Raw genomic sequence first — 55,429 nt, forward strand, 5'->3', positions numbered from 1 at the left:
GCCGGTATCGTTAAAAAACCTGTTGATTCTGCGCGACGTACAGTGGAAGCCCGGTTGGCTCGCGCTGACGTCGCTATGCGAGAATCATTTTTTTACATTTTGCACGCGCCCATGCAGAACGATGACGAGACAAGCGCCCCTGGTGCTCCGCTGAGTTCCGTGAGTCCCGAGCCGGTGGCCGCAGCACCGACGCGCAAACGTCCGAAGCCGGGCGAACGGCGTGTGCAGATCCTCCAGGCCCTGGCGGCCATGCTGGAGCAGCCGGGCGCCGAACGGGTGACGACCGCCGCCCTGGCGGCCCGGCTCGAGGTCAGCGAGGCCGCGCTGTACCGCCACTTCGCGAGCAAGGCGCAGATGTTCGAAGGCCTGATCGACTTCATCGAGCAGAGCGTCTTCACCCTGATCAACCAGATCACCGAGCGTTCTGCGCCGGGCCAGGAGCAGGCCTCGCGCATCGTCGCGATGCTCGTCCAGTTCGCCGAAAAGAACCCGGGCATGACCCGCGTGATGGTGGGCGACGCGCTGGTCTTCGAGAACGAGCGCCTGCAGAACCGCATGAACCAGTTCTTCGACAAGATCGAGGCCACGCTGCGCCAGGCCTTGCGCGGCGCTGCCGCGGCCGAAGGCTCGGCAACGCCCAGCGTCGATGCGCAGGTGCGCGCTTCCGCGATCACGGCCTTCGTGGTCGGACGCCTGCAGCGCTTCGCCCGCTCGGGATTCCGGCGCCAGCCCTCGGAGCATCTCGAGGCCGCCGTCGCGCTGATGCTCTGAAGCGCAGCCGCCGGGACGAGCGCTGCTGGCCCGCTTCTCCTCGGTGGCGCCCGAATCCGGCGGCGCCGACACTCAGCGCGACCCGCGCGGCTTCGCGCTGAAGTTCCCCGACTTCATCGATACGCAGAAGCGCGATCCCTACAGCCGTGTGCAGGAGCCCGACAACGTCTGGGATTTCGCCGTGCAGGCGCGCACCAGGGGCGAAGAAGTGGCGCTGCAGACCGGCAAGCCGGCGCAAGCCACAAGTTGAAGCGGCCGGCGCGCGCCGGCTTCAGTTCGTCACCGTGATCTGGTTGTCGACCTTGTCGACGCCGTTCACGTTGCGCGCGATCTGCTCGGCGCGCTGCTTCGCCTCGGCGCTCGGCGCCGAGCCGCTCAGCCGCACGGCGCCGGCGTTGGAGGCCACCTCGATGCGCCGCGGGCCGAGTTCCGGGTCGCGCGCGATCGCGGCCGATACCGACGCGGTGATCGCCGTGTCGTTGGCTGTCGAGCCCAGCTTGCCGCCGGCGTTCTTCAGTGCCTGCTTGGCGGCTTCCACATCCTCCTTCACGGCCGGCGACTTGAAGTAGTTCACCGTGTTGTCGCGGGCCTTCTCCGCCAGGTCGGCGGCCTTGCGCGCGGCGGCGACGGTGGCATCCTCCGTCTTCTCGACCGCTGTATCGACGTTCTTCCGGCTTTCGGCCTTCTCGCTTTCGCTGCAGGCCGCCAGCGCCGCCACGAGGGCGCCCGCCAGCAGGAAGGCGCAGTTCAGGCGCACGAGCCGAAGCAGCAGCGCGTTGTCCCATGTCATCGCAGTTCTCCTTGCCGAGGGCGCCGGGTGCCGCGAAGCTCCTCCAGCATCCGCGCCAGCCGCGCCACGCCGCCGGTGCCGCTGGCCGCGCGGCCGATGAAGGCGCCGGCCGCGGCGGCGACCAGCGCGCGCCCGATGAGCGAGCGGCTGCGGCCGGTCGCCATCAACAGCAGCACGCCGGTGGCCAGCACGATCAGGTGTTCGCCCGGCAGATCGGGCCGGCGCGCATCCGCTTCCTTCAGCGATGCGAGCCACGGCTTCAGTTCCATGAGCACTCCTCTTTGCAGCGTTCTTCATAGCCGCGGCGCCGCACGGCCGGTGTAGGCCGGCTTCGACGATGAAAAGGGGAGCTCGCCGTCATCCGCCCTTCGATCAGGGCCGGGGCGGGCGCGCAGTCTCACTCCGTGTCGCGCACCTTGTGCTGCGACGTCAGCTGCTGCTGCATCGTGGGCGGCACCGCCTCGTAGTGCGACAGCTCGATGGTGTAGCGCCCCTGGCCGCTGGTCATCGCATTGAGCCGCGACTGGTAGCCCGACAGTTCCGACATCGGCACCTGGCCGCGGACCAGCACCGTGCCGGCCGCTGCATTGGCGGTGCCGGTGACCAGCCCGCGGCGCGATGACAGGTCGCCGGTAATGTCGCCGATGGCGAAGTCGGGCGCGGCGATGTCGATCTTCACCACGGGTTCCAGCACGATCGGCCGCGCCTCCTGGATCGCCGCGATGAAGGCCTTGCGCCCCGCGGTGGCGAAGGCGATGTCCTTGCTGTCCACGCTGTGGCTCTTGCCGTCGTACACCGTCACGCGCACGTCCACCACCGGGTAGCCCGCGATCGCGCCATGCTCCAGCACCTCGCGCACGCCCTTCTCGACGGCCGGGATGAACTGGTAGGGAATGGCTCCGCCCTTGACTTCGTCCTTGAACTCGAAGCCCGTGCCGCGCGCCAGCGGCTCGACGCGCAGGAAGACCTCGCCGAACTGGCCGGCGCCGCCGGTCTGCTTCTTGTGGCGATGGTGGCCCTCCGCCGGCGCCGTCACCGTTTCGCGGTACGCAATGCGCGGCGGCCGGGTGTTGACCTCGAAGCGGTACACCTCGCGCAGCCGCTCCAGCAGCACGCGCAGGTGCAGCTCGCCTAGGCCGTAGACGATGGTCTCGTTGGTGGCCGCCACGTGCTCCACGCGCAGGCAGGGGTCCTCGTCCACCAGCTTGCCCAGGATCTCCCACAGCCGCTGCTCGTCGCCGTGCCGCTGCGGCTCGATCGCCAGTCCGTGCACCGGGATCGGGAAGTCCAGCGCCGCAAGGTGCACGTGGTCGTCCTCGGCCGCGTCGTGCAGCACGGCGTCGAAGTGGATGTCCTCCACCTTCGCCACCGCCGCAATGTCGCCCGGCAACGCGCGCTGCACCTCCGTGTATTCCTTGCCCTGCAGCATGAAGAGGTGCCCCACCTTGAAGGGCTTCCGGCCGTCGCCGATGAAGAGCTGGCTGTCGCGCGAGATGGTGCCCTGGTGCACCCGGAAGATGCCCATCTTGCCCACGTACGGATCGACCGTGACCTTGAACACATGCGCCAGCACGTGCAGCGAGGGGTCGGGCTTCGCCTCCATCGGCCGTGCGTCCTCGCCCTCGCCGACCAGGAACGCGGGCGGATTGGCCTCGGTCGGGTCGGGCAGCAGCTTGACGATCACGTCCAGCAGCTCGCCGAGGCCGGCCCCGTTGCGTGCCGAGACGAAGCACACCGGGATCAGGTGCCCTTCGCGCAGCGCCTGCTCCAGCGGCGCATGCAGCTCGCTGGGATCGAGGTCGCCTTCCTCGAGGTAGCGGTCGACGAAGGCTGCGTCCACCTCCACCACCTGCTCGACCAGCGCGCGATGCGCCGTCTCCACGTCGCCCATGGTGCAGCCGCCCTCGCGGTTGTAGAAGCAGTCCAGCACTTTCGTGCCGCCGTCATCGGGCAGGTTGACCGGCAGGCACTCGCGGCCGAAGGCGGCCTGGATCTGCGCCAGCAGGCCCGCCATGTCCACGCCCTGCGAGTCGATCTTGTTGACGATCACCATGCGCGCCAGCTTGCGCGCCGCCGCATGCTCCATCATGCGCACCGCCATCTGCTCGATGCCGGTGGCCGCGTTGATCACCACCGCCGCCGTCTCCACCGCCTCCAGCGCCGGCAGGCTCTGGCCGAGAAAGTCCGCGCCGCCGGGTGTGTCGATGAAGTGGATGCGCGTGCCTGCATGCGTGAGATGCAACACCGAGGAATTGAGCGAGTGCTGCATTCGCCGCTCGAGCGGGTCGAAGTCGCTCACGGTACTGCCGCGCTCCACGCTCCCCGGCGCGCCGATGGCGCCCGACTTGAGCAGCAAGGCCTCGGCCAGGGTGGTCTTGCCCGCGGCAGACGGACCGACGAGCGCGAGGGTTCGCACCGCTTCCATCTCGGCCACGAGGCCGTTCGATCGGCTTGGCATGGACATCTCCTTGTGCGCCTCGGAAGGCGCTTTGGGCGGTCCGGTGGGAAAAGCGCGCTCCGCCCGGTGGCGGTCCAGGGTACGGGATTGCCCAGCGCGACGCAAGGCGGAGAACCTGAGCGGGCGCCTCGCCAGGCCGCGGCGGGGGCATCTCGTATAAGCTCCCTCGCTTCGACCCCGACCCCGAGGACCTCGCCATGCTCCAAATGCGCCCTGGTTGCGAGTGCTGCGACCGCGACCTTCCGCCGGATTCCCCCGACGCCCGCATCTGCACCTTCGAATGCACCTTCTGCAGCGAGTGTGCCGACCGGCGCCTGGCCGGCCACTGCCCCAACTGCGGCGGCGAACTGGTGCAGCGCCCGCGGCGGCCGGCGGCCAAGCTCGGCCAGTACCCGGCCTCGACCACCCGTGTCTTGAAGCCCGAGGGCTGCGGGGCGCCGGCATGAGACGGCCGGCCTTCTCCATGGCGAATCCCGCAGGGCGCAGCGCGGAGCTTGTCCCATGAGTACCGCGACCCTGCTCGTCTTCGCGCTCGTCGCGCTGATCGCCATCGCCACTCCCGGCCCGACCGTGCTGCTGGCCTTGGCCAACGGCTCGCGCTTCGGCGTGCGTCGCGCGCTGCCCGGCATGCTGGGCGCGGTCGCTTCCGACTTCGTGCTGGTGGGCGCCGTGGCGCTGGGCCTGGGCGCGCTGCTCGCCGCCTCGGAGTTCTGGTTCTCGGTGCTCAAGTGGGCGGGCGCAGCCTACCTGGCGTGGGTGGGCTTGCGCCTGCTGCGCTCGCAGGGCGGACTCGACCTCTCACCGCAGGATGCGGCCGGCACCCGCGGCAGCCCGCGCGCCATCTTCGCCAAGTCCTTCCTGGTGGCCGTGACCAATCCGAAGGGCTACCTGTTCTGCTCGGCGCTGATGCCGCAGTTCATCGATCCGGCTGCGCCGCAGTGGCCGCAGTACGCGCTCATCGCCATCGTTTTCGCGGGGCTCGATTTCTCGGTGATGCTGGCCTATGCCGTGATTGGCGCGCGCGCCGTCAAGCTGCTGCGCCGGCGCGCCGTGCTGTGGCTGGACCGTCTGTGCGGCGGGGCCCTGCTGGCCTTGGCCGGCTCGCTCGCCTTCTATCGCCGCAGCGCGAGCTGATCGCCCGGTATCGCTTCTCTTCCGCCGGCGGGAGAGAGCCGGGCCGAGGGTGGCTCACCCTTCCTCGAGCTCGAAGGCCGGCACCCGCCGCCCATCGACATCCGTGAACCCATACTCCCGCGCGAGGTCCGCGACCCGGTGCACCGCGCCGCTCTTACCCAGCACGCCGGCATCCCCGCCCAGTGCCGCCACAGCCCGCCCCAGGTAGCGCGGCGATTCCGTCCGCGCGAGCGCGGGCCGCTCCTGCCAATGCGACTCGTCGGTCTTGTGTGCGGCCAGGACGAACTCCGTACGCATCCACCCCGGCGATACCGCCAGCGAGGCCACGCCATGCGGCCGCAGCTCCTGCGCCATTCCGAAGGCCAGCCGCGTCATGCTCGCCTTGGCCAGGTCGTAGAACAGATTGCCTCGCAGGTAGCGGTCGCGGTCCCAGAAGGTCGTCGTCACGATCAGCCCTCGCTTGCGGCGCACCATCATCGGCGCCGCGAAGCGGCTGGCCAGCAGGTGATTGCGCACGCCGTGGTCGAACATCGACTCCCAGTTCGCGAGTGGATGCTCCCAGAAGGGTGCGTCGAACACGCCGTTGAAAGTCTCATGCCCGCCCCAGGCGTTGTTCACCAGCAGGTCGACGCGGCCGGCCTCGCGCTCCACGCGTGCGAACAGCGCCTCCACATCGTCTTCGCAGGTGTGGTCGCAGCGCACCGCGATGCCGCGCCCGCCCATGCGCGTGACGGCCTCGGCCGTCTCGTCGATGCTGCCGGGGAGCGCGTCGAGCCCTGACAGGCCCATCAGCTGGGCATAGGTGCCGGCCGGTTGCGCACGCGTGCTGCGCCCTGTGACATACACAGTCGCGCCCGCCGCGCCCAGCTCCTGGGCGATGCCGCGCCCCGCACCGCGGCTGGCACCGGTCACCACTGCCACGCAGTCCTTCAGCGTTGGTTGTTGCTGCATCCGTTGTTCCTTCTTCGCGTGTGTATCGAGTGCGGCAACGATAGGCCGCCTTCAATCCGCCGTCTTGGAAGAACCCGAAAGCGCGCGCCCGAGGAACTCGGTCGGCGTCAGGCCGCACAGTGTCCGGAACTCGTTGGCCAGGTGTGACTGGTCGTAGTAGCCGTGCTCGATGGCCACCGCCGCCCAGTCGGGTGCCGCCTGACCGCGCAATCCGCGCAGGCAGTCATGCAGCCGCGCGAGCCGGGCCCAGGCGCGCGGCGACAGGCCCACCTGCGCGTGGAACAGCTGTTGCAGCCGCCGCTCTCCGACGCCGACAGCGGCAGCCACCTCGCGCAGGGGACGACGACCGCCCGAGGTGGCGATGAGCCGAGCTGCATGTGTTGCGGCCTGTTGTGCGGCGGATGCGCGCCTGTCCCCGGTCACCCGGCGCTGCAAGGCGGCCTGCAGCCGCGCGACGCGGGCGGCATCGTCGGGCGCCTCGGCCATGCGCTCCAGCAACTGCATTCCTTGGCCCTGCCACAGCATCTCCAGCGGCACCGCCGTACCTGCGAGCTCGCCCGCCGGTACACCCAGCAGGTCGGCCACAGCGCCGGGGCGCAGCGTGACGGACACCCCATCCATCCGGCCGCGCAGGCGCACCAGCGCCGGTGCCGTCGCCGCACCGACGACGAATGCGCAGGGGCTGGCGATCTCGCCCAGGTCGAAGATCAGCCGCACCGCTCCGTCGGGCAGCACGCGCTCCATCACCTCATGCCCGGCCGCGAAGTCCTCACGGCACAGCAGCACGTGCGAGACATGCGCCCGCAGTGCAGCGCTCACGGGCGAGGCGCGCAACGTGCCGGCGGGCGCATCCGCCTCCGGCCCTTGCACAGGGTCGTCATCGAGCCGGAGGAAAAGGCGTTCGCTCATGATGAAAGGCCGCACCGCATGCCCTCGCCGTTCCTTCTTCTCCAAAAAAACCAAGACTACTGACAGGTTCTGACAGTAGCTCTTCCTAGCATCGATCGCTCCACCCCCACCGATCGCAGGAGCGTTCCATGTCCGACCCCAACTTCCTCATCCTCTACGTCCGCAGTCCCATCGAGAGCGTGGCCTTCTACAGCGGCCTGCTCGGCAAGCAGCCCGCCGAGGCATCGCCGACCTTCGCCATGTTCCCGCTCGACTCGGGCGTGATGCTCGGCCTGTGGGCCGCGCACACCGTGCAGCCGACAGCCACCGCGGCGGGCGGCACCGAAGTCGCCTTCGCCGTCGACGACAACGACGCCGTGCGCACCCTCCATGCGGCCTGGTCCGCCAGGGGCATCCCCATCGCCCAGCCGCTCACCGAGATGGACTTCGGCTACACCTTCGTCGCGCTCGACCCGGACGGACACCGGCTGCGCGTCTTCGCGCCGAGCACCCCCTGAGCCTACGGCTGCGCGGCATCGGCGGCCAGCGGCTCGTCGTCGCGCAGCCAGGCGGTGACCAGCGTGTACGACACCGCCAGCATCACCGGCCCCACGAAGATACCGACCAGCCCGAAGCCCAGCAGCCCGCCGATCACGCCCGCGAAGATCAGCAGCAGCGGCAGGTCGGCGCCGCGGCGGATCAGCAGCGGGCGCAGGAAGTTGTCCATGGTCCCCACGATGACGGTCCACACCAGCAGGAAGATCCCCCAGCCCGTCGACCCGCTCCAGAACACCCAGATCACGGCAGGCGCCAGCACCAGCGTCGGCCCGACCTGCACGATGCACAGGATGAACATCACCGCCGTGAGCAGCGCTGCGAAGGACACCCCCGCGATCGCCAGCCCGATGCCGCCCACCACGGCCTGGATGATCGCAGTCACCCCCACGCCGAGTGCGACGCCGCGAATCGCCTTGCCCGCCAGCACCACCGCATCTTCCCCGCGCTGGCCGCCGAGCTTGAAGCCGAAGCGCCGCACCACCGCCGCCGCCGACTCGCCGCTCGCGTACATCATTCCGGCGATCACCACCGTCAGCAGGAACTGCAGCGTCAGCGCCCCCAGCACGCCGGCCTGCGCGAGCAGAAACGAGGTGACCTGCCGGATATACGGCGTGACCTGGGCCTCCAGCCCCGAAACGCCCGCGGCCACCAGATCATTCCAGGCCTTCGTCGCTCGCGTCCCGATCAGCGGGAGGCGCTGCACCCACCCGGGCAGCGTGGGCGGGCCCTGGCTGATCAGCATGCGGACCCAGGCGACGACTTCCTCCGCGTTCGAGGCAATCGTCGAGATCGCCAGCGTGAGCGGCAGCACGAAGAGCAGCAGCAGGATCACGACCATCACCAGCACCGCGAGGCTGCGGCGCTTCCACAGGCGGGCCTGGATCCAGAGGAAGGCCGGCCATGTCGCGACCACGACCATCGCGGCCCAGATGGTCGCGCCCAGGAAGGGCCGGAGGATCCAGAGGGAGGAGCCGATGAGGAGGGCCAGCGTGAGTACGCCGAAAGTTGTCTTGGCGAGATCGGGACGGGGAGCGGTCATGGTGCAGGGGCTGTGGTGCGCGATCCGCAGTGTGCGCGAACTGGCCGGCCGATGGATGCCTTTGGCCCGGCTCAGCCGCACAATTCAACCATGACCTCCACCGCGCTCGAATCATTCATCGCCCAGGCCACGGCCCGGAGTCGCCTGCAACCCGATCCGGCGGACTGCGTGCTCGCGCTTGCACCGCTGATGCTCGATCTGCTCGATCAGGCCGGCACCTTCCTCGAACCTCAGCACTATCGCAGCAGCACCACGGGCTACACCCGCAATCTCATCTTCGATGCGCCGGATGCAAGTCTCTCCCTGTACTCCATCGTGTGGCTGCCTGGCCAGTGGACGCCCGTGCACGACCATGGAAGCTGGGGCGTCGTGGGCGTACTGGAAGGCATCCTGGAGGAGCGCGGCTACGTGAGGCTGTCGCCTGATCGCGGTGCCGACAAGGAGATCGACCTGGCGCGCGGCGGCACCGTCCTGCTGCGGCATGGTGCCGTGACCAGCTTCGTGCCGAACCCGGACCACATCCACGTCACCGGCGTTGCCGCGGATCGGCCTCGCGCAGTCAGTCTCCACCTCTATGGCAGGACGATGAGCAACTTTAATATCTACGACGTCGGCGCGCGGACGCGCCGGCGCATCGAGGTGGCCCACAACGAAAGTTGATTCACTCACCCAAGGAGCTTATGCATGGAAACACAGGAACTGCATCGCGGGCGCTTGATCGATCACCTGCAACTCGTCGTGCGCGATCTCGCCGCCAGCCGGGATTTTTACAGCGCAGTGTTCGAGGTGCTGAAGATCCCCATGGCCGGCGCGGGCGACGACTATTTCTGGGCCGACGAGCTTTTCGTTTCGACCGCTGACAGCAAGGACGCGCTGGGCCAGCTGACCGGTCGCCACCACCTGGCGTTCCAGGCCCGGGACCGCGCCATGGTCGATGCTTTCCACAAGGCCGCGCTTGCGCACGGGGGCACGGACAACGGAGCACCCGGCGAGCGGCGGTATCACCCGGGCTACTACGCGTGCTTCGTGCTCGACCCCGACGGCAACAACATCGAGGCCGTGTTCCACGGCGCGGCCCAGCGCAGCGCGGACTCCGTCAAGGTGACGTTCTGAGCGGCCTCGGTGCGGCCCGCAAAAGAGCGGAGGCGACCAGCAAGTCGAGCGCCGAGATTCGGGCTCAGCGGGGCGTGAAGCCGTCGTCGCTCCAGTCCTCGCTGCCCACGCCGTGGTGCACGAAGAACAGGCCCTCGGGGTCGTACTGCGACTTCACCGCGCGCAGCCGGGCGTAGTTCGAACCCCAGAAGGCCTGTTGCCAGTCTTTCTCGAAATAATTGCTTTCCGAGACATAGGCGCCGGGGTTCGGCGCCAGCTTGCGGAGTTCGCCCATTGCCCGGCCGATGGCCTGCGATCGCCGGCGCGCTTGGGCCACATCGGGCTCGTGGCCCTCGATGCCTGGATACGCGGGTTGCTCCTCCGCGCCGAGGATCACCAGCGCAAAGGCATCGAGCACGGCCGGGTTCATGGCGGTGTCGCGCGCTGCCGCGATCGCGTCGGGCGGCGCGCCGGCCAACCCTTTGTTGAAATGCAGCGACAAGGGCCAGTGCCGCGTCGCGGCAAAGAGCGCATCTGCCAGAGCCTCGCGCCGGTTCTCTCGCAACAGTGCGGCGGACAGCCAGGCGGACTCGAATCCGTGCAGCACCTGGCCCGCCTGGGTTTGATCGCCGGGCCAGAATACGTTCGTCTTCGGTGCGCCCGGTCGGTCATCGCTGCGGATAAAGCCGAGCGTGCGCTTGACGAGCGTCGGCGACCAGAACTCCTGCGCTGAAAACCGATACGAAGGCGAACATCCCGGCGTCGACGCTGAAATCCTCCGACGCGGCCGCCAGCGCATCGAGAAACGGCTGCCACACGGCCCGCGCCTCGCTGCGCTCGAGGCCTTGAAAGACCATCGACACGGCGACCGTGTTGTCCGCGCGGAATCGGATTTGCTCGCCCCAATGGGGGTTCATCAACGCCTCGCCATAGAACGCCAGGACCCTCGCGATCAGTCGGCGGAACGCGGTGGGCGAATGGGCCTTGATCGTCAGGTTCACCGCGCCGAAATTCTCGGGCAATGCGTGCACGCGCAGCGTGACCCTGGTCACGACACCGAAGCTGCCACCGCCTCCGCCTTTGAGGCTCCAGAACAGCTCCGCGTTGGTACAGGCATTGGCGATGCGCACCTGGCCATCCGCGGTGACCACTTCGGCTTCGAGCAGGCTGCCCGATGCAAGACCGTAGCGTTTCGAAAAGCTGCCGAAACCGCCGCTCTGGATCAGGCCCGCCACGCCGACCGTCATGCAGCCACCGCCCTGCACGTAGCCACCCGCCTTGGTCGTCACCGCGTCGTACACCTGAGACCACATGGCCCCCGCTTCGACCGTCACGGCACGCTGCGGCGCGGAAGACGCCGCGCAGCCCTGCGCGACGAAGGCCTCGTGCAGCGCGACCGCGTTCATGCGCCGCGTCCAGATCAGCAGTGAATCCGGCGCGTTCGACGTGCCCTGATAGCTGTGACCGCCGCCCTTGACGACGAGGCGCAGCCGGTGTTTGCGCGCGAAGTCGACGGCTGCCACCACGTCGCTCGTGTTGCGCGCCGCGACTGCATAGACACTCGGCGATGACGTCCAGGCGTCGACCCAGCCCAAGGTCTGCGTCAATGCCACCTCGTCGCCGATGAAGTAAGGGTTCTTGATCGCCTTGAAAAGTTGCGCGCATTCGGCGCTGGCCGGCGTGGCGCGACAGTCGACGAGCGGCGACCGCACCGCGATCAGGCGCCCGCTGACCTGATCGTTCAACTGCTGCCACTGCGCGCTCGATGGCCAATCCGGGTCGCCGGGCCGAACCCGTGCGCGAGGCGATGCTTGCACGGCCCACACGCTGCGTGGCAGCGGCGGTGCGAATGGCAGCACAGCAGCCGCCTGCCAGAGGCGCCGGCGGATTTTCGAGTCGAGCGTCATCGGGCCATTGTGGCTGCGCGATCAGCCGACCGCTGCACCGGTGCCTCTGACGAAGCCGCCCACGCCGCGATGTCCGGCGACGGCGCCACGTGCGCCAATCGGCGAAGCTTCTCCAGCTCGGACGCGTCGAACTGCGGCGAGGTCATGCAACCAAAGGCCATCGCCTCGCCCGCGAACCGGCTGGCTGCGTCCGGCAGTGCGTCGCGGCCTTGCAGGCGAAATGAAATGGGCGCAAGCGGCCCGAAGAGCAGCGCACGCTGAAGCTCGGGCCAGCGCGCGGGCTCGGGCTCGACGCCCGCAGCGCGCGCGAACAGCAGCGCCATCAGGTTCATCTTGGTCTTCGGCGGCACGGCTCCGCCGGCGCGGCACTCGGCAAGACCGAGCTGCATCGCTTCGGGCCTCGGGGATGCGACGGCGCCGCTCCACACATAGGCGAGCCACCGCGCCTGATTTTCCAGGGGCGGAAACATCGGCCCGGACTGATCCCACAGCCCCACGAAGGCCAGCCCCGGCAGTTCGGGATGGAAGGTGTGCTTGTAGAGCTCGATGCGCTGCGCACCCAGGTTGAGCGTGCGGCGGATCGGCTCGCTCAGAAAGGGCAGGCTCAATTCGAAGCCCGTGCCGAAGAGAATGCCGTCGAAGTCTTCCACCCGCCCGTCGACGAACCGGACCTGCGTGTCGGCAACACGATCGAGCCATGGGCGCACCTCGATGCGACCCTCGGCGACCAGCGGCAGGTAGTGCTGGCTGAGCGTCAGGCCTGCGTCGAGGATGTTGTCGGCGGGCTTCGGCGCGCCGTATTGTTCGGGACTGCCCACCGCGTCCAGCACCAGTTGCTTCAGCATCGCGCCGAACTCGTCGCGGGGCAGCGACTCCTCGGCCAGGGCCTGGTAGCGCGTGAATGCGCGGTGGTCCGACGGGACGCCCGCCATCAACTTCGGCAGCACGTAGCGCTGCCGCCGGTGGCAAACGACGACGCGTGCCGCGCCGAGCATGCAGAGGTCGCTGGCGATCTCGAGCGCGCTGATGGCGCAGCCCGCCACCAGCACGCGCTTGCCGCGGTAGCGCTCCGGGTCCTTGTACGCGAAGGTATGCGCCACGCCGGCGTTGCCGGAGAACGACGCCAGGCCCGGCACCTCGGGGATGCATGCATGCTGGAAGCGGCCAGTCGCGACCACCACCTTCTCGAAGACTTCTTCCTGGTTCCCATGCCGAACTGCCCACCCGCCGGGCACGGCCGCGATCTCGCGCACGGTGGTCCGCAGCTTCGTCCGCGCGCCCAGGTCGAAGCGGGCGGCATAGCGCAGCAGGTAGTCGCCGATCTCGCGATTCGAAGGGTAGGTCGCCAGGCCCGGCGCATGCGGCAGATCGCTGAACTGCGTGAGCACGCGGCTGGTGTTCGTGCGCATGGAGGGCCAGACGCCGCTGCAACGCGCGTCTCCGCTCCACTGGCCGCCGGCCGACGCCGCCTGCTCGAACAGCACGGGCGCGAAGCCTTCCGATTGCAGGTAGCGCGCGGCGACCAGCCCGCCCGGACCGGCCCCGATGACAGCGACTCTTTGCATGGCCTTCACCCTCCTTGGCTCGTTCTCGACTCAAGACGGATGGCGTGCGCTTTGAACCTGACCCGTTGGATACCTCAGCATGGCTATGAAGAACTGCCGCGCCCGTGGCAACGACTCGGCGTGGCCCTCACTTCTTTAGCTTTGCCTCTGCCCGCATCACAAGCTGCGATGTCTGGATACCAAGCGCAGCCGCCAGCTTCGCTGCGCTAAACACGGTGAGATTCCGCTGACCTCGTTCCAACAGGCTCACGTAGCTCAGGCTCAAATCTGCTGCCTCAGCCAGCTTCTCCTGGCTGACCGACAACTCCGACCGGCGCTCCTCGATCGCAGTGGCAAACGCACGGCGCAAGTCCTTCTGCGTAGGGGGCTTGACGCGGGAACTCTGCATCCGCGCAGTTTGCGTGGACGTACTATGGTACGCCAGAGACTATAGTACGTGTTCGAGGATCGCCCTTGTGACCTCTTTGAAGGGAGTTGATGTGAGCACCAGATGCAAGAAGCAGCGGATGGACGTCCGGGCCGGGTCAAGAGCTGGAGCGCAGCTCGCCTGTGCCAGGAGTCTCGAACCATGACAGTCCGGGCGTCATCGCCAAGGCCCATGCGCGAGTTGCTCGCACAACTTCAGCGCCTTCAGCTGACGGACAACACCGGCGAAGTCGATTTGCGCGTATGCAGCAGCGTCCTTCTCGCGGACGTTGCCGAAGACGCAGAGACCACGATATCCACGATCCACCAAGGGCTAGGCGCCATAGGCCACCTCCTGGCCCACTCCGCCGTCCCCATCGAAGACGGCACCATCGGCGCCGACTCCATGGAGAGCCTCGGTTTCCTGATGGCTGAGCTTGGAGACTTGGCAGCGGCCTGTATGACCCTCGCCGCCCGGTGCCGCCGCGCCATCCAAGCGAGCGGGCCACCCCCTCCAGGTTGGCCGCCGCCGTCGCCAGGATGAAGACCCGCTTTACCCGAGTGACAGCATGTTTGGCCGGCAGCGCGCCGACCGTAAGGCGCACGACGAGCACGAATGTCCGAAAGCACCGCCCCTGGCAAACGGCCCGCCGCGCGGGCCGCGCGCGCCTCAATTCAACGTGTCGCCGCGGTACTCCGCCAACTCGGTGCGCTGGAACTCGCCGATGGGCACCCGCTTGTCGTCCATGCCCGGGAAGCGGGCGACGATCTCGCCGCGCTCGCGCATCCAGCAGCCCTTCAAGGTTTCGAGGCCCCACCAGGTGAGGTAGGCCACGCGGGCGAGGCCCTCGCAGTCGCCCTGGGCGTCGGTGAGGCTCATCACGTCGAACCTGGCGCCTTCGGTGGTGTAGAGGATGCCCGGCTGCGCGTTGCAGGCCGCGAGCAGCGCGCAGCTCAGGGCGAGTGCAGGCGCGGAAAGAGATGCATTCATGAACACGCTCCCTCGCGGCCAAATCGTTGACCGCCAGGGCCGATTGGACGCCCTGGCGGCCCGTGTGTCATCCCCCGGCAGGACGAGAAAACACCGGCGCGACAGCCGCAGGCGGACAGAAGGATGGGGATGACCCCCTACAACGAGCGCTTTCGCCAGGGCTTACATTCAGCGACTCCTCGTTCATTCATCAGAACGCTTTTCGGGAGCCGAAATGAAGGCAAGCAACCCGCCCGCGGGCGGCAACAAGCAGCAGGAACCCGGGGTGCTGAAGGTGGGCGTGCCCGGGCTCGACGATGTGCTGGGCGGCGGCCTCACGGCCGAACGGCTCTACCTGCTGGAGGGCGCGCCCGGCGCGGGCAAGACCACGGTGGCGATCCAGTTCCTGCGCGAGGGCGTGGCGCAAGGCGAAGCAGTGCTCTATGTCACCCTCTCCGAGACGGCGGTCGAGCTGCAGGGCGTGGCGGACTCGCATGGCTGGGACCTGAAAGGCATCCAGGTGCGCGAGATGGTGCCCGCCAAGGACGCGCTGGAACCGGACGACCAGTACACGATGTTCCATCCCTCCGAGGTGGAGCTCGGCGAGACCACGCTGCGCATCCTGGCCGAGGTCGACAGGATCAAGCCCACCCGGGTGGTGTTCGACTCGCTGTCCGAGTTGCGCCTGCTGGCCGGGGGCTCGTTGCGCTACCGCCGGCAGATCCTGGCGCTCAAGCAGTTCTTCACCGGCCGCCAGTGCACGGTGATGCTGCTCGACGACCTGACGTCCACCGAGCAGGACCTGCAGCTGCAGAGCATCGCGCACGCGGTGATCAGGCTCGAGCAGATCACGCCCGACTACGGCGCATCGCGCCGCCGGCTGGTGGTCACCAAGTACCGGGGCAAGGAGTTCCGCGGCGGCTACCACGACTACAAGATCACGCGCGGCGGGTTGCAGGTGTTTCCGCGGCTGGTGGCTGCGGAACACGCGCAGCCGCTGACGCAGTCGCGCATCCCCAGCGGGCTGAAGGCGCTCGACGACCTGCTGGGTGGCGGCATCGAGAAGGGCACCAGCACACTGTTCGTGGGCGCGCCGGGCACGGGGAAATCGAGCCTGGCAACGCAGTTCGCGATCACCGCGGCGCGCAACGGGCAGTGCGCGGCCCTCTTCATCTTCGACGAGAGCGTCAATACGCTGCGCACGCGCTGCGAGGGACTGGGCATGGACCTGGCGCGCTATGTCGAGTCCGGAAACATCCGCGTGCGCCAGATCGACCCCGCGGAGCTGTCGCCGGGCGAGTTCATCCACGAGATCCGCACGGCCGTCGAGGTGCACGGCGCCTCGGTGGTGGTGATCGACAGCCTCAACGGCTACCTCAATGCCATGCCGGACGAGCGCTTCCTGATCGTCCAGCTGCACGAGCTGCTCACCTACCTCGGGCAGAACGGCGTCGCCACCATGCTGATCGGTGCCCAGCACGGCCTGATCGGCATGAACATGCAGACGCCGGTCGATGCGAGCTACCTCGCCGACTCGGTGGTGCTGCTGCGCTACTTCGAGGACGAGGGCGAGGTGAAGCAGGCGATCTCCGTGCTCAAGAAACGCGGCGGCGCGCACGAGCGGGCGATCCGCTCGTTCTCGCTCGATGCGAAGGGCATCCACGTCGGCGCGCCGCTGCGCAACTTCAGGGGCATTCTCACGGGAGTGCCCGTCCCGATCGACGGGGTGCGCGCGCCATCGTGAGCCCCGTTTCGCCCGAGCTCGACGAGCGCATCCTGCTGCGGATGGCGACCTCCAGGGACGCCGCGATGGCAAGCGCCGTACTGGAGCGCGCGCATTTCATTCCCCATGTGTGCGACAACGTGGGCGCGCTGGTGCAGGCGCTGTTGCGCGGCGCGGGCGCCATCATGCTGGCCGAGGAGGTGCTCGTCGGCCCGGCGCTGGTCGAGCTCACCGGCGCGCTGGCCGCGCAGCCGCCCTGGTCCGACGTGCCGGTGCTGGTGCTGGCGCGCCAGGGGGCGGATTCGCGCGCCGTCGCCAATGCCATGGACGAGTTCGCCAACGTCACGGTGATCGAGCGGCCGATGCGCGTGGCCGCGCTGGTGAGCGCCGTGCGCACCGCGCTGCGGGCGCGGCGCCGGCAGTACGAGCTGCGCAACCTGCTGGAAGGCCTGCGCGACGCCGACCAGCGCAAGACCGAATTCCTCGCCACGCTGGCCCACGAGCTGCGCAATCCGCTGGCGCCCTTGGGCACCGCGCTGTCGCTGCTGCAGCGCAAGAGGCCGGTGCCGGAGGAGGCCGCGAAGTACTACGAGCTCATGACCCGGCAGGTGGAGCACATGGTGCGCCTGGTGAACGACCTGATGGAGGTCTCGCGCATCACGCGCGGCAAGATCGAGCTGCACCTGGGCCCGGTGCTGCTCGATGCGGTGATCGACGACGCGGTCGAGCTGAGCCGGCCGCTGTTCGATCGGGCCGGGCATTCGCTGACGGTCGAGGTGGCGGGCGATCCGCTGGTGGTGCGCGGCGATGCGGTGCGCCTGACGCAGGTGTTCTCGAACCTCATGAACAACGCGGCCAAGTACACCCCCGCGGGCGGCCGGGTGACGGTGACCGCGCGGCAGGAAGGTCGGCAGGCCGTGGTGTCGGTGAGCGACACCGGCACCGGGCTCGAACCGGACATGCTGAAGGCGATCTTCGAGATGTTCGTGCAGGTGAGCGGCACGGCCCGCGATGCGCAGGGCGGGCTTGGCATCGGCCTGACGCTGGTGAAGAGCCTGGTGGAGTTGCAGGGCGGCAGCGTCGAGGCCGCGAGCGAGGGCCTCGGCCGCGGCGCGACCTTCACGGTGCGCCTGCCCCTGATGAAGAACTCGACCCTCTCCGTGCGGCAGACGCCGATGTCGCAGGACGGATGGGGGCCTTCGATCGAGGGCACGATCCTGGTCGTCGACGACAACCGCGACGCGGCCGACAGCCTGGCCGAGCTGCTGGGGTCCATGGGTGCGACGGCGCTGGTGGCCTATGGCGGCGAAGAGGCGCTCGAGCTGGCGCGGGAGCACGACATCGACATCGCCGTGCTCGACATCGGCATGCCGGGCATGGACGGCTGCGAACTCGCGCGCCAGCTGCGCGCCCAGCCCCGGGGCAAGGAGTTGAAGCTGATCGCGCTGACGGGATGGGGGCAGCAGGGCTACCGCGAACGTATCGCGGCGGCCGGCTTCGACCACCACTTGCTCAAGCCATTGAGCCTGGACGAATTCATGGCGGCGCTGTAAGCGCGCGGCCGGTCAGCCGATCGTCACGCCGACCTTGGCGCCCGCCGCCACGATCTCGTCCCAGGTCGCGTCGTCGATCCAGATGCCGTCGCGCTCGCGCGCCGCTCGTGCCTTGCGCTCGGGTTCGCCGGCGATCTGCACGCCGTCGAAGCCCTGGCCCGGCGGACTCCGGCGCAGCCAGTCGACGAAGGCCTGCGCCTCCTGCTCGAAACTCGCTTGCGTGCCGAGCTTGCCCGGGTCGATCACGATGGCCAGCATCCCGTTGAGCACCGTGCGCGCGGTGTCGGCCGGACGGTGCCAGGTGCCGCCGCCGGTCAGCGCCCCGCCCAGCAGTTCGCAGGCCACCGCCATGCCGTAGCCCTTGTGCTCGCCGAAGGTCATCAGCGCACCGAAGAGGCCATTGCTTTGCGGCACCACGACCACGCCGGGGTCGTCGGTGGGCGCGCCGTGCTCGTCGATCAGGGTGCCGGGCGGCACGCGCTCGCCCTTGTTGTGGGCCACGCGCATCTTTCCCTGGGCCACGCGGCTGGTGGCGTAGTCGAGGATGAAGGGATCAGTCCCCGCGATCGGGATGCCGATGCAGCACGGATTGGTGCCGAAGCGCCCGTCGCCCCCGCCCCAGGGCGCGACCACCGGCCGCGAGAGCACGTTGACGAAGTGCATCGAGACCAGGCCTTGCGCCGTGGCCATCTCGGCGAAGTGGCCGATGCGGCCCAGGTGGTGGGCGTTGGCGAGGGACAGCACGCAGCTGCCGTGTTGCTTCGCGCGTTCGATCGCGAGCGCCATGGCCTGCACGCCGACGATCTGGCCGTAGCCGCGCTGGCCGTCGAGGGCGAGCATGGTCCCGCTGTCGAGGTTGATCCTGACGGATGCGTTGGGCTTGAGCCCGCCCTCGGCCGCCGCATCGACATAGCGCGGCACCATGCCCACGCCGTGCGAGTCATGGCCGCTGAGGTTGGCGAGCACGAGGTTCGCGGCCACCTGCTCGGCCTCGCTCGGGGTGCTGCCGGTGCCGGCGATGATGGCCGCGACCTGCGCGCGAAGGGTGGAGGGGGAAAGTGTTCGGGGCATGATTCTTTCAAAGGCTTCGAATTCGCGTCCGGCAAATCGCTCTTCTCACATCACCGCCCCCACCTGCCACGGCACGAATTCGTTCTGCCCGTAGCCGTGCTTCTCGCTCTTGCTCGGCTCGCCCGACGCGGTCTTCAGCACCAGCTCGAAGATGCGCTGCCCCATCTCCTGGATCGATGCGCTGCCCTCGACGATCTCGCCGCAGTTGATGTCCATGTCCTCTTCCTGCCGCTGCCACAGCGCCGAGTTGGTCGCGAGCTTGAGCGAGGGGGAGGGCGCGCAGCCGTAGGCCGAACCGCGGCCGGTGGTGAAGCAGATCATGTTGGCGCCGCCGGCGACCTGGCCGGTGGCGCTGACCGGGTCGTAGCCCGGCGTGTCCATGTAGACGAAGCCGTGCGCGCGCACGGGCTCGGCGTATTCGTACACGGCCTCGAGGTTGCTGGTGCCGCCCTTGGCCACCGCGCCCAGGCTCTTCTCGAGGATGGTGGTGAGCCCGCCGGCCTTGTTGCCGGGCGAGGGGTTGTTGTTCATCTCGCCCTCGTTGATGGCGGTGTAGTGCTCCCACCAGCGGATGCGCTCGACCAGCTTCTCGCCCACCTCGCGCTTCACCGCGCGGCGGGTGAGCAGATGCTCGGCGCCGTAGATCTCGGGCGTCTCCGAGAGGATGGCGGTGCCGCCGTGCGCCACCAGCAGGTCCACCGCCGCACCCAGCGCCGGATTGGCGCTGATGCCCGAGTAGCCGTCGGAGCCGCCGCACTGCAGCCCGATGGTGATGTGCGCCGCGCTGCAGGGTTCGCGCTTCACCGCATTGGCGCGCGGCAGCATCTCGTTGATGAGGGCCACTCCCTTCTCCACCGTCTTGCGGGTGCCGCCGGTGTCCTGGATGTTGAAGACGCGCAGGTTCTCGCCCTCGCGCAGGTTGCCGGTGGCGAGCCAGGCGTTGATCTGGTTGGCCTCGCAGCCCAGGCCCACCACCAGCACGGCCGCGAAGTTGGGATGCGTGGCGTAGCCGGTGAGGGTGCGTTCCAGCAGCTGCATGCCCATGCCGCCGGTGTCCATGCCGCAGCCGGTGCCGTGCGTGAGCGCGACCACGCCGTCGACCATCGGGTAGGGCGCGAGCGCCTGCGGATGGGTCTGGCGCGAGAAGTGGTCGGCGATCGCGCGTGCCGCGGTGGCGGAGCAGTTCACGCTGGTCAGCACCCCGATGTAGTTGCGCGTGGCCACGCGGCCGTCGGCACGCCGGATGCCCATGAAGGTGGCCTCGCGGCGTGGCGGGGGCGCCTTGACGTCCGCGCCAAAGGCGTAGTCGCGGTCGAAGTGGCCCTTGTCGGGGCCCATGTCGAGGTTGTGCGTGTGCACATGCTCGCCGGGCGCGATCGGGCGGCTCGCGAAGCCGATGATCTGGTTGTAGCGGCGCACCGGCTCGCCCTGGGCGATGGCGCGCACGGCGACCTTGTGGCCGGGCGGGATCAGGCCGCGCGTGGCCACGCCTTCGATCTGCGTGCCGCCGATGAGCTGGCCGCGTGCGATGACGACGTCGTCGGCGGGGTGGAGGCGAATGAAAGGGTTCATCGAGAGGGTCCTGGCAGGGTCATCAGGGAAGTATTGTGGGCAGGCGAATCACGGACGGGGACAGGGTCTTGCCGGCCGGGGGAAGGGCGCTGAAGTCCTCATCGCCTGGCCTCCATGGGTGCTTGCGTCGGAAGGTTGGCGCGCCGCCAGCTGGCACTGAAGCGCTGGTGCGACCTGTCCATGTGCGCGTGCATCGCCGCCCGCGCGCCCTCGGCATCGCCCGCGGCGATGGCATCGCGGATTGCTTCGTGCTCGGCAATGGCGCAGCGCCAGGACTTCACGCTTTCGAAGTAGCCGCCCAGGCGGGTGAAGATCGGACCGCGGCGCGAATCCCAGAAGCCCTGCACCGTCTCGGACAGCACGACGTTGCCGCAGCACTCGACGATCGCCAGGTGGAAGGCGCGGTCGCCGTCCAGCGGCATCACGTGGCGGTCGGCGAGCTCGCGCATGATCGCGATCGCGTGCGTCATCGCCTCGATGTCCTTGCGCCTGGCGGTGGCGGCGGCGATGGCCGCGGTCTCGCCCTCGACCACGCGGCGTGCGCGAATCAGCTCCAGCGGGCCCCACTCGGTGCTGGCCACCGGCGCTGCGGCGTGCTGCGAGCGGTCGAGCACATAGACCCCGGAGCCGGTGCGCACCTCGACCCAGCCCTCGACCTCGAGGGCGATCAGCGCCTCGCGCACGGAGGGCCGGCTCACGCCCAGCTGCTGGGCCAGGTCGCGCTCGGCCGGCAGGCGCGCGCCTGCCGCGAACTCGCCCTTGGCAATCAAGGTGCTGAGCTGGTCGGCGATCTGGCGGTAGAGACGCCGGGGTTCGAGGGTCTGGAGCGGCACTTAGGGGTTGTCCTGGATTGGCCAGGTGGTCAGGCCAATTCAGAATACGAGGCTCCGGGCGATGCAGCCATCGGGCCTAACCCTGAACGCCGCATCGCCGAGCCATCCATCAGCGAGAAGGACATCCCATGAGACTCCAGGGCAAGACCGCGCTCGTCACCGCGGCCGGGCAAGGCATCGGCCACGCCAGCGCGCTCGCACTCGCCGCCGAGGGCGCGCAGGTCTGGGCGACCGACGTCAACGAGACGCTGCTGGCGCGCTTCGCCGGCGTCGCCAACGTCACCGCCGCGAAGCTCGACGTGCTCGACAAGGCGGCGATCGACGCGTTCGCGAAGACCTTGCCCGCGCTCGACATCCTCTTCAACTGCGCGGGCGTGGTCCACAACGGCGCCGCGCTGCAGGCCAGCGACGATGACCTGGACTTCGCCTTCCGCCTCAACGTGCGCGCGCAGTTGTGGACCATCCAGGCCGTGCTGCCGGGCATGCTGGCCGCGGGGCGCGGCAGCATCATCAACATGGCCAGCGTGTGCTCCAGCATCAAGGGCCTGCCCAACCGCTGCGTCTACGGCACCACCAAGGCCGCGGTGCTGGGGCTGACGAAGAGCGTCGCGGCCGACTACGTGGGCCAGGGCATCCGATGCAATGCGGTGTGCCCGGGCACGGTGGACACGCCCTCGCTGGCCGAGCGCATCAACGCCAACGCCGATCCGCTCGAGGCGCGCAAGGCCTTCATCGCGCGCCAGCCCATGGGACGGCTCGCGCAGGCCGAGGAGATCGCGCCGCTGGTGGTGTTCCTCGCGAGCGACGAGTCGCAGTTCGTCACCGGCCAGGCCTATGCGGCCGACGGCGGCATCACCATATGAACCAGCTCGACTTCCGGGAGCGGCATGCGGTCGTGACCGGTGGCGCCACGGGGCTGGGCCGCGGCATCGCGCAGCGGCTGATCGAATCGGGCGGCAGCGTCACGCTGTGGGACCGCGATGCCGAAGCCGCCGAGAAGGCGGCCTGGGCGCTGGGCCCCAGGGCCTTCGCGCTGAGGGTCGACGTGGCGCAGCAGTCCTCGGTGGCCCAGGCCGTGGCGGCCACGCTGGCGCAGGCCGGTCGTATCGATGCGCTGGTCAACAGTGCCGGCATCACCGGGCCCAACGCCAAGCTGTGGGACTACCCGGCCGATGCCTGGCGCGAGGTGATGGACGTCAACCTCAACGGCGTCTTCCTCTGCTGCCGCGAGGTGGTGCCGCCGATGCGCCGGCAGGGCTACGGGCGCATCGTCAACATCGCCTCGGTCGCCGGCAAGGACGGCAATCCCAATGCCAGCGCCTACAGCGCGAGCAAGGCGGCGGTGATCGCGCTGACCAAGTCGCTGGGCAAGGAGCTGGCCGACACGGGCGTGCGCGTCAATTGCGTGACGCCGGCGGCGGTAAAGACGGCGATCTTCGAGCAGATGACGCCGGAGCACATTGCCTTCATGCTTTCGAAGATCCCGATGGGCCGGTTCGGCACGGTGGAGGAGGTCGCCGCGCTGGCAGGCTGGCTTTGCACCGAAGATTGCTCTTTTTCCACGGGTGCCGTGTTCGACCTGTCCGGCGGCCGCTCGACCTACTAACAAAGAAAGGACTTCATGAAACTCGTTCGCTATGGCAACCCCGGCAAGGAAAAGCCCGGCCTCATCGACGACAACGGCCAGCTGCGGGACCTGAGCGCGGTCGTCAAGGACATCGGCCCCGAGCAGCTCGGCGACGCCGCTCTCGCCAGGCTGCGCAAGCAGAAGACCGACAAGCTGCCGCTGGTCAGGGGCAAGCCGCGCTACGGCTGCCCGGTGGCGGGCGTGGGCAAGTTCATCGCGATTGGCCTCAACTACGCCGATCACGCGGCCGAGTCGGGCCTGCCGATCCCGGCCGAGCCGGTGGTCTTCATGAAGGCCACCAGCTGCATCCAGGGCCCGAACGACCCGGTCATGCTGCCCAAGGGTTCGGTCAAGAGCGACTGGGAGGTGGAGCTGGGCGTGGTGATCGGCGCGACCGCGCGCTATGTCTCGCAGAAGAGCGCGCTCGATTTCGTGGCCGGCTACTGCGTGATCAACGACGTGAGCGAGCGCGAATTCCAGATCGAGCGCGGCGGCACCTGGGACAAGGGCAAGGGCTGCGACACCTTCGGCCCCATCGGCCCCTGGCTGGTGACGCGCGACGAAGTGCCCAACCCGCAGAAGCTGTCGATGTGGCTGGACCTGAACGGCAAGCGCATGCAGACCGGCAGCACCAGGACCATGATCTTCAACATCGCCAAGATCGTGAGCTACCTTAGCCAGTTCATGACGCTGATGCCCGGCGACGTGATCACCACCGGCACTCCGCCCGGCGTGGGGCTGGGCATGAAGCCGCCGCTGTACCTGAAGAAGGGCGACGTGATGACGCTGGGCATCGAGGGGCTGGGCGAGCAGCGGCAGGACGTGATCGGCTTCAGGGCCTGAAGCCCGAACGGCAAAACGGCGGCCGGGTGGCCGCCGCTTTTTAGGGTGGTGCCAGGCTTACTTTGCCGTCGGCATCACGAACTCGGCGCCCTTGCCGATGCTCTCCGGCCAGCGCTGCATGATCGACTTCTGCCGCGTGTAGAAGCGCACGCCTTCCTCGCCGTAGGCGTGCATGTCGCCGAACAGCGAGCGCTTCCAGCCGCCGAAGCCGTGCCAGGCCATCGGCACCGGGATCGGCACGTTGATGCCCACCATGCCGACCTCGATGCGCCGCGAGAACTCGCGCGCCACATTGCCATCGCGCGTGAAGCAGGCCACGCCGTTGCCGAACTCATGGGCGTTGACGAGGTCCACCGCCTCCTTGAGGTCGTGCACGCGCACGCACGAGAGTACCGGGCCGAAGATCTCTTCCTTGTAGATGCGCATCCCGGGCGTGACGTGATCGAAGAGCGTGCCGCCCATCCAGAAGCCGTTGGCGCATCCCTCGCCGGCCTGCTTGCCGTCGAACTTGCGGCCGTCATGAACCAGCTTGGCGCCTTCCTTCTCGCCCTGCGCGATGTAGCCGGTGATGCGCTCGTGCGCGGCACGTGTGACGATCGGGCCCATCTCGGCGTCGAGGTTCTTGCCGTCGAGCACCTTCAGCGTGCGGGCGCGCTCGGCCAGCATCGGCACCAGCTTGTCGGCCACGTCGCCCACCAGCACCGCCACGCTGATCGCCATGCAGCGCTCGCCGGCCGATCCGTAGCCCGCGCCGATCAGCGCGTCGACCGCCTGCTCCAGGTCGGCATCGGGCATCACCACCATGTGGTTCTTGGCCCCGCCCAGCGCCTGCACCCGCTTGCCGTGGCGCGCGCCGGTCTCGTAGATGGAGTTGGCGATCGGGGTGGAGCCGACGAAGCTGATCGCCTTCACGTCGGGATGCTCCAGCAGCGCGTCGACCGCCTGCTTGTCGCCCTGGACCACGTTGAACACGCCGTCGGGCAGGCCCGCTTCCTTCAGCAGCTCGGCGATGCGCAGCGAAGGGCTGGGGTCGATCGGGCTGGGCTTGAGGATGAAGGCGTTGCCCGCCGCGATTGCCACCGGGAACATCCACATCGGCACCATCACCGGAAAGTTGAAGGGCGTGATGCCCGCCACCACGCCCAGCGGCTGGCGCAGGGTCCAGTTGTCGATGCCGGTGGAAACCTGGTCGGTGTAGTCGCCCTTGAGCAACTGCGGGATGCCGCAGGCGAACTCGACGATGTCGATGCCGCGCGAGACCTCGCCCTGCGCGTCGGTGAAGACCTTGCCATGCTCGGCCGTGATGAGATGGGCCAGCTCGTCCTTGTGCTCGTTGAGGAGCTGCAGGAACTTGAACATCACCCGCGCACGCCGGATCGGCGGCGTGTCGGCCCAGGCCGGGAAGGCGGCGCGGGCGGCAGCGACGGCGCCCTCCACGTCGGCGCGGGCGGCCAGCGATACGCGGCCGGTGACGGCACCGGTGGCGGGATTGAAGACGTCCTGCGCGCGCGCGGACGCGCCGCCGGCGCGCTGGCCGCCGATGAAATGCGTGATGGGGGTCGGGACGGAGGGCTGCTTGGTCATGGCGGGTCCTGTGGGGGGCTGGGAGTTCCGCGAGTCTAGGAAGGGCGAGGCCTGTTGCCAAGGCGGCAGGCTTGAACTGATTGTTCGCAATCGTGAACAATCCACCCCATGAACGGCAAAAATATCGAGCTGCTCTGGACCCATCTCCATTGGCTGACAGTCCTGGCGCAGCAGGGCAGCTATACGGCGGCCGCGGCCCGGCTGAAGGTGAGCAAGGCCGCGATGAGCCAGCGCATCGCCGAGCTGGAGCGCGCCGCGGGCGTGCCGCTGGTGCGCCGCACCACCCGCAGCGTGCGCCTGACGGATGCCGGGCAGCGTCTGGTGGACGACACCCGCGCGCCCTTCGAGCAGATCGCCCACAGCTTCGCGGGCGTGCGCGACCTGGCCGGCGTGCCGCGCGGGCTGCTGCGCGTGACGGCGCCGGTGGCCTTCGCGCGCCAGCAGCTGGTGCCGCGGGTCGCGGATTTCCTGCGTGCCAACCCGGAGGTGCGGCTGGCACTGGACCTCTCCGACCGGCTCAGCGCACTGGCGGTGGAAGGCTTCGACCTCGCGATCCGGCACGCGGCCTCGGTGCCCGACACGCATGTGGCCTGGCAGCTGTGCGCCACGCGCTCGGTGCTCGTCGCAAGCCGGGCCTACCTGCGCCGCCGCCCCGCGCCGCAGACGCCGCAGGCGCTGTCGGAGCACGACTGCCTGCACTACCCGCGGGCGGACACGCCGGCCTGGACGCTGGAGTCCTCGCACGGGCGCCGCGCGCCCGAGTGCGTGACGATTCCGGTCGCCGGCCCCTTCGCCGCCAACAACAGCGAGGCCCTGCGCGACGCGGCGCTGGCCGGGCTGGGCATCGCGCTGGTGCCCGACTTCAGCGCCCAGGCCGCGCTGCAGGCGGGCAGGCTGGTGCAGGTGCTGCCGCAGTGGACCCCGGTGGGCGCCTTTGCCGGACAGCTCTATGCCGTGCGCCCGTACGCCAGCCACGTGCCGCGGGCGGTGACGGTGTTCGTGGCATGGCTCAGGGCGTCGTTGAAGGACGGCTTTGCGGCTTGAACGCCGAGGTCCCTGGTGGCGAGGTCGTCACTGCCCGGCGCGCGGCACGCAAAACCGACCTGGTCGACGCCGTCCGTGCTTCGCCAGTGACAGCGGACGCGAGGGCGTTCAAAATAGCCCTCGCCACTATCCAAGGAGGAGCCGGCTTACCACCGGCCACGCGAGATGCTGCGGCTCACGTGCCGCGACGCCGATCGGAGTCGCTCGTGACGAAATGTAAAGACGACGAAACGCTGTCGCGCGCTGCGCATCAGCCTTTCGAGCGGCAGGCAGCAGCTTTGCCGCGCGAGCATGCCGACCTGCTGAATCTCACGCACGACGCCATGATCGTGCGCAACATGGACGCTGCGATCACGTACTGGAACCGTGGCGCCGAGGAGATGTATGGCTGGACCGCCGAAGAGGCGCTCGGCCAGTCCGCGCCCGAGCTGCTCAAGACCCTCTCCGCCGTCCCGTTCGAGCAGATCGTGTCGCAGGTGCTGAGCATCGGCCGCTGGGAAGGCGAGCTGGTGCATTACAGGCGCAACGGAACGCCGGTGGTCGTGGCGAGCCGCCTGGCCTTGCAGCGTGACGAGCACGGCAAACCCGTGGCGATCCTCGCGACCAATACCGATATCACGGAGCGCAAGCGTGCCGAGGAGGCCCGGCAGGATCTCGAGGAGCAATGGCGGGCCGCCTTCGAAGCGAATCCCACGATGTACTTCATCATCGACGAGGGCGGCGCCATCCTGTCGGTGAATCCGGTCGGCGCCGAGCAGCTGGGTTGGCGCGTGAACCAGCTGATCGGCCAGCCGGTGCTGAACCTGTTCTACGAAGCCGATCGTGCATTCGTCCAGGGAAACGCCGATGAGGCTTTCCAGCGGCCGGGTCACGTGATGCGCTGGCAGGCCCGCAAGGTCCGCAGGGACGGCACGTTGCTGTGGGTCCGGGAGTCGGCGAATGCGGTGATGCTCCGGGGCGGGCCGGTGCTGCTCGTGGCGTGCGAGGACATCACCGAGCGCAAGCACGCCGAGGAGGCCTTGCGCGAGAGCGAGGAGCGCTTCCGAACGCTCGTGCAGTTCTCTTTCGACGTGTATTGGGAGAGCGACGCCCAGCATCGCTTCACGCGGCAGGAATATTCCGCGAAGTTCGACCGAGCGCCCGCCCCCGGCTCGGAGATCGGCAAGACGCGATGGGAGGTGCCCTATCTGGAGCCGGACGAGGAGGCCTGGCGCCGCCACCGCGCCATGCTCGATGCCCATGTTCCGTTCCGCGACTTCGAACTCGCCCGGGCCACGCCCGACGGCGGCATACGGCACGTGGCGGTATCCGGACTGCCGATGTTCGACGAGGCGGGGCGCTTCCTGGGCTACCGCGGCGTCGGCCGCGATATCACCGAGCACAGGCGCGCCGCAGATGCGCTGCGCCGCAGCGAGAAGGAGCTTCGGGAGGTGCTCGACACGATGCCGGCGATCGCCTTCGTCACCAATGCCGACGGCTCCGGTGTGCTCGTCAACCGGCGTGGGAGCGAGTACACCGGCCTCTCGCTGACCGAGGCGAACTGGCTGGATGCCATCCATCCCGAAGACCTGCCCGGCTACGTGCAGCTGCGGGCGCATCACATGGCGACCGGCGAGCCCTTTGAGCAGGAAGCGCGCGTTCGCCGCGCGGACGGCGAGTACCGCTGGTTCCTGAGCCGTTCCGAGCCGATGCGCGGCGAAGGTGGAACGATCCTGAAGTGGTATGGAATCCTGACCGACATCGAGGATCGCAAGCGCGCGGACGAGGAGCTGCGCGAAAGCGAAAGCCGATACCGGCACATCTTCCAGGGCGCGGGCGTCTCGATCTGGGAAGAGGACTTCTCCGCCGTCCAGGCGGCCATCGACGAACTCAAGGCGCAGGGCGTGGGTGACTTGCGCGGGCACCTTGCGACGCATCCCGAGTTCATCCGGCGGGCCATGGCCCTGGTGAAGGTGCTCGACGTGAACGACGCGACCCTCGAGATGTTCGGCGCGCAGAGCAAGGAAGAGCTCCTGGGGTCGATGCGCAAGGTGCTCCTGCCGGAGAACATGCAGGTGTTCGCGGAAGAGCTGTGCGCTTTCGCGGAGGGCCGGCCTTCCTTCGCGGCCGAGGCGGTGCTCGGAACCTTGAAGGGCGACACCCTGTCCGTCGTCTTCACGATGGCCTTCCCGCCGCGGGCGGCCAAGTTCGGCAGCACGCTGGTGAGCATCATGGACATCACCGAACGCAAGCGGGCCGAGTACCTGACGCGCCAGGTCTTCGAGAGCGCCTCCGATGGCGTGGCCGTGATCGGCCGGGATTACCGCTATCAAAGGGCCAATGCGGTCTACGCGCGGACTTGGAGGGTACCGGCCGAGAAGATCGTCGGCATGCATGTGGCCGACATCTTCGGGACCGACTTCTTCGAGCGCACCGTGAAGCCGAGTCTCGAACGCTGTTTCGCCGGGGAGCAGTTCACGTTCGCAGAATGGTTCACGACCGAACAGGGGCGTCTTTACCTCTCGGTGTCGTATTCGCCGCTGCGGCTCGGGTCGGAGCGGCTCGAGGCGGCGCTCGTGATCACGCGCGATCTCACGCACCACGTCCTCGCCTCGGAAGCCCTGCGCGAGGCGCAGGCGGCGCTTGCGCGGGTCAACCGCGTGACCACGCTCGGCGTGCTCGCGGCCTCGATCGCGCACGAGGTCAACCAGCCGCTCGGGGCGATGGTCGCAAGCGCCGGGTCCTGCGCGCGCTGGCTCGCGGCCCGGCCGCCGGAGCTCGACAAGGCACAGCGCTCGCTGGAACGCATCGCCAGGGACGGCAAGCGCGCGAGCGACGTCATCGACCGCATCCGCGCCCTCGTCATGCGCCAGCCGCCGCGGCGGGATCGGGTCGACGTCAACCAGGTCATCCTCGACGTGATTGCGTTCACGCGCGACCAGATCCGCCGCAACGACATTGCGCTCGAAACGACGCTTGCCGATGGCCTGCCGCCCGTGTGGGGCGATCGGGTGCAGCTCCAGCAGGTGGTCATGAACCTCATCGTCAATGCCATCGAGGCCATGAGCGGTCCGGGCGATCGCCCGCGGGAGTTGGCCATCGGCACGAGCGAAGCGGAGGGCGGTGTGTGCGTCGAGGTGCGCGACTCGGGCCCCGGCATCTCGGCGGCGATCGGGGACAAGCTGTTCGAGCCCTTCCACACCTCCAAGGCGCAGGGCATCGGCATGGGCCTTTCGATCAGCCGGTCGATCATCGAAGCCCACGGCGGCCAGCTCTGGAGTGCACCCAACCAGCCGCACGGCGCCGTGTTCCGGTTTTCGCTGCCGGCGGGCCAACGGGAGCCGTAGTGGCGACCGAGCGGCCCGTCGTCTTCGTGGTCGATGACGACCTGGCCATGCGCGAGGCGCTGCAGGACCTCCTCGCCTCGGTCGGCATGGACGTGCGGCTCTTCGCCTCGACGCAGGACTTCATGCAGGCGCAGCGCCCCGACGCGCCCGGCTGCCTGGTGCTCGACGTGCGGCTGCCCGGCGCAAGCGGCTTGAGCTTCCAGGAAGAGCTTCCGCGCGCCGGTGTCGACCTGCCGGTGATCTTCATCACCGGCCACGGCGACATACCGATGACCGTGCGCGCCATGAAGGCCGGCGCGGTCGAATTCCTCAGCAAGCCCTTCCGTGACCAGGAGCTTCTCGACGCGATCGACGCCGCGATCGAGCGGCACCGCGCGCAACGCCGCGAGAAGGCGCTGGTCGCGGAACTCCGGCAGCGCTTCGCCACGCTGACCCAGCGCGAGCGCGAAGTCATGGCGCTGGTGAGCGCCGGGCGCGTGAACAAGCAGATCGCCGCCGAGCTGGGCATCAGCGAGGCCACTGTCAAGGTCCACCGCGGGCAGATCATGCGCAAGATGGGCACCGCATCCCTGGCGCAGCTCGTGCGCATCGCGGACACGCTCGGTCCCTCGAAGGCTTCCGGCGCCTGACGGGCCTGCCGGCCCTAAACCAAAGTCGTAGAGCGCGCGACGCATGTGCAATGGTCTTGCGCGGGCGATCGGCCTACTCTTGCGCCAACGCTCAAGACCCCCAAGGAAATCCAGTGCCCAACAACCCGTGCATAGCCATCGTGGACGACGATGAATCGGTTCGCGACACCACCAAGGACCTGCTCGAATCCGCCGGCTTGTCCTGCGCCGCCTTCGACTCCGCCGAGAGCTTCCTGCAATCGAAGGGCACCTGCGCCGTCCGGTGCCTGGTTGCCGACATGCGCATGCCGGGCATGTCCGGGCTCGAGCTGTACACCCACCTGGCCTGCGCCGGCACCCCGATCCCCACGGTCCTGATCACCGCCTACTCCGACGAACAGGCGTGCGTGCGCGCCTTGAAGACCGGCGTGACCTGCTTTCTGGCAAAGCCCTTCCGGCCGGAGGACCTCCTCGCCTGCATCGAAACCGCCATGCGCCAGCTCGATCCCGCGTGAGGCGCACGACATCCCTTCCTGGAGCTGCTTCATCGAAATGAACCACGAGGACACCATGCACGCCGCCCCCAATTCATCCGTTTCACAGCCCGCATTCGAGCTGCGCTTCCCTTCTCTCAGCGGCACCGGCCGTGCCCTGTCGTTTCCCTGCGATGCCAGCGGCTCGGTGCACATGGACAGCTTGAGCGCGCGTGCACTGAACAACTACCTTCTTGCGCGTGCATTGATGGGCCGCGACTACGGTTGGCCCAGCGTGCAGGCCTCGTGCCAGGCGCAATCCTGAAACGACCGGGCAAGCGATGAGCGATCGCCGTGTCGACATCCCGGGCGGCGGGGTGCCGTTCCAGAATTGGCCGCCGCAGGTCTCGCTCGGAAGCGAAGAGGAGGCGGAGGCCGATGGCGCCGTGAAGGTGATCATCGGCGTCGCATCGCCCGCGCTTCTGAGCGGCCTCGAATCGCTGGTGAGCGACACTGCGGGCCTCGTTCTCGGGTGCTCGGCGCCCACGACGGACCGCCTGCTCGCCTGCTGCATGGAGGCCGAGGACTGCATCGCCCTGGTGGATCCCACGCTCGGTCCACAGGGTCTGCGCGCGTTCATGCAATTGCTCCGCATGGTGGCGGCCAGGGTCCGCGTCGTGCTCATCAGCGACATGCATTCGCCGCACATGGTGCGGGAAGCGCTCCGCTGGGGCGCCAGCGGATTCGTCGAGAAGACCGCCCAGCCCGCCGAGATCCGCGCCGCGCTGGTCGCGGCCGCCCGTTCGCAACGCTACCTTTCGCCGGGAATGGCAGCGGACCTGGCCGATTCCTCCGTGCTGCGGGACCTGAGCCCCCGCGAGAGGCATGTGCACGCCCTGCTCACGCGCGGCGACTGCAACAAGCTCATCAGCTCATTGCACCCGAACTGGCAGTGAGGGCGCGCCTGCTGGCGGGCTGAAGGCGACGGACCCAGCCGCCCGCAAGCCGCTCGTCTCACGGTGCATGCCTTCCACGGCGACGGCTCGCAGATGCCGGTACTGCGCGGCCGATAACCTTCCGGCGCTGTCGGGCTTTCATCGAGGCGGCGGTCAAAGCCCTGCAAAATAGAACGATCGTTCGTTTTATTCCAGGTCAACCGACACCATGCCCGCCGCCGCGCCTCGCAAGGCCTCCCGTGCGCCCCAGAAAGGCCAGCAGACCAAGGCCGTCATCGTCGACGCGGCCCTGAACCTCGCCGCCCAGATCGGGCTCGAGGGCCTGTCCATCGGCGCCCTGGCCGAGGTCACCGGCATGAGCAAGTCGGGCGTGTTCGCCCATTTCGGCTCGCGCGAGGAACTGCAGATCTCGGTGGTCCGCGAATACCACGCGCGCTTCGAGCAGGAGGTGTTCTACCCGGCGCTGCAGGCGCCGCGCGGACTGCCGCGGCTGCGCGCGCTGTTCGCCAACTGGATGAAGCGCACCTCTGCCGAGATCGACTCGGGCTGCATCTACATCAGTGGCGCCGTCGAGTTCGACGACCGGCCGGGACCGGTGCGCGATGCGCTGGCCGAGTCGGTGAACATCTGGCTGGCCGCGATGCTGCGCGCCGTGCTGCAGGCGCAGGAGGAGGGACAGGTGCGCGCCGAGGCCGACGCCAAGCAGATCTCCTTCGAGATCCACGCGCTGATCCTGGCGCTGCACTACGAGGCGCGCTTCCTGCGCTCGCCCGATTCGCTGGCCCGCGCCAACGCCGGCTTCGACAACATCCTCGCGCGCTGCGCCATGCCGGAAGCGCTGGCCGCTCCGGATTCCGCAGCGGCCGCTTCGCGCCGGCTCAAGCCGGTGCGCTGAGCGGCACACCGTCGCTTTTTTTCGAACTCTTTTTTCTTTCCCGGAGATCCTTTCATGCCCGCCTACAACCCGCCCCTTCGCGACATGCAGTTCGTGATGCACGAAGTGCTCAAGGTCACCGACGAGTTCAAGGCGCTGCCCCGGCACGCGGAGGTCGACGCCGACACCATCAACGCGGTGCTGGAGGAGGGTGGCAAGTTCGCCGCCGAAGTGACCTTCCCGCTCAACATCCCGGGCGACGAGGAGGGCTGCGTGCTCGACAAGACCACGCACGAGGTGAAGACGCCCAAGGGCTTCAAGGAGGCCTACGCGAAGTACGTCGAAGGCGGCTGGGCGGCGCTGTCCTGCGATCCGCAGTATGGCGGCCAGGGCCTGCCCTTCGTGGTGAACCAGTGCTTCTACGAGATGCTCAACTCGGCCAACCAGGCCTGGACCATGTACCCCGGCCTTTCGCACGGCGCCTACGAAGCCCTGGTCGCGCACGGCACCGAGGAACAGAAGAAGACCTACCTGCCCAAGCTCACCAGCGGCGAGTGGACCGGCACCATGTGCCTGACCGAAGCGCACTGCGGCACCGATCTGGGCCTGCTGCGCACCAAGGCCGAGCCGCAGCCCGACGGCAGCTACAAGCTCACCGGCAACAAGATCTTCATCTCGGCGGGCGAGCACGACATGGCCCGGAACATCATCCACCTGGTGCTGGCTCGCCTGCCGGATGCGCCGAAGGGCAGCAAGGGCATCAGCCTGTTCGTCGTGCCCAAGTTCAACGTCAACGCCGACGGCTCGCTGGGCAGCCGCAACGGCATCTACTGCGGCGGCCTAGAGCACAAGATGGGCATCCACGGCAACGCGACCGCGCAGATCGTGCTGGAGGCCGCCACCGGCACGCTGGTGGGCGAGCCCAACAAGGGCCTGGCCGCGATGTTCGTGATGATGAATGCGGCGCGCCTGGGCGTGGGCAACCAGTCGCTCGGCCTGACCGAGGTGGCCTTCCAGAATGCGCTGGCCTATGCCAAGGACCGCGTGCAGATGCGCTCCCTGTCGGGCGTGAAGGCCAAGGACAAGGAGGCCGACCCGATCATCGTGCACCCCGACGTGCGCAAGATGCTGATGACCGCCAAGGCCTATGCCGAAGGCGGCCGCGCGCTGCAGATCTTCTGCACGCTGCTGCTGGACAAGGAGCACCACCACACGGACGAGAAGGTGCGCAAGGACTCGGGCGAACTGGTCGCGCTGCTCACGCCCATCGTGAAGGCCTTCATCACCGACAACGGCCACATCTCGACCAATGCCTGCATGCAGGTGTTCGGCGGCCACGGCTTCATCAAGGAATGGGGCATGGAGCAGTTCGTGCGCGACAACCGCATCAACATGATCTACGAGGGCACCAACACCATCCAGTCGCTCGACCTGCTGGGCCGCAAGGTGCTGGGCAACAACGGCGCCACGCTCAGGAAGTTCGGCAAGCTGGTGGCGAAGCTGGTGGAGGAGGAGGGCGTGAACGAAAAGATGAGCGAGTTCATCACGCCCATCGCGGTGCTGGGCGAGCAGCTCACCAAGTTCACGACCGAACTGGGCTTTCGCGGGTTCCAGAACCCCGACGAAGTGGGTGCCGCGGCGGTGGACTACCTGCGCGTCGCCGGCCACTTCGTGTTCGGCTATTTGTTCGCGCTGCAGGCACGCGTGGCGCTCGCCGCGATCGCGGCCGGCAACACCGATCCTTTCTACCAGGGCAAGCTGCAGACCGCGCGCTTCTACTTCGCGAAGCTGTTCCCCGAGACCGCGACGCTGATGCGCACCGCCCGGGCCGGCGCCGCGCCGCTCATGAACACCGACGCGGCCCTGGCATGAGACGCCGGGCCGCTCCCGGGGCGACGACCGCAGCGCGCAGCGCGGGGGGTTGCTCCATGACCGCCATGAAGCGCCTTCTTCTTGCGACGGCCGCCCTGGTGTGGACCGGCTCGGCCCTCGCGCAGATGACGCCGGTCGGCGTCTGGCAGAGCATCGACGACAAGACCCACGAAGCCAAGTCGCAGATCCGCATCGCGGAGTCGGGCGGCGTGCTCACCGGCCGCATCGAAAAGCTGCTGCGCAAGGAAGCGAAGCAGGATGCGGTGTGCGACGAATGCACCGACGACCGCAAGGGCAAGCCGCTGCTGGGTCTGGAGATCATCCGCGGCGCCAGGAAGGCCGAGGGCAAGGAGGTCTGGGAGGACGGAAAGATCCTGGACCCCGAGAACGGCAAGAGCTACACGCTGCGACTCACCCCCGTCGACGGCGGCAACAAGCTCGAAGTGCGCGGCTCGGTGCTGGGCATCGGCCGCACGCAGACCTGGGTCCGCGTCCAGTAAGACATCTATTTGTTGGAAATTCCATGTCCAGATTCCAAGTGAAAAAGGTCGCCGTGCTCGGCGCCGGCGTGATGGGCGCGCAGATCGCGGCGCATCTCGTCAATGTGCGGGTGCCGGTGGTGCTGTTCGATCTCCCGGCCAAGGGAGACGGCGCGTCAGCCCCGTCTTCTTCCTCCAAGAACGCCATCGTGGCGCGCGCGATCGACAACCTCAAGAAGCTCAAGCCCGCGCCGCTGGGCGACGCGGACGACGCCGCGCTGATCGAGCAAGCCAACTACGAAGACGACCTCGCGAAGCTCGGCGAATGCGATCTGGTGATCGAGGCGATCGCCGAGCGCATGGACTGGAAGCTCGATCTCTACAGGAAGATCGCGCCGCATGTGGCCAGGCACGCGATCCTGGCCTCGAACACCTCGGGCCTGTCGATCACCAAGCTGAGCGAGGCGCTGCCCGAGGCGCTCAAGCCGCGCTTCTGCGGCATCCACTTCTTCAACCCGCCGCGCTACATGTTCCTGGTCGAGCTGATCGATACGCCGACCACCGAGCCGCAGGTGCTGGACCAGCTCGAGGCCTTCGTCACCAGCGCGCTGGGCAAGGGCGTGGTGCGCGCGCACGACACGCCGAACTTCATCGCCAACCGCGTGGGCATCGCCGGCATGCTGGCGACCCTGAAGGAGGTGGAGAAGTTCGGCCTCACGCCCGACGTGGTGGACGACCTCACCGGCAAGAAGCTGGGCCGCGCGAGCTCGGGCACCTTCCGCACGGCCGACGTGGTCGGCCTGGACACCCTGGCCCATGTGGTGAAGACGCTGCAGGACAACCTGAGTGCCGAGACCGATCCGTTCTACGCCAACTTCGCGACGCCGCCGGTGCTGGCCAGGCTGCTGGCGTTGGGCAACCTGGGGCAGAAGACCCAGGCGGGCTTCTTCAAGAAGGCCGGCAGGGACATCCTGCGCTTCGACCTGCAAGCCAACGCAGGGAAAGGCGACTACGTGCCCTCGGGCGAGAAGGCCGACGAGGTCTACGGCCGCATGCTCAAGAAGCCGGCGGCCCAGCGACTGAAGCTGCTGCGCGAGAGCGAGGGTGCGCAGGGCCGCTTCCTCTGGGCCATCCTGCGCGACAGCTTCCACTATGCCGCCGTGCATCTGGCGACGATCGCCGAAAGCGCACGCGACGTCGACCTCGCGATGCGCTGGGGCTTCGGCATGAAGCAGGGCCCGTTCGAGCTCTGGCAGGAAGCGGGCTGGGCACAGGTCGCGACGTGGATCCAGCAAGACATCGATGCCGGCGAGGCGCTCGCCAGCGCACCGCTGCCCAAGTGGGTGTTCAAGGGTCCGGTGCCCCAGGCCGGCGGCGTACACACGCCCGAGGGCTCGTGGAGCGCCTCGCAGCAACGGTTCGTTCCGCAGCGCCGCCTGCCGGTGCACGCGCGCCAGCTCTTCCCCGAAAGCGTGCTGGGCAGCAACGCGCCCGACGCCAACCAGGCCGGCACGACGATCCAGGACGAGGGCGGAGTGCGGCTCTGGACGCTGGACGGCGAGGTGCTGATCGCCAGCATCCATTCGAAGATGCACGCCATCAGCCCCGACGTGGCCGATGCGCTGGCGGCCGGCGTCGAGCTGGCCGAGCGCGAGTACAAGGCGATGGTGATCTGGTCGCCGGACGAGATGTTCTCGGTCGGGGCCGACCTGCAGGCCATGCTGCCGGCCTTCGTGGTTGCCGGCATCGGCGCGGTCGAGGGGGCGGAGCAGGAGCTGCAGAACGTGATGCTCAAGATCCGCTACGCCGGCGTGCCCGTCGTGTCCGCCGTGCGCGGCATGGCGCTGGGCGGCGGCTGCGAGCTCGCCATCCATTCTGCGAAGCGCGTCGCGGCCATGGAAAGCTACATCGGCCTGGTCGAGGTCGGCGTGGGCCTGGTGCCCGGCGCCGGCGGCCTGACCTACATCGCGCGCCGCGCGGCCGAGAACGCGGAGACTTCCACCGGCAGCGATCTGCTGCCCTTCCTGACCGAAGGCTTCACGGCCGCGGCCATGGCCAAGGTCGGCACCAGCGCGCTGGAGTCGAGGAAGCTTGGCTACCTGCTGGACAGCGACGTGATCGTGCCCAACAAGGACGAGCTGCTGTACGTCGCACTGCAGCAGGCGAGGGCGATGGCGGATGCCGGCTGGCGGCCGCCGATGCGGCGGCTGTTCAAGGTCGCGGGCCGCAGCGGCGCCGCCACCATCCAGGGCCAGCTGGTCAACATGCGCGACGGCGGCTTCATCAGCGCGCACGATTTCCACATCGCCGGACTGATCGCGCACGTGGTCACGGGCGGTGATGTCGACGCCGGCAGCCTGGTGAGCGAGGAGTACCTGATGGCGCTGGAGCGCAAGGCCTTCTGCTCGCTGATTCTTCATCCCAAGACGCAGGAGCGGATCATGGGGATGCTGAGCACGGGGAAGCCGCTGCGCAACTGAGCACGGGACATGAGCCCGCCCCCTCCCCCGCAGTCGGACGAGGGGGCAAGACACCAAGGACCTTTCGCCATGAATCAACGCCAAGACGCCTACATCGTCTCCGCCACCCGCACCCCGATCGGCCGCTCGCACCGCGGCTTCTTGCGCAACACGCGCCCCGACGACCTGCTCGCGACCACGCTGAAAGCGGCACTGGCGGCCGTGCCGGGCCTGGACCCGAAGGCCATCGAGGACATCGTCTGCGGCTGCGCCATTCCGGAAGCCCAGCAGGGGCTCAATGTCGCGCGCATCGGCGCGGTGCTCGCGGGCCTGCCCACCAGCATCGGCGGCATCACCGTCAACCGCTTCTGCGCCTCGGGCCTGTCGGCGGTGCAGATGGCGGCCGATCGCATCCGCGTCGGCGAGGCCGAGGTGATGATCGCCGCCGGCGTCGAGAGCATGAGCATGGTGCCGATGATGGGCAACGCGCCCTCGCTCTCGCCCTCCATCTTCGAGCGCGACGGCGACATCGGCATTGCCTACGGCATGGGCCTGACCGCCGAGAAGGTCGCGCAACAGTGGAAGGTCGGGCGCGAGGCGCAGGACGCCTTCGCGCTGCAGTCGCACCAGCGCGCGCTGGCCGCGCAGCAGGCCGGCGAGTTCGCTGGCGAGATCACGCCGATCGAGGTGACCGACCGCACGCCCGACCTGGAAAGCGGCGAGGCCGTCGCCAGGTCGCGCACCGTGTCGCTCGACGAAGGCCCGCGACCCGACACCAGCCTCGAAGGCCTGGCCCGGCTGCGCACCGTGTTCGCCGCGCGCGGCACCGTCACCGCCGGCAACAGCTCGCAGACCTCCGACGGCGCCGGTGCGCTGATCCTGGCCAGCGAGAAAGCCTGCAAGCAGTTCGACTTGCGTCCGCTGGCGCGCTTCGTGAGCTTCGCAAGCAAGGGCGTGCCGCCGCACATCATGGGCATCGGCCCGATCGAGGCCATTCCGGCGGCGCTGCGCTACGCCGGCCTCCCGCAGGACGCGATCGACTGGATCGAGCTCAACGAAGCCTTCGCCGCGCAGTCGCTGGCGGTGATCGACACGCTGGGCCTGGACCCGGCCAAGGTCAACCCGATGGGCGGCGCGATCGCATTGGGCCACCCGCTCGGCGCGACCGGCGCCATCCGCTCGGCCACCGTGGTGCACGCGCTGCAACGCAGGAAGCTCAAGTACGGCATGGTCACCATGTGCGTGGGCATGGGGCAGGGCGCAGCCGGCATCTTCGAGCGGGTCTGATCGCGTCACGCACACGACTGACCGAGCGCCTTCGACGGAGCACACTGCGACCATGAGCAGCCGAGCCGTTCACAACGCGAATACCGGAGCGCGAAGCGCGGAGGACACCGAATGACCACACACCCCCTGGACCGGGCCCTGGCGCTGGCGCACAGCGACATCCGGGCCGGTCTGTTCACCGGGGCCACCAGTGCCGACTACTGGAACATGGTGGGGCCCTTCGGCGGCACGACCGCGGCGGCGATGCTGCAGTCGGTGCTGAAGCATCCCGATCTGCTCGGTGCGCCTGTCGCGCTGACGGTGAACTACGCAGCGGCGCTGGAAGCCGGCGCCTTCGAGCTCCTGGCCGTGCCGGTGCGCACCAATCGCTCGACGCAGCACTGGACGATCCAGATGTCGCAGGCCGACGCCGAGGGCCGGCCGCAGGTGGCGAGCACCGGCACCGCCGTCACCGCCCTGCGGCGCGAGACCTGGGGCGCGAGCGACCTGCCCATGCCCGAGGTGCCGCCGCCGAGTGAGGTCGAGCGCCTGAGCATCGGCCCCGGCAAGGTGGCATGGCTGGACCGCTACGAGATGCGCCCGATCAGCGGCACGATCCCGACCCATTGGGACGGCAGCGGCGACCACAGCGAGACCCGCATGTGGCTGCGCGATGCACCGGCCCGCCCGCTCGACTTCGCGGCGCTGGCGGCGCTGTGCGACTGCTTCTATCCACGCGTCTGGCTGCGCCGCGCCAAGCCGGTACCGATCGGCACGGTGTCGATCACCACCTATTTCCATGTCGACGCCGCGCAGCTCGCCGGGGTGGGCGACGGCTATCTGCTCGGCCGCGCCACCGGACAGCAGTTCAGCAACGGCTACTTCGACCAGGCTGCGCAACTCTGGAGCGAGGCCGGCGCGCTGCTGGCGACCTCGAACCAAATCGTCTATTTCAAGGAGTGAAGGCCGCGGGGCCGACGACTTCTTCCACTTCTTTGCAGCAAGGAAAAAACATGAGCGACATCCTCGTCCACGTCGAAGCCGGCGTGATGACCCTGACCTTCAACAGGCTCGACAAGAAGAATTCGATCACCAGCGCCATGTATGCCGCGCTGGCCGACGCGCTTTCGAAGGCCGCCGAGGACGGTGCGGTGCGCGCCGTGCTGATCCAGGGCGATGCCACCATCTTCAGCGCCGGCAACGACATCGGCGACTTCCTCAACGCGCCGGCGTCGACGCCGGAGTCTCCGGTGTTTCGCTTCCTGCATGGCATCGCGAGCTTTCCGAAGCCGCTGGTGGCGGCCGTGTGCGGCCCGGCGGTGGGTATCGGCACCACGATGCTCTTCCACTGCGACCTGGTCTATGCCGGCGATAACGCTGCCTTCTCCATGCCCTTCGTCAACCTGGGCCTGTGCCCGGAGGCGGCGTCCAGCCTGCTGGTGCCGCAGATGTTCGGCTACCACCGTGCGGCCGAGGCGCTGCTCCTGGGCGAGCCCTTCATGGCCGAGGCGGCGTTGGAGGTCGGCCTGGTCAATCGCGTGGTGCCGCCCACCGAAGCCAATTCCATCGCCCAGGCCCAGGCGCGCAAGCTGGCGGCCAAGCCGCTGTCGGCGCTGATCGAGACCAAGCGGCTGATGAAGAAGGCGCAGCAACCGGCCGTGCTCGAACGCATGGACGAGGAAGGCCAGTGCTTCGGCCGCATGCTGCGCGAGCCGGCGGCGAAGGAGGCGTTCACGGCTTTTATGGAAAAGCGGAAGCCCGATTTTTCGAAAGTTTGAAACTGACGACCACACGCAGGGTGGCCATAAAAGCCGAAGGCGAAGTCATTCGTCGTACCGCGACGACGGCCGGTATCTCAGTCCTCGAAGAAACGCGGTAGGTTGGAAATCAGCCCACTAGCCTTCAGACTGTCGACATGCCGCTCTCGAAACTCCCCCCAAAGAGTATTCATGGCCTTGGCGACTTCTTCATAGCACGCCTCCTTTGCCTTGCGAGGCGTGGTTTGGTCAATGCGTGGAATGAGAAAGCCCGACTTGTTCAGCAGCGGGATCGCGTCGGCTACCCAAAAATCTTTATTGAAGACATTCCTGACGCGTTCAAGGAAGGAGGACTTTGAGTTCGGAGGCGGACGAAGCATCGCCTCGAACGTGGGGCTCTCGTGGAGCATGTAGTGGAGCACTACCAGATCTCTCTTCACGTTCATAGCAGACAGGTTGCATTCCGGATCCAGGATTCTGACAAAGATCGGCTTCAACTTCTGGGCAATGTGCGTTAACACCGGAGTCTCGTTCAGCATGAAGTCCAGATGTCCGTCCTCGTGGGTCAAGAGGGCAAAAAAAGAGCCCATGATGAGATTGTCATGAAAGGAGTAGGGCTTATCGATAGCCGCGCTCAGCAGAACCTTGCCATGAGAAACGGCATACAACATAGCCACCAAGCCCTGCGCGCCGCGGGGCAAAGCGGAAGGAATAACAGAATTTTTTACTACCTCAGGGTCCGATTCGTCGTTCCGGCACAGGCAATTCTCGTAGAGCGTCATGTCTGCGGGCGTCAACGGCTCCGGCGAGAAGAGATTGCTCCTCATCTCATTGCCGGTCACATAGCTAAATATCGACCCGGTCCACGGCGCCGCCACCTTCTCCGCTTCAACGTCATCCAGTTCATTCATCCACTTCTGCGTCTGGTTCGCGGCGTCCGCAAGCATGGCATGCACAAACAGCAGGAAGCAGGCTTTGTCCCGCGTCGGCCGGAAGTCACCAGGCTTGACCAGCACATCCAGCAGGTTCCTCTCGAGAGTCGATAACCTCTCCACCATGCTCGTGATGAACCCCACTTGCTGTTCCAGCTTCGTGTGCAGAGGGGATCCAAGTGACGATTCCTGAAGCAAGTTCTTGTACCGCTGATTCGCCTCGCTGATCTTGATGCCCAGGGGCTGGAGCAACTCGACAGATTTTTTCAGCAAGTAGCACGCCGGCCGGTCATGCTCGGGCTGGCCGGGTTGAATCTCACCCTTTTCGATCTTGTCGAAAAGTTCCATGTTCAGCATGCATTGGAAGCTGCCGTTATCAAAGGTGCCCTCACCCATTTCGCAGACCTCGTGGTCATGGAGGTATCGACTAATATCGTCTTTTGTGTAGGGTGGCTCCACCTCTTTGACATCCTTCAGGCTGTGGATCGGCGCAGATAGCTGGCCGTGGCCGGGTACGTCCTTCAGGGTTATCTTCCAAGCGGAAGGGGAGAAAGCAATTTTTTGGGAGAGGGAGTTCAAGCAAGGCTCCGTATCGTGATCCACGACAGTTTGTTGGATCGCTCAGTTCGTACCGCGAAGAATCTGCGTTCCCTCAGTTCATGCCTCAAACGGGCTTTTTGCACGGAAAAATCACCCGAAGAATCCAGTTGTCATCGATCGCAAAATTCGGTACGCCGACATTGCAGCGTGACTGTCGTTGCCTACGGGGAGTTGCTCAGAAGAATGCTCACTACCTTGTTGTTTGCATCGACACCGTATTCGTTGATCCAGAGAGATTTTTCCTCGGACTCGTAGTACAAGCGCATTGCCCCGAACTTGCTTCCGTACATGGTCTCTGCATATCGCGTGTCCGTCTGTTGTTTGCCCAGGATTTTGTTGCAACCAGTCTTTCGAGCGACGGCACGGGTCTTCGAGCGCACTGATGCTCGTGACCCTGGACGAGATGAAAGCGGAGCACGGTAGTCTTCTTAGGGGGAGTCGCTGATCCAGATGCTGACTACTCTTCCCTCGGCATCCATCCCGAACTGATTGAAGAGGAGTGAGTCTGGCAGTTGCTGGTAGTGCAAGCGCTGCCGCCCAAAGCGACTCCCATAGAGGGAGCCCTGGTAGCGGTGATCTTTTATTTCTCTCTCAACCGCATCGTCAATTCGCGCTGGACTGCCAAGCAGATGTGCGATGTCGTGCCGGGAACTGCCCAACTTCAATCCGCGTTCGGTATTTGCGTTCTGGAATGTCCTGGTTCCATCTCGATCGCAGACCGCTTGAGTTGTCAAGAACAGACTGTCTAGCTTGCTGTAGCGTATCGGTCCGTCGCCAGAGAAGCCAAGAATGAGGTATGCCTTCGATCGATGATCCCGGATGCAGAGCGTGCGCCGGGCATCCTCGCCCGGCACAGCAGCTCCTGTGCGCGATCCGAGGCTGGATGCCCACACTTCGTATGTCTTGGCTCGCGGGCCCACACAGAAGCGGTCAATGCACTGCTCCAACCTTTCCGCGAGTGACTCGTGTCCAGTGACCGTCGCCATCAGGACAACTATGGCCGTGACGACTCTGACGCACAGGGTGGCGGCATCTACCATCTTGAGTAGGGGATAGTTTGGCCTGGGTTTCGCTGAAGCCAACCATCAGATCTTCGGCAGAGATCTTCCACGTCCACGTTCTGTGCGCGGGTGCAACCGTATGTCGGAACCCAGCCTTGCCGCGGTGCCAACGGGTCGGCCAATCCAGTACCGCCGCCATGAATCCATCTGTACCGTGTATCTGTCGTGCGCCACTTGGCCGTCCCGAATACTTTTGAGTTCGGATATTCGCAGTAAGTGAACTCGCCGCTATAGGGGCCGCCTGCACCAGGAGCGGAACTGCGCGCTATCGCGTTGTTCGAATCGTAAATTGCCAACTCTCTTGTCACGGGGTCGTAGAAAGTCGTCGTCCCGCCAGCCATGTCCGTGTAGACACGTGCAGGACCGCTCGCCTGTCGATCAAGGCCGGTCGGATCGCTGTAGGTCAGTGGATTCCCATCCAAATAGGGAATCCGATTCCACCCTCCATCGAGTCCAATCGGATCAGTTTGGGTGTATCGCGCCGAAGCGATGTTCCAGCAAGCCACGAGGGCTGTCATCAACAGGCCGGCGCGAGTGAGTTTGAACATTTGCATGCTGCCTCTTTGCTCAGTTCGGTTTCGCCGCCTTCACAATTTCCTGATACCTGGCGTCGGCGCCGGCATCTGGCTCGCGCCACCCCAGCGCCTCCGCTTTTTCGTACCAGAGTCGGTTGTTGAGCTCCAGTGCCTGAAAGAGCAGCCTGCCCTCGATGGGAGCGTCGCTGGGCCTTGGGTACTTCTTCCGGAAATCTCTTAGGAGAAGGTAGTAGGCATAGCCCTTTCGAAGCATGGCATTGATGTCGCTCGGGTAGTGCTCAAGCGCAACATCGGCGATTGCGATGACTCTCTCGGGCCTGCCGGTATTCGTGTAGTGGTCCAGCAGCACGCCGATCATGACTGCCGCGACGGACTCTTTCCTGGAGAGCGGCCGCAAGTAGATCCCGTTCTTGAGCGCCTGCGGTGTCATCGGGGTGTCCCGCTGGTAAGACTCGTCTTTCCGGGGATAGCCTCCCGATGTGGTTTCCAGGTTGTACCAGCGTCCGGTTTCGTCCCGGTACTTCACGAAGACATGGCCAGGTGAAGCCGCGAAGGTCGCTTCGAGTCCCAGTTTTTGAGCCAGGAGGACGAACAGCGTAGGCATGGAAACGCAATTGCCCTTCCTGGTTCTCAGATACGTGGCCAGCAGCTTGCCTGAAATGCTGTGCCCGAGGGGGTCGCCTTCCAGGTCATACCGGAAGGGTTGCTGGTTGTTCCATGGACCTGCGTCATACAAGTACGAACGGAGCACCCGCGTGATTTCCGAGCTCTTAGCCCGAGGGCCGGCCAACGCCTTGACCGTTGCAGCCATGGCGTCGAGCTTGGCGAGTGTGCCCTCGATATCGACTGCCGGATCGATGATCCGGTCGATGGTTAGCTTGGCCCGAGCAAGATCGATTTCAGTCTCTGGCTTCTCGATGATGGCTCTCAGCGCCCGAACATCCGGGTCCACGCGTTGCGCATGCACCGGCGTGGCCTGCATGCAAGTCACCATCGCCATAGAGGCCAACATCACCCTCGCGACGATAACCCTTCCCGTTGCCAAGTTCATTGATCCCTCTGCTGTTTCCAGGCCGAAGGAGTAGATGTGAAACAGGGTGCCGGGGCAACTACCAATATTGGTAGGTTCGATCAGTAGGAAAAAAGTGAAAAGGAGGCCGCGGATTGGGATGGCTCTTGGGGCTCCCGTGAGCCGGCGCAGTCCCGATCAGGTCTTCGCGATCGGCCGCGGCCTCCCGTTGTCATCGATCGCAACGTAGGTGAACGTGGCCTCCGTCACCTTGATGTACTCCCCCTGCGGCTGGTTCAGTGGATCGTCGCTGATGCGTGGTCCGGGCGCTTTCGAATGGAAAACGTGACGGTGTAGTGCGGGTTGATCACCACCTCGCCCGTGGCTTGCAGCCGGTACTCGCCGGGCTTGGCCCTGCGGAATGAGCGGGTGTCCGGCGGGAGCGCGTATCTCTCGCCGCCGCGGCGCCCCTCCAGCAAGAGCAGGATGCCTGCGCGCGGCGTGGCCGTCATGACGCGACCGAAGAACTGCTGCTGTCGATCAATGCACCGTCGGCGTCGAGGTAAGTCAGGCCCACCAGGAGCAGCTTGCCGGGAAGCGTTGCTGCCAGGGTGGCATTCCAGGGGGAAAGTGCGTCGAGTTCATTGCCCACTTATGAGGCTCCTTTCTATTCACCAGGAATCGCGGGATCGGAGTGCAATCCAAGATACGCGGCCGAAGAGCTTCAACCTCGAAGAAGATCGGTGTCCTTGTTGAACATGGATACGGCAATACCCCAACAAAGTGCCAGCAAGAATTCCAAGAGGCCGATGGGAATCCATAACAAGCCGCGTCCGCCTCGCAGATCTTGGAGGGCCATCTCTCGCAATGCATAGGCATGCCCTCGACTTGCCGCTGCTTTCAACATTGTGTATGCGTCGCGCAAGTCGACATTTACGCCTTTGCCGCGTGCGAGCGAGTACCCGACGCGGAACATGGACGGAAGATGTTTGGCCTGCGCGCCCTTGGCATAGCAGGCATAGGCTTGGGCGTGCTCGCCTGACTTGGTGAGCCAGCGGCCAAAGTAAAAGCAGCCGGCCGGATGGCCCAGCGCGGCGGCGCGTTCATAGTAGATGGCTGCCTGCGCCTCGTCTCTTGTACAGCCCACTCCTTGGCTCAGCATCCATGCAGTGAAGATTTGGCTCTCGGCATTCCCCTCGTCCGCCAACTGCCTGTAGAGGTCGTAGGCTAAATTGACCCGGCCCCCCTTGTAGGCGGCAAACGCAGCTTGAACTCGTTCCGCTTGATCGGTATGCATGTACTCAGAGTCTCGGGCACAACGCAGCAGGAGGGGCAGGCGGATCGAACCCTCCCGGGCGGACAATGGCCGGCGGGGTTGGCACGGGCGGCTGCGGCGGCGTGGGGGGCGGAATTGCATCGTCGCTCAAGCCTTTGAGCAACCCGATTGCCGTACGTGCCGGGGCCGGAACGTACGTCATGTAAGCGGCACCGAGACCAGCGGCCGCTGCGCCCCCCAGAGCTCCGGCCGACCCTGCGGCCATCGCAGCATTGCCAGCCGCGCCGAAGGTGCCTGCCTGATCGAGCGTCGTGTTTCGCTGCAATCCGCCGACTGTCGACATGAATAGCAATCCCGTCGGATCAGTGAACGTCAGGGGGTTCGAGTTCGCGTAGACAATCCTGTTCCACCCCCCATCCAGTCCAATGGGATCGCTTTGCAGATACCGCGCCCAATTGAGGCTGCTGTAGGCGAGGATCGCGGCAATCAGGCCGATGCGAGCGAATGTGGAGATTTGCATGCTTCCCTTTCGATCAGTTTGATTTCACGCTCTTCAACATCTCCATGTACCGGGCGTCCGCTCCGGCATCCGGCTCGCGCCACCCCAGCGCCTCGGCCTTCTCGTACCAGAGCCGGTTGTTTCGTTCCAAGGCCCGAAACCGCTGCCGCTCCTCGGGAGGAATGTCCCTGGGCATCGGGTACTTGTTCTGAAAGTCTCGGATGAGAAGGTAGTAGGCGTAGCCTTTGTCAAGCATGGCGTCGATGTCGCTCGGGTAGTGCTCGAGCGCAAGATCGGCGATGGCAATGACTTTCTCGGGCTTTCCGGCATCCTTGTAGTGATCGAGGAGCACGTCCACCATGACGGTGGCCACGGACTCCTTTTTGGAGAGCGGCCGCATGTAGATCCCGTTCTTGAGCGCCTGCGGTGTCATCGGCGTGTCCCGCTGATAGGACTCGTCTCGCCTGGGATGACCGCCGGATGTCGTCTCGAGGTTGTACCAGCGCCCGGTTTCGTCCCGGTACTTTACGAAGTAGTGGTTTGGCGAAGCCGCGAAGGTCGCTTCCAGCCCCAGTCTTTGAGCCAAAAGGACGAAGAGCGTGGGCATCGAAACGCAGTTGCCCTTCTTCGTCGCCAGGTAATTGGTGAGAAGCTTGCCGGCAATCTTGTGCCCGAGTGGATCACCCTCCAAGTCAAACCGGAAAGGCTGCCGGTTGTTCCATGGGCCCGCGTCATAGAGGTACGAACGGAGCACCTGCGCGATTTCCGAGCTCTTGGCCCGCGGTCCTGCCGACGCCCTCACCGCTGCAGCCATGACATCGAGTTTCGCAAGCGTGCCCTCGATGTCGATGGTCGGGTCGATGAGCTGATCGATCACCAGCTTGGCCCGGGCAAGATCGATCTCCGGTTCCGCCTTCTCGAGGAGGGCCCTCAGCACCCGAATATCCGGGTCCACGCGTTGTGCGTGCGCCGGAACGATCCCCATGCAGGCCAGCATCGCCATGCAGGCCACCATCGCCCTCGCGACCTTAGCCGCGCCCTTTACCAAGTCCATCGATCCCCCTGCGGTTTTCCAGGCCGAGGGAGTAGATGCGAATCAGAGCGCCCGGGCAACTACCAACATTGGTAGGTTCGGTCGGGGGCAAGCAATGGACAGGAATGGCCAGGATCGGAGGGCTCGGGGTGGCCCGCCGCGATCACCCGCTCAGGCCTGCGCGATCGGCCGCGGCCTTCCGTTGTCGTCGATCGCGACATAGGTGAACGTGGCCTCCGTCACCTTGATGTACTCGCCCTGCGCCTGGTGGCGCTCGGCGAAGACCTCGACCGTGACGGTCACCGAGGTGCGGCCGATGCGGACCAGCTTGGAATAGAAGGAAAGGATGTCGCCCAGCCGCACGGGCTGCTTGAAGACGAACTCGTTGACGGCGACCGTGGCCATGCGGCCCTTGGCGTGGCGCGCCGGAATGACGGAGCCGGCCAGATCGCACTGGGCCATCACCCAGCCGCCGAAGATGTCGCCGTTGGCGTTGACGTCGGCGGGCAGCGGGATCACCTTGAGCACGAGTTCCATGTCGGCCGGCAGGCTCTTGATGGGGGCGGTGACGTTCGAAGAAGCAGACATGGGCACAATCCGGGAAAGCAACAGCCACGATTGTCTCCTCATGCGCCGTAGCGGCGAAACCCTTTCCTCTGCCCATCACGCCTCGGCCAGCGAGCCGGCGCGCACCGACCGCTCCGACTGGGCGACGCTGCGCCGGCTGTTCCCTTATCTCTGGCGTTACAAGTGGCGCGTGCTGGCCGCGCTGGTCTTCATGGTAGGTGCCAAGGTGGCCAACGTCGGCGTACCGGTGCTGCTGAAGACCCTGGTCGACACCATGACGCCCAAGCCGGACATGGCGCAGGCGCTGCTGGTGGTGCCGATCGCGCTGCTGGTGGCCTACGGGCTGCTGCGCTTCTCGACTTCGCTGTTCGGCGAGCTGCGAGAACTGGTCTTCGCCAAGGCAACCGAGGGCGCGGCGCGGAGCATCTCGCTGGAGGTGTTCCGGCATCTGCATGCCTTGTCGCTGCGCTTCCACCTGGAGCGGCAGACCGGCGGCATGACGCGCGACATCGAGCGCGGCACGCGCGGCGTGCATTCGCTGATCTCGATGTCGCTCTACAGCATCGTGCCCACCATCATCGAGCTCACGCTGGTGCTGAGCATCCTGGGCATCAAGTTCGATGCGCTCTTCGTCTGGATCACCGCGTGCGCGCTGGTGCTCTACATCGCCTTCACCGTCACGGTGACCGAATGGCGCACCCAGTTCCGCAAGACCATGAACGAGCTCGACTCGGTGGCGCAGAGCCGCGCCATCGACTCGCTGCTGAACTACGAGACGGTCAAGTACTTCAACAACGAGGAGTTCGAGGCGGGCCGCTACGACGCCAGCCTGGACCGCTATCGCCGCGCTGCCATCAAGAGCCAGAACACGCTCAGCCTGCTCAACACCGGCCAGCAGATGCTGATCGCGGTGAGCCTGGTGCTGATGCTGTGGCGCGCCACCTCGGGCGTGGTCGACGGGCGCATGACGCTGGGCGACCTGGTGATGGTCAACGCCTTCATGATCCAGCTGTACATCCCCCTCAACTTCCTGGGCGTGATCTACCGCGAGATCAAGCAGAGCCTGACCGACCTCGACAAGATGTTCGTGCTGATGGAGAAGGAGCGCGAGGTGCGCGACGCGCCGGGCGCGCGGCCGCTGGCAGGGCGCGATGCCAGCGTGCGATTCGAGGACGTGAGCTTCGCCTACGAGGCGGCGCGGCCGATCCTGAAGCATGTGAGCTTCGAGATCCCCGAGGGCAAGACGGTGGCGGTGGTGGGGCCCTCGGGCTCGGGCAAGTCCACGCTGGCGCGGCTGCTCTACCGCTTCTACGACGTCCAGCAGGGCCGCATCCTGATCGGGGGCGAGGACATCCGCGAGGTGACGCAGGCCAGCGTGCGGCAGGCCATCGGCATCGTGCCGCAGGACACGGTGCTCTTCAACGACACCATCGAATACAACATCGCCTACGGCCGTCCGGGCGCCAGCCGCGCCGAAGTCGAGGCGGCGGCGCGGGCCGCGCGCATCCACGACTTCATCGCCGCCACGCCCAAGGGGTACGAGACGGCAGTCGGCGAGCGCGGGTTGAAGCTTTCGGGCGGCGAGAAGCAGCGGGTGGCGATCGCCCGCACGCTGCTGAAGAACCCGCCGATCCTGATCTTCGACGAGGCCACTTCGGCGCTGGACTCCGCCAACGAGCGGGCGATCCAGTCCGAGCTCAAGAGCGCGGCCCAGAACAAGACCACCCTGGTGATCGCGCACCGGCTCTCGACGGTCGTCGACGCGCACGAGATCCTGGTGCTCGAGGGCGGCGTGATCGTGGAGCGCGGCACGCACGCACAGCTGCTCGCCAGGGACGCGCGCTATGCCCAGATGTGGGCCCTGCAGCAGATCGAAGCTGCCGAGCCCGTTCTTTGATTCCCACTGTCCACGGAGCCCGGATGCCCGACAAGATCCCCCTCCTGGTGCTCAACAGCCTGTCGAGCGCTCACCAGGCCCAGATTGCCGCCGTCTACGACCTCACCTACGCGCCGACCGCGGCCGAGCGGGCGGCGGCCATCGCGGCGCATGGCGCCCGCTTCCGCGCCGTGCTGACCATCGGCGTGGTCGGTCTCACCCCGGAAGAGCTGGCGGCGATGCCGAAGGTCGAGCTGGTCTGCGCGATGGGCGCGGGCTACGAGGGGCTGCCGCTCGAGGCGGCTCGGGCGCGCGGCATCGCGCTCGCCAACGGCGCCGGCACCAACGACGATTGCGTGGCCGACCATGCCTTCGGCCTGCTGATCGGCATCGTGCGCGGCATCCGCACGCTCGACCGGCTCTGCCGCGAAGGTGTCTGGCGCGAGGCGATTCCGCAGCCGCCCAACGTCTCGGGCAAGCGCCTGGGCATCCTCGGCCTGGGCACCATCGGCCAGAAGATCGCCAGGCGCGCCGCCGGCTTCGACATGGCCGTCGGCTATCACAATCGCAAGCCGCGCGAGGGCGCCGCTCAGCGCTACTTCGACAGCCTGCAGGCGCTGGCCGCCTGGGCCGATGTGCTGATGGTCGCCACGCCCGGCGGCCCCGGCACGCGGCACCTGGTCGATGCTGCGGTCCTCGACGCGCTCGGCCCGCAGGGTTTCCTGGTCAACATCTCGCGCGGCAGCGTGGTCGACACCGAAGCACTCGCGGGCGCCCTGCGCGAAGGCCGCATCGCCGGCGCGGGGCTCGACGTGTACGAGAGCGAGCCCCACCGGCCCGAGGTGCTGATCGGGCTCGACAACGTCCTGCTCACGCCGCACATGGCCGGCTGGTCGCCCGAGGCCACGCAGGCCTCGGTGGACCGCTTCATGGCCAACGCCGAAGGGCACTTCGCGGGGCGCGGGGTGGTGTCGCCGATCTAGCTCGGCCGGAGGTCCTTTTTCATGGCGCGGACATAATCCTCGCCCATGGAAACCAAGTGGCTTGAGGACTTCGTCAGCCTTGCAGAGACACGCAGCTTCAGCCGCTCGGCCCAGCTGCGCCACGTGACCCAGCCGGCGTTCTCGCGCCGTATCCAGGCGCTCGAAGGCTGGGCCGGGACCGACCTGGTCGACCGCAGCTCCTATCCCACGCGCCTCACGCCGGCCGGCCAGACGCTCTACGGCCAGGCCATCGAGATGCTGCAGGCCCTGCAGAGCACGCGCGCCATGCTGCGCGGCCATTCGGCCGCGGCGCAGGACGTGATCGAGGTCGCGGTGCCGCACACCTTGGCCTTCACCTTCTTTCCCGCCTGGGTCACCAGCCTGCGCGAGCAGTTCGGACCGCTGAAGAGCCGGCTCATCGCGCTCAACGTCCACGATGCCGTGCTGCGCCTGGTCGAGGGCAGCTGCGACCTGCTGATCGCCTATCACCATCCCTCGCAGCCGCTGCCGCTGGACGCCACCCGCTACGAAATGGTGAGCCTCGGCCAGGAGGTGGTCGCGCCCTGGGTCAAGCCCGATGCCGAGGGCGCGCCGCGCTACCGGCTGCCCGGGCGCCCCGGCCAGCCCCTGCCCTACCTGGGCTACGCCCCTGGCGCCTACCTGGGCCGCGTGGTCGACCAGCTGCTGAAGGAGTCGCGCACGGCCATCCACCTCGACCGCGTCTACGAGACCGACATGGCCGAGGGTCTCAAGGTGATGGCCCTCGAAGGGCACGGCATCGCCTTCCTGCCGCAGAGCGCGGTGCGCAAGGAGGTACGCGCGCGCACGCTGGTGAGCGCCCTGCCGCCCGAGATCGAGAGGCTCGAGGCCACCATGGAGATCCGTGCCTATCGCGAGCGGCCCGCAGCGGCAGCGCAGGCCAGGCCCGGCGCGCGCGCGGGCAAGGGCGAGGGCGCGACGTCGCGCGCCAACAAGGGCACGGCCGACGCGCTGTGGGCGTACCTGGTCGGCACCCAGCCTGCCACTTGAACGGCCTGTGCCTTGAACGACCTGTTTTTGTGCAATGCACCAATCTATAACCCGCTGGCATACCGTCCGTCGCAATGGGCATTTGCTTGAGGCCGGCGGGCCCTCTACAGTCTGGCCCCACGTTGCAGCTGCCGCAGGACCAGAAAAAGCACGCGCCTCCCGCGTGCTTTTTTTCGGGCACAAAGGCTGCTATATGTCATCTCGTGAATGGTTTTGCGACTCGGTGCACCGCCTCGGAACTGCTGCACGCCGGGGTGGCCCCGGTGGTGCGCTGCGCACCGGGTTGGTCCGGGGTATGCCGCAGAATGCGGGTGTCTAGAATTTGTGTATCTCTCAGTCACAGGAGTTTTCCATATGAAGAAGCAAGTATTGGCACTGGCCGTGATCGCGCTCGCAGCAGGAGGCGCCTTCGCCCAGGCCAATGACACCCTGGCCAAGATCAAGGCCAGCGGCAGCGTCACGATGGGGGTGCGCGACTCGTCCGGCGCGCTGGCCTACACCATCGGCGACGGCAAGTACGTCGGCTTCCATACCGAGATGGCCCGCAAGATCCTGAGCGACATCCAGAAGCAGCTCGGCCTGCCCAAGCTGGAGGTGAAGGAGCAGCTGGTCACCTCGCAGAACCGCATTCCCCTGGTGCAGAACGGCACCGTCGACCTCGAATGCGGCTCCACCACCAACAATACCGCCCGCCAGAAGGACGTGGACTTCGCCGACACCACCTTCGTCGAGGAAGTGCGCATCGCCGTCAAGGCCGACTCCGGCATCACCAAGATCGCCGACCTCAACGGCAAGAGCGTGGCAACCACCACCGGCACGACCTCCGTGCAGACACTGCGTAAGAACGAGCGCGCCCAGGGCATCGACTTCAAGGAAGTCATGGGCAAGGACCACGCCGACAGCTTCCTGCTGCTCGAATCCGGCCGTGCCGACGCCTTCGTGATGGATGGCCAGATCCTGGCCGGCAACATCTCCAAGTCCAAGAACCCTGCCGCCTTCAAGATCGTCGGCGAGCCCCTGTCGGTCGAGCCGATCGCCTGCATGGTCCGCAAGGGCGACAAGGCATTCCTCGAGGCGGTGAACAAGAGCATCGAGGCCCAGATCAAGGACGGTTCGCTGGCCAAGCTCTACGACAAGTGGTTCATGCAGCCGATCCCGCCGACCAACACCAAGGTCGGCCTGCCGCTGTCGGAGGCCACCAAGGCCGCGTGGGCTTCGCCGAACAACAAGCCGATGGAAGACTACGTCAAGAAATGACGGGCATGGGCTGAGTCGAAACGCCCGCCCTTTGCGGCGGGCGTTTGTTTTCAGGTTTCTTTTTTCTTCTTCGAGCAACAACGACTGAGGAGGTCCCGATGGGAAGTTGGGATTGGCAGGTCTTCCTGCAGGACCCGGGGGGCAAGGACCCGACGTATTGGCAATGGCTGCTCTCCGCATGGGGCTGGACGGTGTCCGTGGCCCTCTCGGCCCTGGTGGTGGCGCTGGTGCTCGGCTCCATCGTCGGCATGATCCGAACGCTGCCGAACAGCCCGGGCTGGGTGCGCTTCGGCAATGTCTGGGTCGAGCTGTTCCGCAACGTTCCGCTGCTGGTGCAGATCTTTCTCTGGTACCACGTGGTGCCGGCGCTGTTTCCGGCCATGCGCGACGTGCCGCCGTTGGTGCTGGTGGTGCTGGCGCTGGGCTTCTTCACCTCGGCGCGGATCGCGGAGCAACTGCGCTCCGGCATCCAGGCGCTGCCGCGCGGGCAGCGCTACGCCGGCATGGCGGTGGGCTTCACCACGCCGCAGTACTACCGCTACGTGCTGCTGCCGATGGCCTACCGCATCATCATTCCGCCGCTGACCAGCGAGTCGATGAACATCTTCAAGAACTCGTCGGTGGCCTTCGCGGTGTCCATTCCCGAGATGACGCAGTTCGCGATGCAGGCCGGCGAAGAGACGGCGCGGCCGATGGAGATGTACCTGGCCGTGACGGCGCTCTACATCATCTCGGCCTTCGCGATCAACCGCATCATGGCCGTCATCGAAAAGAAGACGCGGGTCCCGGGGTTCATTGTCTCGGCCGGCGGGGGAGGGCACTGAGCATGAATCCCCACGCGCTTCACTCCATGTATTCGCTGCCCTTCGCGGGAGCGCTGGCTCCCTTGGGGCAGCCGGGCGGGAGGCCCTGACATGCTGACGAATCTGGACTTCTCCTTCTACAACTGGAACGTCATCACCGGCTTCCTGTTGAAGGGCCTGTACTTCAGTGTCTTCCTCACCATCGTTGCGACGCTGGGCGGCATCATTTTCGGCACGCTGCTGGCGCTGATGCGGCTGTCGGGCAAGAAGTGGCTGGACGCACCGGCCGCAATCTACGTCAACGGCATGCGCAGCATTCCGCTGGTGATGGTGATCCTGTGGTTCTTCCTGCTGGTGCCCTTCATCATCGGCCGGCCGATCGGCGCCGAGGTTTCGGCCATCGTCACCTTCGTGGCCTTCGAGGCGGCCTACTTCAGCGAGATCATGCGCGCCGGCATCCAGTCGATCCCGCGCGGCCAGGTCTACGCGGGGCAGGCGGTGGGCATGACCTACAAGCAGAACATGACGTTGGTGATCCTGCCGCAGGCCTTCCGCAACATGCTGCCGGTGCTGTTGACGCAGACCATCATCCTGTTTCAGGACACCTCGCTGGTGTATGCCATCGGCGCGTACGACCTGTTGAAGGGCTTCGAGACCGCGGGCAAGAATTTCGGCCGGCCCATCGAGTCCTACCTGCTGGCGGCGGTGCTGTACTTCGCCATCTGCTACGCGCTCTCATTCATGGTCAAGCGTCTTCACAAGAAGATCGCGATCATCCGCTGAACCTCGAAAGGCAAAGTCATGGCCGACAAAATGATCGAAATCAAGAACGTCTCCAAGTGGTACGGCCCGGTCCAGGTGCTCAACGACTGCTCGGTCAGCATCGCCAAGGGCGATGTGGTGGTGGTGTGCGGTCCCTCGGGCTCGGGCAAGTCGACGCTGATCAAGACCGTGAACGCGCTCGAGCCCTTCCAGAAGGGCGAGATCACGGTCAACGGCACGCCGCTGCACGACCCCAAGACGAACCTGCCGAAACTGCGCTCCAAGGTAGGCATGGTGTTCCAGCACTTCGAGCTGTTCCCGCACCTGTCGGTGACGGAGAACCTCACGATCGCGCAGATCAAGGTGCTGGGCCGCTCGCCCGACGAGGCCAAGACGCGCGGCCTGAAGATGCTCGACCGCGTGGGCCTGATGGCGCACAAGGACAAGTTCCCCGGCCAGCTCTCCGGCGGGCAGCAGCAGCGCGTGGCGATCGCGCGGGCGCTGAGCATGGACCCGATCGTGATGCTGTTCGACGAGCCCACGTCCGCGCTGGACCCGGAAATGGTGGGCGAGGTGCTGGACGTGATGGTCGCGCTGGCCAAGGAAGGCATGACCATGATGGTGGTCACGCATGAAATGGGCTTCGCGCGGAAGGTGGCGAGCCGGGTGATCTTCATCGACGTCGGCGGCCGCATCCTGGAGGACTGCTCGAAGGACGAATTCTTCGCGCATCCTGAGAACCGGCAGGCGCGCACCAA

The 55,429-nt window shown here is 66.9% G+C and carries 55 protein-coding genes and 2 pseudogenes (1 of these 57 cut by a window edge); 32 read left to right on the top strand and 25 right to left on the bottom strand.

The window, feature by feature from the left end; all coding sequences use genetic code 11:
- Positions 1-111: 111 nt before the first annotated feature.
- Positions 112-771, top strand: a complete 660-nt coding sequence (gene slmA, locus J2739_RS08720) for a nucleoid occlusion factor SlmA (RefSeq protein ID WP_309900561.1) — start codon at positions 112-114, stop codon at positions 769-771.
- A gap of 22 nt (positions 772-793) precedes the next feature.
- Positions 794-1,021: pseudogene (locus tag J2739_RS08725) on the top strand (catalase); the annotation flags it as partial.
- Between the two features lie 21 nt (positions 1,022-1,042).
- Here J2739_RS08725 and J2739_RS08730 read toward each other — a convergent pair.
- The 3 genes from J2739_RS08730 to fusA form a co-directional block, all read right to left on the bottom strand.
- A complete protein-coding gene (locus tag J2739_RS08730) occupies positions 1,043-1,561 on the bottom strand; it encodes a BON domain-containing protein (protein WP_309900563.1) in 519 nt (172 codons plus the stop codon).
- Positions 1,558-1,830, bottom strand: coding sequence for a hypothetical protein (locus J2739_RS08735; RefSeq protein WP_309900565.1), 273 nt, complete (start codon positions 1,828-1,830; stop codon positions 1,558-1,560). Before J2739_RS08735 ends, J2739_RS08730 begins: the two co-directional genes overlap by 4 nt.
- A gap of 128 nt (positions 1,831-1,958) precedes the next feature.
- Positions 1,959-4,019 carry an elongation factor G gene (gene fusA / locus J2739_RS08740; protein WP_309900566.1) on the bottom strand — a complete coding sequence of 687 codons (2,061 nt, stop codon included), beginning with the start codon at positions 4,017-4,019 and terminating at the stop codon, positions 1,959-1,961.
- A gap of 197 nt (positions 4,020-4,216) precedes the next feature.
- Between fusA and J2739_RS08745 the strand changes: the two genes are divergently transcribed.
- Together J2739_RS08745 and J2739_RS08750 are read left to right on the top strand one after the other, a co-directional pair.
- Positions 4,217-4,465: a DUF1272 domain-containing protein gene (locus tag J2739_RS08745; RefSeq protein WP_309900568.1), complete on the top strand. Its 249-nt coding sequence runs from the start codon at positions 4,217-4,219 to the stop codon at positions 4,463-4,465.
- A 55-nt stretch (positions 4,466-4,520) separates the two neighbouring features.
- Entirely contained in the window at positions 4,521-5,153 is a 633-nt protein-coding gene (locus J2739_RS08750) for a LysE family translocator (protein ID WP_309900570.1), read from the top strand.
- Positions 5,154-5,207: 54 nt separating this feature from the next.
- Here the strand turns inward: J2739_RS08750 and J2739_RS08755 are convergent, their stop codons facing one another.
- Together J2739_RS08755 and J2739_RS08760 are read right to left on the bottom strand one after the other, a co-directional pair.
- Complete coding sequence (locus J2739_RS08755; protein WP_309900572.1) at positions 5,208-6,104, bottom strand: SDR family oxidoreductase; 897 nt, start codon at positions 6,102-6,104, stop codon at positions 5,208-5,210.
- 51 nt (positions 6,105-6,155) lie between these two features.
- Positions 6,156-7,013, bottom strand: a complete 858-nt coding sequence (locus tag J2739_RS08760; RefSeq protein WP_309900573.1) for a helix-turn-helix domain-containing protein — start codon at positions 7,011-7,013, stop codon at positions 6,156-6,158.
- A gap of 128 nt (positions 7,014-7,141) precedes the next feature.
- Between J2739_RS08760 and J2739_RS08765 the strand changes: the two genes are divergently transcribed.
- Positions 7,142-7,510 (top strand): VOC family protein, encoded by a 369-nt coding sequence (locus J2739_RS08765; RefSeq protein ID WP_309900575.1) that lies wholly within the window; start codon positions 7,142-7,144, stop codon positions 7,508-7,510.
- A gap of 2 nt (positions 7,511-7,512) precedes the next feature.
- On the opposite strand, the gene ydiK is transcribed toward J2739_RS08765, so the two are convergent.
- Complete coding sequence (gene ydiK / locus J2739_RS08770) at positions 7,513-8,589, bottom strand: AI-2E family transporter YdiK (RefSeq protein WP_309900577.1); 1,077 nt, start codon at positions 8,587-8,589, stop codon at positions 7,513-7,515.
- 90 nt (positions 8,590-8,679) lie between these two features.
- Between ydiK and J2739_RS08775 the strand changes: the two genes are divergently transcribed.
- Together J2739_RS08775 and J2739_RS08780 are read left to right on the top strand one after the other, a co-directional pair.
- A complete protein-coding gene (locus tag J2739_RS08775; protein WP_309900579.1) occupies positions 8,680-9,249 on the top strand; it encodes a cysteine dioxygenase family protein in 570 nt (189 codons plus the stop codon).
- Positions 9,250-9,273: 24 nt separating this feature from the next.
- Positions 9,274-9,702, top strand: a complete 429-nt coding sequence (locus J2739_RS08780; protein WP_309900581.1) for a VOC family protein — start codon at positions 9,274-9,276, stop codon at positions 9,700-9,702.
- Positions 9,703-9,766: 64 nt separating this feature from the next.
- Here the strand turns inward: J2739_RS08780 and J2739_RS08785 are convergent, their stop codons facing one another.
- The 5 genes from J2739_RS08785 to J2739_RS08805 form a co-directional block, all read right to left on the bottom strand.
- Entirely contained in the window at positions 9,767-10,111 is a 345-nt protein-coding gene (locus J2739_RS08785; RefSeq protein WP_309901100.1) for a BBE domain-containing protein, read from the bottom strand.
- Between the two features lie 238 nt (positions 10,112-10,349).
- Complete coding sequence (locus J2739_RS08790) at positions 10,350-11,588, bottom strand: FAD-binding oxidoreductase (RefSeq protein WP_309900583.1); 1,239 nt, start codon at positions 11,586-11,588, stop codon at positions 10,350-10,352.
- Positions 11,585-13,153, bottom strand: a complete 1,569-nt coding sequence (locus tag J2739_RS08795; RefSeq protein ID WP_309900585.1) for a flavin-containing monooxygenase — start codon at positions 13,151-13,153, stop codon at positions 11,585-11,587. The genes J2739_RS08790 and J2739_RS08795 overlap by 4 nt, the downstream gene beginning before the upstream one ends.
- 127 nt (positions 13,154-13,280) lie before the next feature.
- Positions 13,281-13,541, bottom strand: a complete 261-nt coding sequence (locus J2739_RS08800; RefSeq protein WP_309900587.1) for a helix-turn-helix domain-containing protein — start codon at positions 13,539-13,541, stop codon at positions 13,281-13,283.
- Between the two features lie 687 nt (positions 13,542-14,228).
- Positions 14,229-14,549, bottom strand: a complete 321-nt coding sequence (locus J2739_RS08805; RefSeq protein WP_309900589.1) for a hypothetical protein — start codon at positions 14,547-14,549, stop codon at positions 14,229-14,231.
- A 214-nt stretch (positions 14,550-14,763) separates the two neighbouring features.
- Between J2739_RS08805 and J2739_RS08810 the strand changes: the two genes are divergently transcribed.
- Both J2739_RS08810 and J2739_RS08815 read left to right on the top strand, forming a co-directional pair.
- The gene (locus tag J2739_RS08810) at positions 14,764-16,272 is read left to right on the top strand and encodes a DUF7125 family protein (protein ID WP_309900591.1); all 1,509 of its coding nucleotides are present in this window, start codon (positions 14,764-14,766) and stop codon (positions 16,270-16,272) included.
- Entirely contained in the window at positions 16,269-17,804 is a 1,536-nt protein-coding gene (locus tag J2739_RS08815; RefSeq protein ID WP_309900593.1) for a hybrid sensor histidine kinase/response regulator, read from the top strand. The genes J2739_RS08810 and J2739_RS08815 overlap by 4 nt, the downstream gene beginning before the upstream one ends.
- Positions 17,805-17,816: 12 nt before the next feature.
- On the opposite strand, the gene J2739_RS08820 is transcribed toward J2739_RS08815, so the two are convergent.
- The 3 genes from J2739_RS08820 to J2739_RS08830 all read right to left on the bottom strand — a co-directional run bounded on the left by J2739_RS08820 (position 17,817) and on the right by J2739_RS08830 (position 21,280).
- Positions 17,817-18,875 (bottom strand): malate/lactate/ureidoglycolate dehydrogenase, encoded by a 1,059-nt coding sequence (locus J2739_RS08820; protein ID WP_309900595.1) that lies wholly within the window; start codon positions 18,873-18,875, stop codon positions 17,817-17,819.
- Between the two features lie 45 nt (positions 18,876-18,920).
- Positions 18,921-20,447, bottom strand: coding sequence for a UxaA family hydrolase (locus J2739_RS08825; protein WP_309900596.1), 1,527 nt, complete (start codon positions 20,445-20,447; stop codon positions 18,921-18,923).
- 98 nt (positions 20,448-20,545) lie between these two features.
- Complete coding sequence (locus J2739_RS08830; protein ID WP_309900599.1) at positions 20,546-21,280, bottom strand: FadR/GntR family transcriptional regulator; 735 nt, start codon at positions 21,278-21,280, stop codon at positions 20,546-20,548.
- A 128-nt stretch (positions 21,281-21,408) separates the two neighbouring features.
- Between J2739_RS08830 and J2739_RS08835 the strand changes: the two genes are divergently transcribed.
- Genes J2739_RS08835 through J2739_RS08845 form a run of 3 tightly spaced genes read left to right on the top strand, consistent with a single transcriptional unit; the run spans position 21,409 to position 23,750 of the window.
- Positions 21,409-22,143, top strand: coding sequence for an SDR family oxidoreductase (locus J2739_RS08835; RefSeq protein WP_309900601.1), 735 nt, complete (start codon positions 21,409-21,411; stop codon positions 22,141-22,143).
- Positions 22,140-22,886: an SDR family NAD(P)-dependent oxidoreductase gene (locus J2739_RS08840; protein WP_309900603.1), complete on the top strand. Its 747-nt coding sequence runs from the start codon at positions 22,140-22,142 to the stop codon at positions 22,884-22,886. Before J2739_RS08835 ends, J2739_RS08840 begins: the two co-directional genes overlap by 4 nt.
- Before the next feature lie 15 nt (positions 22,887-22,901).
- Complete coding sequence (locus J2739_RS08845) at positions 22,902-23,750, top strand: fumarylacetoacetate hydrolase family protein (RefSeq protein ID WP_309900606.1); 849 nt, start codon at positions 22,902-22,904, stop codon at positions 23,748-23,750.
- Between the two features lie 57 nt (positions 23,751-23,807).
- Here the strand turns inward: J2739_RS08845 and J2739_RS08850 are convergent, their stop codons facing one another.
- Positions 23,808-25,334, bottom strand: a complete 1,527-nt coding sequence (locus J2739_RS08850; RefSeq protein ID WP_309900607.1) for a CoA-acylating methylmalonate-semialdehyde dehydrogenase — start codon at positions 25,332-25,334, stop codon at positions 23,808-23,810.
- A gap of 108 nt (positions 25,335-25,442) precedes the next feature.
- Between J2739_RS08850 and J2739_RS08855 the strand changes: the two genes are divergently transcribed.
- The 13 genes from J2739_RS08855 to J2739_RS08915 all read left to right on the top strand — a co-directional run bounded on the left by J2739_RS08855 (position 25,443) and on the right by J2739_RS08915 (position 40,469).
- Positions 25,443-26,378, top strand: a complete 936-nt coding sequence (locus J2739_RS08855; RefSeq protein WP_309900609.1) for a LysR family transcriptional regulator — start codon at positions 25,443-25,445, stop codon at positions 26,376-26,378.
- Positions 26,379-26,584: 206 nt separating this feature from the next.
- On the top strand, positions 26,585-29,704 hold the full coding sequence (locus J2739_RS08860; RefSeq protein ID WP_309900612.1) for a PAS domain-containing sensor histidine kinase: 3,120 nt from the start codon (positions 26,585-26,587) through the stop codon (positions 29,702-29,704).
- Positions 29,704-30,333 (top strand): response regulator transcription factor, encoded by a 630-nt coding sequence (locus tag J2739_RS08865; RefSeq protein ID WP_309900614.1) that lies wholly within the window; start codon positions 29,704-29,706, stop codon positions 30,331-30,333. The genes J2739_RS08860 and J2739_RS08865 overlap by 1 nt, the downstream gene beginning before the upstream one ends.
- Before the next feature lie 113 nt (positions 30,334-30,446).
- A complete protein-coding gene (locus J2739_RS08870; RefSeq protein WP_309900616.1) occupies positions 30,447-30,827 on the top strand; it encodes a response regulator transcription factor in 381 nt (126 codons plus the stop codon).
- A 55-nt stretch (positions 30,828-30,882) separates the two neighbouring features.
- Positions 30,883-31,110 carry a hypothetical protein gene (locus J2739_RS08875; protein WP_309900618.1) on the top strand — a complete coding sequence of 76 codons (228 nt, stop codon included), beginning with the start codon at positions 30,883-30,885 and terminating at the stop codon, positions 31,108-31,110.
- A 16-nt stretch (positions 31,111-31,126) separates the two neighbouring features.
- Positions 31,127-31,741, top strand: a complete 615-nt coding sequence (locus J2739_RS08880; protein ID WP_309900620.1) for a hypothetical protein — start codon at positions 31,127-31,129, stop codon at positions 31,739-31,741.
- 208 nt (positions 31,742-31,949) lie between these two features.
- Positions 31,950-32,636 carry a TetR/AcrR family transcriptional regulator gene (locus J2739_RS08885; protein WP_309900621.1) on the top strand — a complete coding sequence of 229 codons (687 nt, stop codon included), beginning with the start codon at positions 31,950-31,952 and terminating at the stop codon, positions 32,634-32,636.
- A 54-nt stretch (positions 32,637-32,690) separates the two neighbouring features.
- Positions 32,691-34,487, top strand: a complete 1,797-nt coding sequence (locus tag J2739_RS08890; protein WP_309900623.1) for an acyl-CoA dehydrogenase C-terminal domain-containing protein — start codon at positions 32,691-32,693, stop codon at positions 34,485-34,487.
- Between the two features lie 65 nt (positions 34,488-34,552).
- Entirely contained in the window at positions 34,553-34,987 is a 435-nt protein-coding gene (locus tag J2739_RS08895) for a DUF2147 domain-containing protein (protein WP_309900624.1), read from the top strand.
- A 23-nt stretch (positions 34,988-35,010) separates the two neighbouring features.
- Complete coding sequence (locus J2739_RS08900; protein ID WP_309900626.1) at positions 35,011-37,446, top strand: 3-hydroxyacyl-CoA dehydrogenase/enoyl-CoA hydratase family protein; 2,436 nt, start codon at positions 35,011-35,013, stop codon at positions 37,444-37,446.
- A 69-nt stretch (positions 37,447-37,515) separates the two neighbouring features.
- A complete protein-coding gene (locus J2739_RS08905) occupies positions 37,516-38,712 on the top strand; it encodes an acetyl-CoA C-acyltransferase (protein ID WP_309900627.1) in 1,197 nt (398 codons plus the stop codon).
- Positions 38,713-38,823: 111 nt separating this feature from the next.
- Positions 38,824-39,654: an acyl-CoA thioesterase gene (locus J2739_RS08910; protein WP_309900629.1), complete on the top strand. Its 831-nt coding sequence runs from the start codon at positions 38,824-38,826 to the stop codon at positions 39,652-39,654.
- A 50-nt stretch (positions 39,655-39,704) separates the two neighbouring features.
- Positions 39,705-40,469, top strand: coding sequence for an enoyl-CoA hydratase (locus J2739_RS08915; protein ID WP_309900630.1), 765 nt, complete (start codon positions 39,705-39,707; stop codon positions 40,467-40,469).
- 77 nt (positions 40,470-40,546) lie between these two features.
- On the opposite strand, the gene J2739_RS08920 is transcribed toward J2739_RS08915, so the two are convergent.
- The 10 genes and pseudogenes from J2739_RS08920 to J2739_RS08960 form a co-directional block, all read right to left on the bottom strand.
- On the bottom strand, positions 40,547-41,959 hold the full coding sequence (locus J2739_RS08920; protein WP_309900632.1) for a hypothetical protein: 1,413 nt from the start codon (positions 41,957-41,959) through the stop codon (positions 40,547-40,549).
- A gap of 1,054 nt (positions 41,960-43,013) precedes the next feature.
- A complete protein-coding gene (locus J2739_RS27870; RefSeq protein WP_405053852.1) occupies positions 43,014-43,595 on the bottom strand; it encodes an RHS repeat-associated core domain-containing protein in 582 nt (193 codons plus the stop codon).
- 13 nt (positions 43,596-43,608) lie between these two features.
- Positions 43,609-44,628, bottom strand: a complete 1,020-nt coding sequence (locus J2739_RS08925; protein ID WP_309900634.1) for a transglutaminase family protein — start codon at positions 44,626-44,628, stop codon at positions 43,609-43,611.
- 156 nt (positions 44,629-44,784) lie between these two features.
- A pseudogene (locus J2739_RS08930) lies at positions 44,785-44,874 on the bottom strand (acyl-CoA thioesterase); the annotation flags it as partial.
- Positions 44,875-44,882: 8 nt separating this feature from the next.
- A complete protein-coding gene (locus J2739_RS08935) occupies positions 44,883-45,098 on the bottom strand; it encodes a hypothetical protein (RefSeq protein WP_309900635.1) in 216 nt (71 codons plus the stop codon).
- The gene (locus J2739_RS08940; RefSeq protein ID WP_309900637.1) at positions 45,095-45,238 is read right to left on the bottom strand and encodes a hypothetical protein; all 144 of its coding nucleotides are present in this window, start codon (positions 45,236-45,238) and stop codon (positions 45,095-45,097) included. Before J2739_RS08940 ends, J2739_RS08935 begins: the two co-directional genes overlap by 4 nt.
- Before the next feature lie 72 nt (positions 45,239-45,310).
- The gene (locus J2739_RS08945) at positions 45,311-45,883 is read right to left on the bottom strand and encodes a tetratricopeptide repeat protein (protein ID WP_309900639.1); all 573 of its coding nucleotides are present in this window, start codon (positions 45,881-45,883) and stop codon (positions 45,311-45,313) included.
- 4 nt (positions 45,884-45,887) lie between these two features.
- Positions 45,888-46,382 carry an RHS repeat-associated core domain-containing protein gene (locus tag J2739_RS08950; protein ID WP_309900641.1) on the bottom strand — a complete coding sequence of 165 codons (495 nt, stop codon included), beginning with the start codon at positions 46,380-46,382 and terminating at the stop codon, positions 45,888-45,890.
- A gap of 13 nt (positions 46,383-46,395) precedes the next feature.
- Positions 46,396-47,415: a transglutaminase family protein gene (locus J2739_RS08955; protein WP_309900644.1), complete on the bottom strand. Its 1,020-nt coding sequence runs from the start codon at positions 47,413-47,415 to the stop codon at positions 46,396-46,398.
- Between the two features lie 150 nt (positions 47,416-47,565).
- Positions 47,566-47,982 (bottom strand): acyl-CoA thioesterase, encoded by a 417-nt coding sequence (locus J2739_RS08960; RefSeq protein ID WP_309900645.1) that lies wholly within the window; start codon positions 47,980-47,982, stop codon positions 47,566-47,568.
- A gap of 40 nt (positions 47,983-48,022) precedes the next feature.
- Between J2739_RS08960 and J2739_RS08965 the strand changes: the two genes are divergently transcribed.
- The 7 genes from J2739_RS08965 to J2739_RS08995 form a co-directional block, all read left to right on the top strand.
- Positions 48,023-49,858 carry an ABCB family ABC transporter ATP-binding protein/permease gene (locus J2739_RS08965; RefSeq protein ID WP_309900647.1) on the top strand — a complete coding sequence of 612 codons (1,836 nt, stop codon included), beginning with the start codon at positions 48,023-48,025 and terminating at the stop codon, positions 49,856-49,858.
- Positions 49,859-49,881: 23 nt separating this feature from the next.
- On the top strand, positions 49,882-50,820 hold the full coding sequence (locus J2739_RS08970) for a 2-hydroxyacid dehydrogenase (RefSeq protein ID WP_309900649.1): 939 nt from the start codon (positions 49,882-49,884) through the stop codon (positions 50,818-50,820).
- A 45-nt stretch (positions 50,821-50,865) separates the two neighbouring features.
- Positions 50,866-51,849, top strand: coding sequence for a LysR substrate-binding domain-containing protein (locus tag J2739_RS08975; protein WP_309900651.1), 984 nt, complete (start codon positions 50,866-50,868; stop codon positions 51,847-51,849).
- A gap of 354 nt (positions 51,850-52,203) precedes the next feature.
- Positions 52,204-53,106, top strand: a complete 903-nt coding sequence (locus J2739_RS08980; RefSeq protein ID WP_309900653.1) for a transporter substrate-binding domain-containing protein — start codon at positions 52,204-52,206, stop codon at positions 53,104-53,106.
- Positions 53,107-53,204: 98 nt separating this feature from the next.
- Positions 53,205-53,930: an amino acid ABC transporter permease gene (locus J2739_RS08985; protein WP_309900654.1), complete on the top strand. Its 726-nt coding sequence runs from the start codon at positions 53,205-53,207 to the stop codon at positions 53,928-53,930.
- A 90-nt stretch (positions 53,931-54,020) separates the two neighbouring features.
- Positions 54,021-54,692, top strand: a complete 672-nt coding sequence (locus tag J2739_RS08990; RefSeq protein WP_309900657.1) for an amino acid ABC transporter permease — start codon at positions 54,021-54,023, stop codon at positions 54,690-54,692.
- A 30-nt stretch (positions 54,693-54,722) separates the two neighbouring features.
- A protein-coding gene (locus J2739_RS08995; protein WP_309901101.1) for an amino acid ABC transporter ATP-binding protein crosses the window boundary here: on the top strand, positions 54,723-55,429 show its 5' portion. The gene runs 31 nt beyond the window's last position; the window shows 707 of its 738 coding nt (coding positions 1-707); it begins with the start codon at positions 54,723-54,725; its stop codon lies beyond the right edge, outside the window.

The sequence above is a fragment of the Variovorax soli genome (assembly GCF_031454625.1).
Lineage (GTDB): Bacteria > Pseudomonadota > Gammaproteobacteria > Burkholderiales > Burkholderiaceae_C > Variovorax > Variovorax soli_A.

Excerpts from the sequence above, each read along its gene's own strand:
- slmA (WP_309900561.1), top strand. The coding sequence starts at position 112 with ATGCAGAACGATGACGAGACAAGCGCCCCTGGTGCTCCGCTGAGTTCC.
- J2739_RS08730 (WP_309900563.1), bottom strand. The coding sequence starts at position 1,561 with ATGACATGGGACAACGCGCTGCTGCTTCGGCTCGTGCGCCTGAACTGC.
- J2739_RS08735 (WP_309900565.1), bottom strand. The coding sequence starts at position 1,830 with ATGGAACTGAAGCCGTGGCTCGCATCGCTGAAGGAAGCGGATGCGCGC.
- fusA (WP_309900566.1), bottom strand. The coding sequence starts at position 4,019 with ATGCCAAGCCGATCGAACGGCCTCGTGGCCGAGATGGAAGCGGTGCGA.
- J2739_RS08745 (WP_309900568.1), top strand. The coding sequence starts at position 4,217 with ATGCTCCAAATGCGCCCTGGTTGCGAGTGCTGCGACCGCGACCTTCCG.
- J2739_RS08750 (WP_309900570.1), top strand. The coding sequence starts at position 4,521 with ATGAGTACCGCGACCCTGCTCGTCTTCGCGCTCGTCGCGCTGATCGCC.
- J2739_RS08755 (WP_309900572.1), bottom strand. The coding sequence starts at position 6,104 with ATGCAGCAACAACCAACGCTGAAGGACTGCGTGGCAGTGGTGACCGGT.
- J2739_RS08760 (WP_309900573.1), bottom strand. The coding sequence starts at position 7,013 with ATGAGCGAACGCCTTTTCCTCCGGCTCGATGACGACCCTGTGCAAGGG.
- J2739_RS08765 (WP_309900575.1), top strand. The coding sequence starts at position 7,142 with ATGTCCGACCCCAACTTCCTCATCCTCTACGTCCGCAGTCCCATCGAG.
- ydiK (WP_309900577.1), bottom strand. The coding sequence starts at position 8,589 with ATGACCGCTCCCCGTCCCGATCTCGCCAAGACAACTTTCGGCGTACTC.
- J2739_RS08775 (WP_309900579.1), top strand. The coding sequence starts at position 8,680 with ATGACCTCCACCGCGCTCGAATCATTCATCGCCCAGGCCACGGCCCGG.
- J2739_RS08780 (WP_309900581.1), top strand. The coding sequence starts at position 9,274 with ATGGAAACACAGGAACTGCATCGCGGGCGCTTGATCGATCACCTGCAA.
- J2739_RS08785 (WP_309901100.1), bottom strand. The coding sequence starts at position 10,111 with ATGAACCCGGCCGTGCTCGATGCCTTTGCGCTGGTGATCCTCGGCGCG.
- J2739_RS08790 (WP_309900583.1), bottom strand. The coding sequence starts at position 11,588 with ATGACGCTCGACTCGAAAATCCGCCGGCGCCTCTGGCAGGCGGCTGCT.
- J2739_RS08795 (WP_309900585.1), bottom strand. The coding sequence starts at position 13,153 with ATGCAAAGAGTCGCTGTCATCGGGGCCGGTCCGGGCGGGCTGGTCGCC.
- J2739_RS08800 (WP_309900587.1), bottom strand. The coding sequence starts at position 13,541 with ATGCAGAGTTCCCGCGTCAAGCCCCCTACGCAGAAGGACTTGCGCCGT.
- J2739_RS08805 (WP_309900589.1), bottom strand. The coding sequence starts at position 14,549 with ATGAATGCATCTCTTTCCGCGCCTGCACTCGCCCTGAGCTGCGCGCTG.
- J2739_RS08810 (WP_309900591.1), top strand. The coding sequence starts at position 14,764 with ATGAAGGCAAGCAACCCGCCCGCGGGCGGCAACAAGCAGCAGGAACCC.
- J2739_RS08820 (WP_309900595.1), bottom strand. The coding sequence starts at position 18,875 with ATGCCCCGAACACTTTCCCCCTCCACCCTTCGCGCGCAGGTCGCGGCC.
- J2739_RS08825 (WP_309900596.1), bottom strand. The coding sequence starts at position 20,447 with ATGAACCCTTTCATTCGCCTCCACCCCGCCGACGACGTCGTCATCGCA.
- J2739_RS08835 (WP_309900601.1), top strand. The coding sequence starts at position 21,409 with ATGAGACTCCAGGGCAAGACCGCGCTCGTCACCGCGGCCGGGCAAGGC.
- J2739_RS08840 (WP_309900603.1), top strand. The coding sequence starts at position 22,140 with ATGAACCAGCTCGACTTCCGGGAGCGGCATGCGGTCGTGACCGGTGGC.
- J2739_RS08845 (WP_309900606.1), top strand. The coding sequence starts at position 22,902 with ATGAAACTCGTTCGCTATGGCAACCCCGGCAAGGAAAAGCCCGGCCTC.
- J2739_RS08850 (WP_309900607.1), bottom strand. The coding sequence starts at position 25,334 with ATGACCAAGCAGCCCTCCGTCCCGACCCCCATCACGCATTTCATCGGC.
- J2739_RS08855 (WP_309900609.1), top strand. The coding sequence starts at position 25,443 with ATGAACGGCAAAAATATCGAGCTGCTCTGGACCCATCTCCATTGGCTG.
- J2739_RS08875 (WP_309900618.1), top strand. The coding sequence starts at position 30,883 with ATGCACGCCGCCCCCAATTCATCCGTTTCACAGCCCGCATTCGAGCTG.
- J2739_RS08880 (WP_309900620.1), top strand. The coding sequence starts at position 31,127 with ATGAGCGATCGCCGTGTCGACATCCCGGGCGGCGGGGTGCCGTTCCAG.
- J2739_RS08885 (WP_309900621.1), top strand. The coding sequence starts at position 31,950 with ATGCCCGCCGCCGCGCCTCGCAAGGCCTCCCGTGCGCCCCAGAAAGGC.
- J2739_RS08890 (WP_309900623.1), top strand. The coding sequence starts at position 32,691 with ATGCCCGCCTACAACCCGCCCCTTCGCGACATGCAGTTCGTGATGCAC.
- J2739_RS08895 (WP_309900624.1), top strand. The coding sequence starts at position 34,553 with ATGAAGCGCCTTCTTCTTGCGACGGCCGCCCTGGTGTGGACCGGCTCG.
- J2739_RS08900 (WP_309900626.1), top strand. The coding sequence starts at position 35,011 with ATGTCCAGATTCCAAGTGAAAAAGGTCGCCGTGCTCGGCGCCGGCGTG.
- J2739_RS08905 (WP_309900627.1), top strand. The coding sequence starts at position 37,516 with ATGAATCAACGCCAAGACGCCTACATCGTCTCCGCCACCCGCACCCCG.
- J2739_RS08910 (WP_309900629.1), top strand. The coding sequence starts at position 38,824 with ATGACCACACACCCCCTGGACCGGGCCCTGGCGCTGGCGCACAGCGAC.
- J2739_RS08915 (WP_309900630.1), top strand. The coding sequence starts at position 39,705 with ATGAGCGACATCCTCGTCCACGTCGAAGCCGGCGTGATGACCCTGACC.
- J2739_RS27870 (WP_405053852.1), bottom strand. The coding sequence starts at position 43,595 with ATGCAAATGTTCAAACTCACTCGCGCCGGCCTGTTGATGACAGCCCTC.
- J2739_RS08925 (WP_309900634.1), bottom strand. The coding sequence starts at position 44,628 with ATGAACTTGGCAACGGGAAGGGTTATCGTCGCGAGGGTGATGTTGGCC.
- J2739_RS08935 (WP_309900635.1), bottom strand. The coding sequence starts at position 45,098 with ATGACGGCCACGCCGCGCGCAGGCATCCTGCTCTTGCTGGAGGGGCGC.
- J2739_RS08945 (WP_309900639.1), bottom strand. The coding sequence starts at position 45,883 with ATGCATACCGATCAAGCGGAACGAGTTCAAGCTGCGTTTGCCGCCTAC.
- J2739_RS08950 (WP_309900641.1), bottom strand. The coding sequence starts at position 46,382 with ATGCAAATCTCCACATTCGCTCGCATCGGCCTGATTGCCGCGATCCTC.
- J2739_RS08955 (WP_309900644.1), bottom strand. The coding sequence starts at position 47,415 with ATGGACTTGGTAAAGGGCGCGGCTAAGGTCGCGAGGGCGATGGTGGCC.
- J2739_RS08960 (WP_309900645.1), bottom strand. The coding sequence starts at position 47,982 with ATGTCTGCTTCTTCGAACGTCACCGCCCCCATCAAGAGCCTGCCGGCC.
- J2739_RS08965 (WP_309900647.1), top strand. The coding sequence starts at position 48,023 with ATGCGCCGTAGCGGCGAAACCCTTTCCTCTGCCCATCACGCCTCGGCC.
- J2739_RS08970 (WP_309900649.1), top strand. The coding sequence starts at position 49,882 with ATGCCCGACAAGATCCCCCTCCTGGTGCTCAACAGCCTGTCGAGCGCT.
- J2739_RS08975 (WP_309900651.1), top strand. The coding sequence starts at position 50,866 with ATGGAAACCAAGTGGCTTGAGGACTTCGTCAGCCTTGCAGAGACACGC.
- J2739_RS08980 (WP_309900653.1), top strand. The coding sequence starts at position 52,204 with ATGAAGAAGCAAGTATTGGCACTGGCCGTGATCGCGCTCGCAGCAGGA.
- J2739_RS08985 (WP_309900654.1), top strand. The coding sequence starts at position 53,205 with ATGGGAAGTTGGGATTGGCAGGTCTTCCTGCAGGACCCGGGGGGCAAG.
- J2739_RS08990 (WP_309900657.1), top strand. The coding sequence starts at position 54,021 with ATGCTGACGAATCTGGACTTCTCCTTCTACAACTGGAACGTCATCACC.